Below are 57,671 nucleotides of genomic sequence, written 5' to 3'. Positions count from 1 at the left end.
TTTAGATCGTTTTCCGGTTACAGTTAATGTTATTTCACTTGAATGTGGAATGCCTAAAGTTTTGCCAGGAGTAATTTTCAGCAAGTTTTGCAAATAGACATCTATAATTCCTTGTATCAATTTTTTACGAGCCTCAAGGTATTCTGGTAATACAACACTCCCTAATCTATTCAAGTGCATTTGCCCATTTGCATCAACTACTACTGAAAAATTGTATGCAAATTCTTTATAAGATCTTAGAATTTCAATCTCATATTCTGGATAGAGATAATCGTAAGATCTTGGTCGATGGTTAAGTTCATCTACAGTGCTTATTTTCTTTGCCGTTATAAACTTACTTTTTGGTTCGAAAACTACTGGCTGCCTTGCCGCAAACGAAGTATCTGGATTTTTAGGATTTCGATAAGTCCGTTCTGATAAACGCTTAATGAAAAGAGTATCTGCTTTTGAAGGCCTTTGGAGTTCCTTAATAGTCGTATGTAATTTATTTTCGATGTAATCTTTTGTGTAATAGGTACAGTAAACATCCGAGCGTTCGTCATCATCTCCCATTATTTGTTTACCGTTCACTTGTAGTCGTTGCAAAATCAAACTGTCTTTGCTAATTACCTTTGCTCTAAAAAACTCTCTAGCGAAGTTATAAACCTTTGCGTGGTCATGCTGAAGATAAAAACCCTGCATACGAGCTATTTCTGGACTATAGGCCAACATTGTATCAGGAGCTTTGAATTCTATTGTCCAAGTCGGTTCTTGTTGAAATCCGACTTCATTAAAAGATAATCCATTTTTAAATCGTCTTTTCACTTCATAAAAACGGATGCCGTTCACATCTTTAAAACTTAAGTTGTTCTCTGGCATTTCTGAGGGATCACTATTTTTTTTCTGCTTTTTTGATTCTGATTGGCAAGCAGATAAAAACAAAATACATAGAACAACGGAAGAAACGGCAATAGTTTTAAACTTCATCTTAAATCGGGCACAAAATGATTAACAGCGGCAAATATATTATTGTTTCTTCTTTAGCAAAATAACATTTGCAACTTTTCTAGCGCCTTCGTGATCCCATTTTTTATTATCTGAAGGAAAATTTACAATCCCGTTTTCTGGAGCATTGTAAACCCATAACGTTGTAGAGCCGCCGCCATCTAAATTAATAGCGCTTGTACAGCCTAACCAGCGCATTACTTTAGTTAATTCAAAAAGACTTACTCCAGCAGAATTTTCTTGTCTGCCATCTACAGTAAGTAAAATGATTTTCCCATTGGGCTTAATTCCAATTGCACTTCTTGGATGCCTTAACCGATTAAACGCAGAAGTGTCTAAGGTTTCGTCTATATGATTAAATGTTAATAATGGGCCACTTAACATGACGTTTTTCTCAGTCAAATTTTCTTCCCAATTCGAAGTGTTATCCCATTTTTTTAAAACGAGGTTTCCATTTTCAATAACAATAGCCGCTTTTTGATGTCTTGCTCTGCTATTGTTCTTTTCTAGTCTAGTAGAATTGATTATTTGTCCATTTACTTTAACAAAGTCGACGGAGCCACCGTTTTTCACATCGAAAAAAGTGCCATTTATAGCAACAAGAGCGTTATTTTCTTTACCAAACGTTGGGGTTGTTTTGAGTTCTTTTGGTGAAGCAGCAATTTCAAAGGCCGGAGAATTTCCTTTATTTTTTACTTCAACATAACTAATGTTTTGATTAGCAAGAAAAAGATTTTTCTGATCGAAATGATGCGTAATTAATTTTGTTTTTGGCGCAATGCGTTGTTTGTGCCATCTTGCAGTAACAAGCGCAACTGAGTCTACATTTTGAGCAAAAGTGAAATTGCTAAAAGCAATAAATAGGAAAAATAGGTTTCTTTTTAACATAAGGGAATTATGGCTTGGCATCCGTATTAAATTCGTTTTTTTAATTTGAGAAGCTTAATAATGTTTTTATCTTTTCTAATTATTTCTATAACTACTGTTTTTCCGTCGGCAGATTTAAGTAGATTAGTGATTTCTTCTAGTGAATAAAAATCAATCCTTTTTAAATCTATTCCAATGAGCTCATCTTGCTCCAAAAAGCCAGCTTTTTCTGCCGGAGAATCGGGTTCAATTCGCCCAACAAAAAAACGGGGGCTATTTTCTGTATCAGCATAAACTTCCATCCCAGACATATCATGATCGAAAGGGGCTTGATAACTCTGATTAGGTTTAAAGTATACTGCTAGATTTTGATAATCAAAAGTTATATCAAATCGGCGTAATAATTCTGCGCCTAAGTTTCCATTTCGTGTATTGTATCCAATTTGTGCGGCAACAGATTCATAGGCAGGAAAACTAGACAAAACGTTTTTAAAGCTATATTTCCCTAATTTCAACAAAGGGATTCTACCAACATGCCCGCTTATTAAACCACTTAACCCCAAACCTAAGTTGGCAAAAATAGTAGGATTTGGAAGAGGGAATGCTTCTCCATTTAATGCCTCCATTGACAAAGCATGACTAGCCCCACAGTCAATAATTAGTTTTGCTTTAATATTGGTTTTTTGAGGAGTTTGCATTTCGACAGTTATATATGGGTTTTTGTTTTGCATTTCTATGGGAAATTTAGACCCTCTTTTTCGAGTTTTAGCTTGAGGAGAGAAAAAAGCTAATCTTTGTGTTGTGTAATTTACTTTTACTAGAAAACTGTTAAAAAAATAATAACCAATTAATCCATAAATCTTTTTACCCATATAGCTAGAGAGATTAAAAACATCTGTTTTTAATATTGTGGTAGGGATGTGTTGAATACTTGCTTCTTTTATTTTTACCCCAACATCATTAGAAATAAAGGCTTCTATTTCTTGGCCTTGACCTAGCCCATAAATCTTTGTCCCCCGTAAATTTTTAAGTGATAAAGTGTCTAATAAAGATGGGTCGGTAATAATTAAAGAACCAACACCAGTATCTAGAATAAAATTAAAGGGACCTTTTCCATTAATATAAATTGGGATAATGATTAAATTCTTTACTAAATCAAAATCCATTACACTCTTTTTGCGGTTTCCCTCAAACGTGAAACTTTGAGCATGGCAATTACCTACAAATAAAATTTGCGAAATTATTAATCCAATAATTAAAGATAATAATGGGAATTTTATTGCCTTTTGCCAATATTTCATGAAACTAAATTAATAAATTAGGGCTCATATTTTTATCATAAATGAATTTATAAATGGAAAACCTTTCTCAATACTATAAAAAACGGCTTATTTATTTGATTCTAACTATTGCAGGTTGTTTTTCTGCTTGTGCTCCCAATAAAATCATAGCGCATAAAGTTAAGAAAGAGTTTAAAAGCTCAGCAATCATTAAACAATATCAAGTTGGATTTGCGCTTTTCGATTTAGCAAAAAAGGAAATGATTTTTCAAAAAGATGCTGATAAATATTATACGCCAGCATCAAATACAAAATTATATACGTTTTATGCGGGGTTAAAAATGATGCCCGATTCCATCCCGTCACTAAAATATATTGAAAAAGGAGATTCGCTTATTTTTTGGGGAACCGGAGATCCGTCATTTCTACACACTCAATTAAAGGGAACTAAAGCATTTAATCTTTTAAAATCAACCACTAAAAAACTATTCTTCGCCCCAGGCAGATATACTGGAGATTTCTATGGAAATGGTTGGCAATGGGATGATTACAACGAATATTATCAGGCAGAAATTAATGAATTACCACTATTGGACAATATGGTTTTGGTAAGCTCTACCGCACTAGGATCGATGCACATTTTACCACAAACTTTTGCTTCGTGCTTTGTAAAAGATAGTCTAAACGTTAAACCATTTAGGGTTATTAGAGATTTTAATGCGAATCGATTTAACTACCCTAGTACTATTATTCCGGCGAAATATGCACAACAAATTCCATATAAAGTTAATAGCTCAACAACAGTAAACCTTTTGAGCGACACACTAAATAAATATGTGGGAATTATAAATATGAAAATGCCCGCAGATGCAAAAACAGTTTATAATGTAAAGAGCGACTCCGTTTTTAAAGAGATGCTTTTGCCCAGCGATAATTTTATTGCAGAGCAATTATTGTTGGTGTATGCTAATAAAATAGGTGAAGATTTAAACACAGCTAAGGTAATAAGCTATGTTGAAAAGCAATACTTATCGACCTTGCCTGATAAACCAAAATGGGTAGATGGCTCTGGGTTGTCAAGGGGAAATTTGTTTACGCCAAGGGATATGGTAAAGCTGTTAGAATTGATTTACGGAGAAGTAAATAATCAAGAAAAGTTATTTAGCATGTTGCCGGCTGGAGGAAAAACAGGGACACTTAAGAATGCGTATCCAAAAACAGATAATCCTTTTGTTTTCGGCAAAACAGGAAGCCTTTCTAACAATCATAATCAAAGTGGATATGTGGTAACCAAAAAAGGAAAAGTTTTCATTTTTTCTTTCATGAACAATAATTTTGTTTTGCCCACAGCAGACGTTAGAAAGGAAATGGTTAGGGTGATGACGTATATTCATGAAAATTTTTAAGATGAAAAGATTAATACTACTAATTACGATTTTAACCTTTTGTTGCTCAGTATTTGCGCAAGAACAAATTATTTATCAAAGTAAAAACCTTCCAAAAGCCGATACGACATGGATTTTTAAACCAAAACAATATAAAAAATTAGGCAAGCTTCCAGTTATATTTTTGCTGCATGGGTATAGTGGAAATTACAAACAATGGAATGGGATTATGGATGCTCAGAAATATGCTGACGAATATGGTTTTATCATTGTTTGTCCTGATGGCTTATTTAGCAGCTGGTATTTAAATAGTCCAGCAAAAACTGATTGGCAATATGAAACGTTTTTCTTTGACGAGCTTTACTCGGACATTAAACAGAAATACAAAGTTGATAATCAAAACATTTTTATTAGTGGCTTAAGTATGGGAGGGCATGGAGCACTTTATCTATTTATAAAAAGGCCAGAACTTTTTAGTGGAGCAGGAAGTACTAGCGGAGGAGTGAAATTATCAGATGGATTTGGTAAGTTTGGATTGGGAGAATTGCTTGGAAATCCATCGTCAGATAATGATTTATGGAAGAAATTTTCCGTTATTGATAACATTGACAAATTAAAAGGGAATACAAAACCAATTATTTTTGATTGTGGTTCTTCCGATTTTTTCTATGCTTCCAATAATCAATTAAAACAAAAATGCGATGAATTAAAGCTCAACGCGACGTATATTTCTCAGCCTGGAGCACACAATAAAGTGTACTGGGCAAAATCTATTAAACAACAATTTGAATTCTTTAAAACCCAATTAAAATAAAGCTATGAAATTAAAAAATCTACTAATTGCTTTATCTCTTGTTTTGAGCATTGTTTCGTGTAGTAAAAAAAGCGACCCGATACCAACTCCATCACCTCCAATACAGCCCATTCCGGTTATTCCCACCCCACCAACCAGAACTGCATGGGTGCCAGGCACATTTAAAATTGTAGCCTATATGCCAAGTTATAAAGACCCAAACACAATAGATGATAGTAAATATAAAATGATTACACATTTATTATATGCTTTTATCAACCCAAATGTAAGTGGAGATGGATCTTTAAATACAGTTTTGCAGCCAACTAGGTTTACCACCGTTATAACAAAAGCCAAAAATTACGGTGTTAAAACAGGTATATCTGTTTCGGGCGATAAAAATATATTTGCTACTATTGCTGCATCGGCTCCGGCAAGAACAAAATTTACAACCCAAGTAGTCGCCTTTGTTAAAGCTAACAATCTTGATGGTGCAGATATCGATTGGGAATATCCAACTGCAGCAGATGCATCTGCAGATAATTTTGTGCTATTAATGCAAGAATTAAGTTCTGCATTACATGCTGAAGGTAAATTTTTGAGTGCTGCGGTTACTCCAGGGGTATATACCGGCAATATCAAAAATGGCATGAAACCTGAAGTTTTTCAGTATATAGATTTCCTAAACCTGATGCAATATGATGGGCCAAATTACGATACAGCGGAGCCATTAAATCATGCTTCTATGAAATTAACTCAAAAAAGCTTAGATGTTTATTTGGTAGAAAAGGGCTTGCCGAAAGAAAAAGCCATTTTAGGGATACCTCTTTATGGCGAAAATGTAAGCGGAGGAGCAATTGCCTATCGTGATATTGAAGCTAGCGGAGCTAATGTCTATTTAAATCTTGCAAAAGTTAATGGCACGGACTATGGTTACAATGGAATTGAATTAATTTGGCAAAAGGCACAATTAGCTAAAGAAAGATGTAACGGAATTATGTTTTGGGAATTTTCTTTCGACTCAAATTCTTCAAAATCATTAGTTAAAGCCGCCAACGATCAACTCGGAAGAACTTATTAATGCAGGAGAAAAATAGCTTTAATCATCTTAATGTTCCATTAGCGTCAAAAATTAATATCGATAGACAAGCCTACCTTTATTTTGGTGGAACAGCGTATTTAGGCATTCCGCAGCATGCTGATTTTATAAAACTTTACCTAAAAGGAATTAAACAGTTTGGACTAAATAACGGCACAAGTCGGAATAATAATATTCAATTAGGAATTTATGACGATGCCGAAAAACATGCCGCAAATAAATTTGGCTCAGAATCATCATTAATTTTATCAAGCGGATATCTGGCTGCGCAACTCACCATAAAACAAGTTTCACCTTTTGGCGAAATAAGATATGCACCATATACTCATCCTGCTTTGTGGTATAAAGAAGATCCAAAAACTGCAGGTTCTTTTAATAATTGGGCAAAAAATATTATCGAAGAAATTAATTTAAGCGAAAAGAAGAATTGGGTGCTGATTAGTAATTCAATGAACAATCTTTTTCCTGAAATTTATGATTTCTCTTTTATCAAGCAAATAAATGAAGAAAAACAGATTATTTTGGTAGTTGATGATTCTCATGGAATTGGTGTAAATAATAAAGGCTTAAGCGCTTTGTCGACAATTCCAAAATGTGAAAATGTTGATGTTTTGCTAATAGCTTCTATGGCAAAAGCTCTGGGAGTAGATGCAGGATTGGTTTTAGGGTCAGAAAAAACCATCAGGAAATTAAAACAAAGCAACGAATTTTTAGGTGCTTCACCCCCATCTGCCGCAGGTCTTTTTGCTTTCATGCATGCTCAAGAAATTTACAAAAGTGAATGGTCAAAACTTCAGGAAAACATATCGCTATTAAATAACGCTTTAACAGAAAATAATGATTGGCATTTTATAACAGGTTTTCCTGTGTTTTTCTTTAAAAATGTAGACCTTAGCGCCAAGCTACTAAAACGAAATATATTAGTTTCATCTTTTCCTTACCCGGATAAAGATGGGCCAATAGTTAATAGAATAGTTTTAAGTAGTTGGCATAGCAAAGCCGATATCCAAGAATTAATCGCAAACTTATAGATAGATACCATGAGAAATTTTATCCTTATCCTTCTCATAGTTTTGCTAGGACAGCAGAACTTAAGCGCACAAAAAACCGTAAAAGTTTGGGTGGTTAGGCATGCAGAAAAACTAACAGACGACCCTAAAGATAAAGACCCAGATTTATCTCCAGAAGGAAAAGAAAGAGCTGAAGCACTAATGAAGGAACTCAAAGGCGAGAAAATTGATTCTATTTTTGCAACAAACTACAAAAGGACCAAATTAACAGGATTTCCGTTGGCTGATAAAATTGGAATTTCAGTTAAAACATACAATCCAGAAGATCAAAAAACATTAGCGAAACAACTAATAATTAATGCTAAAGGAAAGAATATTTTAATTGTAGGTCATTCTAATACAGTACTAGAAATAGTTGAAGCATTTGGCGCAAAAAAACCTGTAAAAGGATTAACGGATGACGATTACGACTATCTTTTTGAAGTAACTGTTAAAGGAGATAAGGCAGATGTTAAAGTTAGTCGATATGGCAAAGAGCACCACAGTAAGGAATAAGCACTACAGCTTTTCAAATGGAATGTCCATTAAATCATAATTTTGCCAGCCATTAAAATCAAAATGCCACCATTCGTTGTAAATAACTTTAAAACCATTTGCTTGCATGGTGCTAATTAAAAAATCTCTGTTTTTAATAATTGCTGGCGGAAGATTTTCGAAATGCGGCGCTGCCTCTGCAGCAAAACTATCGTAAGGAGTTGGCATTGGCACATCTTTACCAGTTTTAAGATCAATAATAGTTAAATCTACAGCACAACCACGATTATGTTTGGAGCCTTTTGCTGGGTTAGCCACAAAGTTTTTATCGCTAGCTTTTTGATAAAACGAAACAGTAATGGCATACGGGCGATAAGCATCAAAAATCTTCAATCCGTAACCGTTTTTATTTAAAATAGCTTGAATTTTCTTCAAATGCTCAACAACAGGCTTTCTAGCAAAAGCTCGAGCTTGTTTATACATTACCTGGTGCATAAAATTGTTTGTAGTTGCATAGCGGATATCTAAAACAACCGAAGGAATAGCCGTTTTGATTTCTACAAGCTCATTATTTGGATTTGTCTTATTGTTTGCTTTATAGATTTTTAGATCATTTATGATAGTTAACCCGTATGGATTTTGTGCATTTTTTTGTGCACAAGAATTAAGAGAAATTGCAAGTAAAAAAAGAAATAGAAAGTTTTTCATCAGAGATTTATTGGTTGGAGACAACTAGTAATTCTAAATCCTTAAAAGGAAGATTGTACATGTTAGCCAAATCTTTATTTGTTAAATGACCTTGATAACAATATAGCGCTTCACGGATGCCAGGTCTATTCCAAACCATATTCATTAAACCGCCCATATCTCCAATATCAACTAATATTGGGGCAAATATATTTGTTAAAGCATAAGAGGCAGTCCTTGGCACTCTTGATGCGATATTTGGCACACAATAATGAATTACATCATGCTTAATAAAAACAGGATCTTTATGATTTGTTACTTCCGATGTTTCGAAACAACCGCCTTGATCTATACTTACATCGACCACAACTGAGTGCGGTTTCATTTTAGCAACGGTTTCTTCCATCACTAAGCAGGGGCTGCGACCATGTTCAGAGCGAATGGCACCGATCACCACATCACAAGTAGTAATGGCTTTTGCCAACACAATAGGCTGCATTACCGAAGTGAAAACCCTACTTCCCAAATTATTTTGCAAACGACGTAATCTAAATATCGAGCTATCAAAAACTTTTACTTCTGCGCCTAAGGAAAGCGCTGTTCGAGCGGCGTATTCACCAACAGTTCCAGCTCCTAAAATAACAATTTCGGTAGGTGGCACACCGGTAAACCCACCTAGCATTAACCCTTTTCCACCAAAAGCACTGCTCAAATATTCTGCAGCAATAAAGATAGAAGCGGCACCAACTATTTCGCCCATGGCACGTACAACGCTTAATACATTGCCCTCATCACGTAAGTTCTCAAAACATAAAGCATTAATTTTCTTATGAAGGATGGCTTTTAGATTCGTGTCTTTAAGCGTTCCAATTTGCAAAGCAGAAATAAGTGTTTGGCCTTTGTGCATCAACCCAATTTCTTCTAAAGTTGGCGGAGCGATTTTTACAATAATATCTGCTGCATACACATCTTTTTTGCTGAAAGATATTTGTGCACCTTGTTCACTATAATCTTTATCGGTAAAATTTGCGCCAACTCCAGCTCCAGATTCTATAACAACTCGATGGCCATTGTTAATTAATAACGCAACAGATAATGGTGTAAGTGCAATACGACATTCTTGAAACGAAATCTCTTTTGGAATACCTATATATAAACTATTGCTTTTTTTATTGGTTTCCAACATTGACTCTTGGGTTTGCATTAAACCTCTTTGAGCAATGGCGGCCATGCCTTCACGTAATCCTGTACCCATGATATAATGTCGTAGTTTTTAGGTGTTTGAAGATACAGAAAATCTATGAATACCTCAACATAAATCTTAATTGGAGATTTTGCTGAGGTTAAAAGTCCGTTGAGTATCTCCAGTAATACTAATTTCTACTTTTATGTAATTGTCTGGCAATAGCTCTTCAATTTTTTGAGGCCATTCTATCAAACAAAAATTATCGTTGTAAAAATACTCCTCATAGCCAATGTCATATGCTTCTTGCAGGTTTTTTATTCGATAAAAATCAAAATGATAAACTAAATATTTGTCGCTTTCATATTCATTTACAATTGAAAATGTTGGGCTACTAACCACATCTTGAACACCCAAAACTTCACAAAATGCTTTAATAAATGTTGTTTTTCCAGCAGCCATTTCTCCTTCGAAAACAAAAAATTTATCGCCATTGGCAAAAACTAAAAGTTGTTCAGCGACAGTAGTTAATTCAGCTACGCTATTAATACAGATGGATTTCATTTATACAAAGATAGACTCTAATCTATATTTCTATAGTTGTTTGTAATTATTTAGAACTGTAAGTTACTACTGGGATAATCATTTCTTCTAACGAAATTCCACCATGCTGAAAAGTCTCATTATAATAATTCACAAATTGATTATAATTGTTTTGGTACACAAAATATTTATCCTCTTTGGCAAAAATATAATTAGAACTGATGTTTATTTTAGGCAATTGTGCTTCATGCGGATTTTTAATCAAGAACACTTCCTTAGCATTGTAATTTAAATTTCGGCCTTGTTTATAGCGTAAATTTGTATTTGTATTTCTGTCGCCAATTACTTTACTTGGATGCTTCACTCTAATGGTGCCGTGATCCGTTGTAATAATCAGTTTTACTCTTTTTTGTGAGATTTTCTTTAACAAATCTAATAAAGGCGAATGCTCAAACCACGATAAAGTTAACGAACGATAAGCGGCATCGTCATTTGCCAATTCGCGAATCATTTGCATGTCGGTACGAGCATGAGAAAGCATATCAACAAAGTTGTAAACAATAGCGTTAAACTCGTTTTCCATCAAATTATTTACCTTTTCTGTTAACTCTTTACCTTGGTCAAAAGTTAAAATTTTATGGTAACTAAACTTGCAATCTTTACGTAAACTTCGTTTAATCTGATCTCCTAGAAAAGTCTCTTCATGTAAGTTTTTTCCCCCTTCATCATCATCATTTTGCCATAACGATGGGAAACGTTTTTCCATCTCTAAAGGCATCAAGCCGGAAAAAATAGAGTTACGAGCATACTGAGTCGCTGTTGGTAAAATACTCGAATAAGTATCTTCCTCATCTAAACGGAAATATTCAGTAATTAAAGGGTTGATAATTTTCCACTGATCGTAACGTAAATTATCAATCAGAATAAAAAATACAGGTGTGTTTGAATTAATTAATGGGAAAGCTTTCTTTTTTAATAACTCATTTGATAATAATGGTGCTTCACCCTTTCCATTAACCCATCCTAAATAATGATCTTCAATAAACTTCGAAAATTGTGTATTTGCTTCCGATTTTTGCATGGTTAAAATTTCATGCATTTGTGGATCGTCTAATTTTTCGAGCTCAAGCTCCCAAAAAACCAATTTTTTATACACATCTACCCATTCTTCATAACTTAACTTATCATTTAAAGTCATGCCTAAACGCCTAAAATCTTGTTGATAGGCAGAAGAAGTCTTCTCGCTTACCAAGCGTTTATTGTCTATAATTTTCTTTATAGTTAACAAAACTTGTTTAGGATTAACGGGCTTAATGAGGTAGTCATCTATTTTAGAACCGATGGCATCTTCCATCAAATTTTCTTCTTCACTTTTAGTAATTAACACTACAGGCACATCAGAACGAATGTTTTTGATGGCAGAAAGAGTTTCCAGCCCACTTAGACCAGGCATATTTTCATCTAAAAAAACAAGATCAAAATGTTCTTTACCAAAAGCTTCTAACGCATCATTGCCATTGGTAAAAGTTGTAACATGATATCCTTTTTCGTTTAACAATAAAATATGTGGTTTTAATAAGTTAATCTCATCATCGGCCCATAAAATTTTGGTTTCCTGCATTATATATACTTTTTATGTAAATTAAAGTTTTTAAAAGAGCTTGTCTTTTTTACTATCGATAAAAATAGCAATTTTTGTACCGTATAATTTATTTTTGAGAGTTGAATAAAAAGAAAATAATAAACGACCCTGTTTATGGGTTCATCAGTATTCCCTCCGCCTTAGTTTATGACCTGATTTCACATCCGTATTTTCAGCGGTTAAGATATATCAAACAATTAGGAATGACCCATTTGGTCTATCCAGGAGCATTACATACTCGCTTTCATCATGCTATTGGCGCAATGCATTTAATGAGTTTGGCGCTTGAAGTATTAAGAAACAAAGGACATGAAATAAGCACAGAGGAAGAAGAAGCCGCAACTATTGCAATTTTATTACACGACATTGGACATGGGCCTTTTTCTCACGCATTGGAGCATACTCTAGTCAATGGAATTAAACATGAGCATATTTCTATGCTCATGATGGATCGGTTAAATGAAGAATTTGAAGGTAAGTTGACCCCTGCCATTAACATTTTTAGAGGAAACTATTACCGAAATTTCTTTTGTCAGTTAATTTCTGGTCAACTAGATTTAGATAGGATGGATTATCTTAATCGCGATAGTTTTTTTACTGGTGTAAGCGAGGGAGTAATTAGTTTCGACAGAATTATTAAAATGTTCAACATTGTTGATGACCAATTAGTTATTGAAGAAAAAGGAATTTACTCTATCGAGAAATTTTTAATTGCTCGCAGGTTAATGTATTGGCAGGTTTATCTCCATAAAACAGTAATCGCGGCCGAACAGTTGTTGGTTAAAATTTTAGAACGAGCAAAAGAACTCGCCTCTAGCGGAGCTAAATTATTTGCGACACCGGCATTGCAACATTTTTTACAAAACGATATCACAGAGCATAATTTTTTTGAAGATGACAACCATTTGCTACAGTTTTCAAAACTAGATGACCAAGATATTTATGCAGCAATTAAGGTTTGGGAAAGCCATGATGACCCAATTTTGTCAAAGCTTTGCCAGATGTTAAATTCACGTAAACTATACAAAGTGGAAATCACAAACACACCTCCATCTGCTGAAAGAATAGAGCGCTTGGCAAATCAAACGGCTTTAGCATTAAACTTACAAGATGACGATGTGGCTTATTTTGTTTTTACAGATACCATTAGAAATAGGGCTTATAATGCCGGAAATAGCAATATTAATATTTTAATGAAGAATAATGAACTAGTAGATATTGCAAAAGCATCAGATTTATCTAACTTAGAATCTTTAGATAAGACCGTAAAAAAGCACATTCTTTGTTACACAAGAGATATTTAGCATTTTTTAACAAAATATTTAACCTTTTGCAACGTTTCGTGTCTTATCCTTGTAATGTAAGATTAACAGGTGTTGTTTATTTGTTCATATCAATTTAACATTTAACTTTGTAACATGCAATTTACTGCCAAGCAGATAAGCGAATTTTTAGATGGCGCCATAGAGGGAGATGCAACTGTAAAAGTTGGAGAGCTTTCTAAAATAGAAGACGGCAGTGTTGGCTCGTTATGCTTTTTGTCAAATCCTAAATACGAAAGTTATTTGTACACAACAAAAGCCTCAGTGGTTATTGTATCAACAGATTTTGTGCCATCACAACCTGTAAATTGTACCTTAATAAAAGTAAAAGATCCATATAGTGCATTTTCTGTGCTATTAGAAAAATATAACGAAGCGCTTAATCAAGATAAAACTGAGGCGGGAATAACGGAGCCTTGCTTTATTCATCCAACAGCAAAAATTGGTAAAAATGTTTTTATTGGCGCTTTTTGTTCTATTGATGAGAATGTAGAAATAGGAGATAATTGCAGAATATATACCCAAATATATATAGGATCAGATACTAAAATTGGTAACGATTGTACCATTTATCCAGGGGTAAAAATATATAACCGCACTAAAATAGGAGATAGAGTAACAATTCACTCAAATGCAGTAATTGGTAGTGATGGATTTGGTTTTGCGCCACAAGCAGATGGAACCTATAATAAGATTGCACAGATTGGGAACGTTATTATTGAAGACGATGTAGAAATAGGAGCAAATACGACTATCGACAGAGCAACGATGGGTTCTACTTTTATACGTAAAGGAGCGAAATTGGATAACTTAATTCAAATTGCACATAATGTGGATGTAGGCGCTCATGCTGTGGTTGCCGCACAAAGTGGAATTTCTGGAAGCACTAAATTAGGCGAGAATTCTGTAATTGGCGGACAGGTAGGAATTGCTGGACATTTAAATTTGGGTAAAGGGACACAAATTGGTGCTCAAGCAGGAATAAATTTCAACACAGAAGAAAATAAACAATGGCATGGTAGTCCGGCACAACCATTAAAAGAGTGGATGCGATCTACAGTAATATTTAAGAAATTGCCAGAAGTTGATAAACGCATTAGAGCTTTAGAAGCTAAAATAGCAGAACTAACAGCTATTATAGAGAATATAAGTACAATACAAAAATAAGAATGAACGTTAAGCAAAAGACCATTAAAGGCGAAATTTCGGTTAAAGGTGTAGGTTTGCACACAGGTGCGAATGTTACGTTAACTTTTTGCCCAGCACCCGATAACCATGGTTTTAAATTTCAAAGAATTGACCTTCCCGGACAACCAATTGTTGACGCAGATTGCGATAATGTAACTGATACTGCTAGAGGAACTACTATCTCTCAAAATGGGGCAAGTATTAGCACGGTAGAACACGTAATGGCATCTTTAGTGGGCATGGATTTGGATAATGTTTTGTTAAAACTTGACGGTCCGGAAACCCCAATTATGGATGGTAGTTCGATTTTATTTATCGAAGCCTTAGAAGAGGTTGGTATATTATCTCAAGATACAGATAGAGAATACTTCACCATTCCGCATAATATTACCTATACAGAAGCAGATAGAAAAGTAGAAATAGTGGCGATGCCATTAGATGATTACCGCTTTACTTGCATGATCGATTACAATTCTCCAGTTTTGGGAAGTCAACACGCAGGTATTTCTAGCATTGCTGAATTTAAGAAAGAAATAGCTTCATGCAGAACTTTCTGTTTTTTACATGAACTAGAATATCAATTGCAAAACAACCTAATTAAAGGTGGCGATTTAAATAACGCAATTGTAATTGTAGATAAAGAAGTAACAAAACCTGAATTAGAACATTTAGCGAAAATTTTTAACAGGTCTGCCATAGAAGTTGCCCCACAAGGGATTTTAAATAATATGGAATTGCGTTACCAAAACGAACCAGCTCGCCATAAATTATTAGATATGATCGGTGATTTGGCGTTGGTAGGTGTTCATTTAAAGGGGCATATCATGGCGGCAAGACCTGGTCATGCAGCTAACGTTGCGTTTGCGAAAAAGATTAAAGCAGCAATTAAAAAGGAAAAAGGCAAAAAAATACAAAAGGTGTACGATGCTAATGCAAAACCATTGTATGATGTAATGCAGATCATGGATATTTTACCACACAGACAACCTTTTTTGTTTGTTGACAAAGTATTAGAGCTTAGTAAAACACATGTGGTTGGCGTTAAAAATGTAACTATGAACGAAGATTTCTTCAGGGGCCATTTTCCTGGTGCACCAGTAATGCCTGGCGTAATACAAATAGAAGCGATGGCACAAGTAGGCGGAATTTTAGTGTTAAGTACCGTTCCTGATCCTCGTAATTATCTGACTTATTTCTTAAAAATTGACAATGTGCGTTTTAGAGCGCAAGTTCTACCAGGTGACACTATTGTTTTTAGATGTGATTTAATGGAGCCAATTCGTCGAGGGATAGCTCAAATGAAAGGTATTGGTATGGTAGGCGAAAAAGTAGTGGTAGAAGCCGAAATGATGGCTCAAATTTCAAGAATAAAAGATAGCGAAACAGCATAATGATACAACCTTTAGCATATATACACCCACAAGCAAAAATTGCAGATAATGTTGTAGTTGAGCCATTTGCTGTAATTCACAAAGATGTAGAAATCGGCGAAGGAACTTGGATAGGTTCTAACGTTGTGATTATGGATGGAGCGAGAATTGGGAAAAATTGCCGCATTTTTCCAGGGTCGGTAATTTCTGGTATTCCGCAAGATTTAAAGTTTGCAGGAGAAATTACCACAGCTGAAATTGGAGATAATACAACCATCCGGGAATGCGTAACCATTAACCGTGGTACAAAAGATAAATGGAAAACCGTTATTGGTAAAAATTGTTTAATTCAAGCATATTCTCACGTTGCTCATGATTGTGAAGTGGGTGATTTCTGTATATTTTCTAATAGTACAACTTTAGCTGGCCATATTACCATAGGCGATTATGTAGTTTTAGCGGGTTTGGTAGCTATACATCAATTTGTTAAAGTTGGATCACATGCTTTTGTAACTGGTGGATCTTTGGTGCGTAAAGACGTCCCGCCATATGTTAAAGCAGCAAGAGAGCCACTTTCTTATGTAGGCATCAACTCTGTGGGATTACGCAGAAGAGGATTTTCTCCAGAAAAAATTAACGAAATACAAGAAATTTACCGTGTGCTTTTCGTTAAAAACAATAACGTTACTAAAGCATTAGATATCATAGAAGCGGAATTTCAACCTACGGAAATTCGAGATGAAATTGTGGATTTTATTCGCAATTCAAACCGTGGCGTGATGAGAGGTTTTGGTACAGGAAGCTAATTCATCCTCCAGATGGAAATCAGCTTAAATAATGTTGGCCGAAGGTTTAATAAAGAGTGGATATTTAAAAATATTAACTACAATTTTAAACAAGGTCAGAAATATGCAATACTAGGGCCAAACGGTTCGGGTAAATCAACTTTGTTAAGTGTTTTATTAGGAAGCTTAACTCCGTCTGAAGGAGAAATTAACTATACAAATCCTGCTGAAATCAGAATAGAGAATATTTATCAATACATCAGCTTTGCAGCACCTTATTTAGATTTGGTTGAAGAATTTACTTTACAAGAAACCATCGATTTTCATTTTCAATTTAAAGCGTACACAAATGATTTAAATGCTTCGACAGTTCTTAGTCTTCTTGGCTTGGAAAAATCTCAGGACAAGGCTTTAAAACATTTCTCCTCGGGGATGAAACAGCGCACTAAACTTGCCTTAGCTTGTTGTGCAAATACCCCTATTCTACTATTAGATGAACCGACTTCTAATTTAGATGCGCAAGGAATAGATTGGTACTTAGCTTTAATAGAAAAGTTTGCAGATAATAAAATGGTGATCATTGGTTCTAACCAAGAGCATGAATACAATTTTTGCGAGCATCAATTGAGCATCTCTGACTATAAATAGGCAGGAGTGGCTTGTCAATTAAGCATCAAATAAAACAAATTTTTTAGGTGCTTTGAGTTCAAAAACTAGCCTAATTCTCTTTAAATCCATGCTGTAAAAATATTTTTGATTTGCTATTGCAGAATTGAAATATTGTATATACCTTTGCGCCACGAAATAAGGCGTAATATTTAGCTAAATTTCAAACAAATTAATAAAAACGATTGCTAGCAATTATCAATCAAGACGATTTGTTAAGAGAGAGTTAGCATTTTGAGTATATAAAAAGAATAAAATAAGAATTTTCATAGTTTAGTTTTAGGTTTAGGTTGATTGTAGCTTCGGAGTGGTTCCCGAAGCTATCTTTTTTTACAGCTTTTTGAAAAATAGTTTTTACCTTGCGCCTTCAAAAAACAAACAAATTAGTAGTGATTTTTTAAAATATCATGGCAAAAGCATCAGAAATAAAAGTAGGTAACATCCTTCGTTTCAACGGAGAGTTGGTTACTGTTGAAGAATGGAATCATCGCACACCAGGTAAGGGCGGAGCATTTTATACAGGTAAATTTCGTAATATCAAAACTTCTAGATTGGTAGAAGCTCGTATGAACACAGATGAGGTAGTAGAAATTTGCCGCGTTGAAACAAATGATTATCAATATTTATATGAAGATGGCGATTACTTAGTGGTAATGGACAATACATCTTACGAACAATTTAATGTTCCTAAAACTCTTTTCGGTGCATCGATTAAATTCTTAAAAGAAGGAATGAGCATTTTGGTTGCCTTAGAAAGCGAAGAGCCAATTCAAGCAAGTATTCCGAATTTTGTAGAAATGGAAGTGGTATATTCAGAACCAGCAGTCAAAGGCGATACATCTACAAATGCATTAAAAGCCGCAACAGTTGAAAACGATGTTGAAATTAAAGTTCCAATGTTTGTAAATCAAGGCGATAGGGTTAAAATTGATACGCGTACAGGCGAATATGTAGAAAGAGTAAAGTAAGTCTTTTCCTACAAAATATAAAGCCGCAGATTTACTGATTGATTTGATCAGCTAATCTGCGGCTTCTTTTTGTAAATTTGGACACCATGCTTAAATCAATTTTAAGAAAACAAGCCTTACAAAAAAGAAAAAACTTAACTGAGGAAGAAATAGCCTCGTTGAATAAAAGGCTGTTAGCGCAGTTCAAAAAGCTCGATTTATCAACTATTAAAACCTTACATATCTTTCTTCCAATCATTCATCAAAAAGAACCCGATACTTTTCTGCTAATTGAATGGCTGCAAAAAAATCACCCCGAAATTCAAATCATAGTTCCTAAATCAGAGTTTGATTCGAGTTTAATGAGCCATCACCACTATATTGATAAGGAAGATTTAATAAATAATCATTATCATATTCCTGAGCCCCAACAAGCAAAACCGTTTAATGGCATACCAGATATGGTAATTGTTCCGTTATTAGCTTTTGATAAAAATGGTTATAGAGTAGGGTACGGAAAGGGTTTTTACGATCGTTTTTTACAAAATATATCTACACAAAAAATAGGCTTATCTTTTTTTGACGCTGTAACAGAAATTAATGATGTACATTTGAATGATATACGGTTGGATAAATGCATCACACCCAACAAAATCGTCGAATTTAATTGTTAAAACATGGAAAAGGAATTTAAAATAACTTCTGCTAAGCATTACGAAGAAACCATGATTAACCTTTTCGAGATGCAAGAACAAGAAGAGCCATTAACTGCAGCACAGCAAGCGGAAATGGAATTAATGATTAAGGCTGCTGATAAATACGAGGCAGAAGAGCTTTAATAAAATCAGCAATTAGATAAGCAATTGTTTTTCCAGTAGCCAGATCTTTTCTGCCATCAGTCAGTTCAACTGCACCTTCACAAATATGTAAATAGCAATAGTTCTTCTTATCTGATAAAAGAATTTTGCGAATATCATTTAGAGCGAAACCTGAGGGACTTATTGCGCTCGATAATACATTTTCAATACTATCTAAATCAATTTCAAGTCCGCAAGGCGAAGTTAAATCAGCTGTAAATTCAGTCCAATTTTGACTAATAGATTTATTACTTTGCAAAAGATTTTCGAAGTAAATGGCTTTTACTTCTGAATTGTTTTCTAAATAATGTGGTAAAGCTTGATTTACATAATTTTGATGTAACCCAAATATCCGATATTGATTTAAAATTCCATTTTTTAACGCAAAACTAAATCCATTTCCACTGTGCCTACCTTCTTCCGTATTTCTTAAATCAGCATGAGCATCTATGTTAACCACATTTATAGATTGTTTCAATCCTAACGATGTACCTCGAATTATCGGATAAGCATTGTTATGTCCTCCACCAATCACGATTGGGATTTTTCCAGCAGATATAATCTTCTCTATAATTGGATAGACTAAATCATCAACTTGTGTAACTTTCTTTCTTAACTCATCAACGCTTTTATTTTCAGGTTCAGCAATTTCAAAATGACCTAAAACCAAAATCTTCTCTCCAGATAAAAAAGAATTGTTTTGCGAATTAATGAGCGCTTTTAAAGCTACAGGCCAAGCGGTGTTTGCGCCACCAATTCCGTGGTTTGCTCTCACTCCAGCATCTTCAGGAATACCTAAAAGAACAAATTTTGCCGAAGAATTTTGTAATTCACTTAACGCAGAAATTGTTTGAACTTTTTCGCCCAGCTTTACCTCGCCAATGCGTTGGTTTACCAATGTCAAAACATCGCTCTGTGAATAAATTTTAAAGCTATCCATGGTAGATTTCCCCGTTTAAAATAACAGTTTCTATTTGCGATTGCCCAAAACTATAAGGCAAAAATGCCAATGAAGGTATTTCTCTCGTTATAAATAAATTGGCTTTTTTACCGATGGTGATACTTCCCATTTCTCGATTTAATTCCATAGCGGCAGCACCATTTAGTGTCGATGCATTAATTGCCTCCTCGGGCAACATTTTCAACTTAATGCAGGCTAATGAAACTACTAAATTCATATTTCCAGAAGGTGTAGAACCAGGATTATAATCTGTAGCTAAAGCTACTTTGGCATTAGCATTTAGCAAGCCACGAGCATTTGCAAAAGGAATATTTAAATAAAAAGAACACGATGGCAAAAGCGTTGCAATAGTATTGTTATTGGCTAAAATACTTAATACTTCATCATCCGTTTCTTCTAAATGATCTACGGAAATCGCATTGTTTTTAATGCCAATTTGCACGCCGCCTGAAACTGAAAGTTGGTTGGCATGAATTTTTGGTTTTAAACCATATTTCGCAGCTGCTGACAAAATCTCATCAGTTTCTGAAACAGAAAAAAAGCCCTTTTCGCAAAAAACATCAATGTAATCGGCTAATTTTTCTTTGGCAACCGCCGGAAGTATTTCTTTTATAATGAGATCGATATATCCTTGATGGTTATTTTTGTAATCGATTGGATAAGTATGTGCTGCTAAAAAAGTTGCTTTTATTTGGATTGGGAAAGCAGTTTTTAAACGCTTAATAACTCGAAGCATTTTCAGTTCGCTTTCTACCGTTAAACCATAGCCACTTTTAATTTCTACAGCTCCAGTGCCTTGCTTAATCATGTCATTAAGTCGGAGGCTAGCGCTTTCGAAAAGCTCATCTTCAGAGGCTTGTTGTAGTTTATGTGCAGAGTTTAGGATTCCTCCGCCAGCTGCGGCAATTTCTTCATACGTTTTTCCAGCAATTTTCATCACAAATTCTTCTTCACGTGAAGCGGCAAAAACGATATGTGTATGACTATCACACCAGCTAGGAAATACAAATTTTCCTTTGGCATTAATAGATGTAAGATGTAAAATAGATGGCGGAATTTCATTCATCAATCCAAAATCTTTAATTAATCCATCTTCTAACAAAAGCCAAGCATTTTCCAACACAGGTAAATTAGCCATTTCGCTGCCACGAAGCACTAAAGTCTCTTTTGGATGTATGCCTACAAGGCCCTTGATATTGGTAATTAACATTGTTGAATATGACTTATTCTATTTCTAATAATACTGGACAATGATCTGAATGCAAGGCATCAGGCAAGATTTTCACATTTTTTAATCTGCTTTCCATTTGTCGTGTAGCCAAATGATAATCGATGCGCCAACCTAAATTTTTACCTCTTGATCCAGCTCTATAACTCCACCATGTGTAGTGATGCGGATCTTTATTAAAATGACGGAAAGCATCAATAAAACCATTGTTCATAAACAATTCCATCCATTCGCGTTCTTCGGGTAAAAAACCAGATGAATTTGCATTCGATTTTGGATTATGAATATCTATCGGTTGATGGCAAATGTTGTAATCGCCAGAGATAATTAAGTTTGGACATTGCTTACGTAATTCATCAATATACACATCAAAAAAGCGCATAAACTCATATTTTTTGATCTGCCTTTCATCACCACTAGAACCAGAAGGCATGTATAAACTCATTAATGAAAAGTTGTCAAAATCGGCTCGCAAAATTCTACCTTCAGCATCAATCCAAGCTTCGCCGCAACCATAAGAAATGTTATTTGGTTTAATTTTAGTTAAAATAGCTACACCACTATATCCTTTTTTCTCTGCAGGAAACCAATAGTGATGATAGCCCAATTGCTCAATTAAGGCAATAATTTCTGGAATTTGTTCTTTTAGTGCTTTAACTTCTTGCAGGCAAACCATGTCTGCATCGGTAGCTTGGAGCCAATTAAAAAGACCTTTTGTAGCTGCGGCACGAATGCCATTTACGTTATATGAAATAATTTTCATCTGTTCGTTTTTATTTTTAATGGTGATGAAGTGATCATGATTTTATCTGCGCTGTATTGTAATGATTTGAAAAACCATGATGATTTTCATTTGTATTATGTGTTTTTTTTGACTGCATTTTTAGCCAATTCTTTTTCTAGTTTTTTTGCTTCACGTTTGGTTAAAACGGAAACCGTCATTTTGATATCGTTTTTTGGTCGATTGTTTTTATCTGTTAATTGCTCTGCAATTGCATCAACCATTTCTAATCCCTTTACCACTTCACCATACACCGTATAATTACGATCTAGATGTGGCGTACCACCAATAGTTTTATAAACCTGACGCTGCCATTCAGGTATTTTAAATTTCATGCGTTTAGTTTCAACTACATTCAATGAAGAGTCTGTCCAAACTTTTCCCTGAACAATATAAAACTGACAACTACTCGATGCTTTTAATGGATTGATGTCATCACCCTCTCTTGCTGCGGCTAAAACGCCTTTTTTATGAAATAAACTATCTCTAAATTCTGATGGAATAGTATAACCTAAATCACCATTTCCTAATAAAGAATCTGGCTTTGCATTTTTAGAATCAGGATCTCCACCTTGAATCATAAATGCTTTTATCACCCTGTGAAATAACGTGCCATTATAAGTCCCTTGTTTTGCTAATTTCAAAAAATTATCTCGATGTAAAGGGGTTTCGTTATACAATTTAATGATGACTTCGCCTTTTGAAGTACTAATTTTAACATATTGATTTTTAGGTTTTCCACCAAATGCTTGTATAAAGCAAAGGCTTAAAAAAAGGAAGAGTATTTTTTTCATCAATTTAATTTTGTTTTTAATGGTGATGAAGCTGTCATGATTTTAATCATTTTGTTTTGATTTTGAAAATCTTGATGGTTTCATAGTTGAAAATGAATTTATGCTAAGTTATTTAAAAAAGTACAACAGACTTATATCCGTCTTGAATTTTATTTACCAATTTTTAACAAACCCTAAAATCTGATTTCAAAAATTATGTATAGCTTTGCTTTGATGAAGTTAAAGCAAAAACTTGCCCTTAGCCTTTGCACTTTTTACCTTGTAAGCGTAATTGGTGTGGCGTTGAGCATGCATTTTTGCGGAGGACAACTTGCTTCTGTGTCTGTTTATACTGATCGAGCAGCTTGTAACTATTGCAAAGCAGAAGCTAAAGACAAAAAGGACGATGGTTGCTGCAAAAACACCAAAATTGATGTTAAAGTTAAAGACAGTCATCAGGCCGAAAGTTCATTTAAACTCCCTAAACTTTTTAGTTTAGAAACGTTTATCCCAAGTAGAATTAGCGAGCTATTTAAACCATTTTTCCCTGCATTTTTAAGCAGAATGGGGAATAAAGCTCCTCCAAGATCCACGAGTGTAGCCATACATGTGTTCAACTGCGTTTTCAGAAATTAGTTAAATAAATAATTAAGTAATGGCTTAAATAGCTGTTCTTAACCACATTCTTATTTCCCGAGGGGGAGATGATTAATATTTATTTAAAAATTTCGACAATGAAAACGATTAAGATCACCATATTATTTTTGCTATTTTTTGCCATAAAAGTATCCGCTCAACAAGTAACTACTGTAGAAATGCAAGTAACAGGATTAACCTGTTCAATGTGCTCCCAGGCTACAGAAAAATCTTTGCGCACTCTAGATTATGTGAGTAATGTTACGCCAGATTTAAATAAAAACCTTTTCGTAATTACATTTAAAAAAGACAAAGTAGTAAGCTTTGATCAGTTGAATAAAAAAGTTAAAGACGCTGGGTTTTCAGTTGGAAAATTAGAAGCCACCATGAACTTTAATCAGGCAAAAATTGACGAGAACGGCCAAACTATTATTAATGGTACTATTTATCGTTTTACAAATGCAAAAGATAAAGTGCTAAACGGACCCGTTAAAGTGAATGTAATTGATAAAGGATTTATATCGAATGCTACATTTAAGCAGAAATCGGCAACCGTAAAACTTGATTCTTATGCAAGTGGAACGGCGCTAGTTAATGGCAAGAAGACAAGAGTTTATCATTTAAGCATCTAACAGATGATAAAGAAAATAATTGCGTTTGCACTAATGATATTTAGTGCAAATCATTTAGTGTATGCACAAGAATTATATGTGTTTACTGAGCCAGCTAGTAACATGCCATCTAAGTCTATTGGGATACGATTAACGAATGAAGGATTTTTCAACCCCGAATTTAGAAGTAGATCTGTTGGCGAGGTAATGATTGGATTGAATAAAAATCTAATGTTTCATGCACAAGGATTTCTTTCCGATATGGATGGAAAATATCGATTGGAAGGAGGAAGTTTTTATGCTAAATATAGATTTCTATCTTCTGATGAAGCGCAAAGTCATTTTCGCGGAGCTGCTTATGGCAGAATTAGCGCAAGTAAAAGACCTACTTATACCGAAGATATAAATTTGGAAGGCGATAATTCTGGCTGGCAGGGTGGATTAATTTTCACACAGTTAATTCATAAACTTGCTTTATCAGCTACGCTTGGTTATAGTCAAAGTTTTGAAAGTAAAAGCAAGCAATTAGTGGGAATGCCTGAGCCAGATAAAATGCTGAATTATAGTTTGTCTTCTGGGTATTTAGTATTGCCTATTGTGTATAAAAATTACAATCAGCCTAATTTTAATGTCTATTTAGAAGTACTCGGTAAAACCAATCCCAATAACGGAAATTCTTACTTAGATTTGGCTCCGGCTGTTCAATTAATTTTAAACAGCAGAACAAGAATAGACTTGGGCTATCGTTTTCAGGCGACCGGAAATATACCAAACCGATATTTAAAAAATATGTATTTGGCAAGAGTTGAATTTAATTTTTTCAACGCATTAAGTAAAACAAACAACTAATTAAAATTTATAATTATGAAAAGAATAATTTTAATGGTGTTAGCACTAAGCACCACAATTTTAACATCGGTTTATGCTCAAGATGCAAAAACTAAAGTAGAGTTTAACAAGACCTTAAATGCATATTTCGACACAAAAAATGCATTGGCTAAAGATAACACCGCTTTGGCGAGTACAGGCGCTAAGAATTTGTTAAGCAGTTTATCAATATTTCCAGTAAAGTCATTGTCTGCAGCCCAACAAACTACTTGGAACGCACAGGCTGAAGAAATAAAAAAAGCAGCTACTTTAATAGTTTCTCAAAAAGACTTAAAGGAACAACGTAAAAGTTTTGGACCACTATCATCAGCTATGCTAAAGGTAGCTAGAGCGTTAAAACTGAACAATAATGAAGTTTATATTCAATATTGCCCAATGGCTAAAAAAAGCTGGTTAAACGAAGTTGAAGACATTCAAAATCCATTTTATGGAAGCCAGATGTACGATTGCGGCGAAGTAACAGAGACGATTAAAAGAAAATAATGAAATTGTATATCAAAAATATGGTATGCAACCGATGCAAAATGGTGGTTAAAACTGAGCTTGAAAAACTTGGTTTTAGTCCCGTTTCGGTACAACTAGGTGAGGTAGAACTTGTACAAGAAAATCTAAATACTACACAAAATGAGGCGATTAAAGAGGTACTTAGCAAATCTGGATTTGAACTTTTAACGGATAGAAAGAAACAATTAACAGAGCAAATTAAAACTACAATAATTGAGTTGGCACATTATCAAACAGAACCGTTAAAAAGCAATCTTTCTGAGTATTTAAGCAAGAAACTCGACACAGAATACGCTTATTTGAGTGCTATTTTTTCTGAAACGGAACAAAGTACAATTGAGAAATATTTCATCCAGCAAAAGGTTGAAAAAGCAAAAGAATTGCTTACATATGGTGAACATTCTTTGAGTGAAATCGCATTTCAATTAAACTATAGTAGTGTGGCACATCTATCTGCTCAGTTTAAAAAAATAAGTGGCCAAACACCTTCTCAATACAAACTTAATCAGGATTTAAGTCGTAAAACTTTAGATGAAATCTAATCAATTCATTTCTTATCATATATCAACACTTAAAAACTGCATTGTGTATACTTTTGTATAAGTAATCATCAAACAGTTAATCATGACAACATTAAATCAATTTAAAAATTTCACAGCAGACCTAAACGCAACAGCGTTGATGCCCGTACTTTTTATGGGACATGGTTCGCCGATGAATGGGATTGAAATAAATGAATTTAGCTCAAAATGGATTGATATAGCTCAAAATATTCCTATTCCACAAGCTGTTTTGGTAGTTTCTGCGCATTGGTTTACCAAAGGAACTCGAATTACAGCAATGGATATGCCTCCAACCATCCATGATTTTGGCGGATTTCCGCAAGCACTTTTTGATGTACAATATCCTGCGCCAGGCAATCCAAAATTAGCACAAGAAACACTGGAGTTAGTAAAATTTACTTCCATTATTTTAGATCACGATTGGGGATTAGATCATGGCGCTTGGTCGGTAATTAAACACATGTATCCAAACGCAAATATTCCTGTTTTACAGCTCAGTATCGATTATACAAAAAATGCACAATACCATTATGATTTGGCAAAGGAATTGTCCGCCCTGCGTAAAAAAGGGGTATTGATTTTAGGAAGCGGAAACATGGTGCATAATTTAAGAATGATGAGTTGGGAAATGATAAATGGCGGCGGTTATGATTGGGCAATTGAAGCCAATGAAAAATTCAAAAATGCGATTTTAAGTAAAAACCATCAATCGCTAATCAATTACCAAACAATGGGAAGCGATGTCATGTTAGGAATTCCTACACCAGAACATTATTTGCCATTAATGTATACACTTGGTTTGCAAAATGAAAAAGAAGGTGTCACTTTGTTTAATGATAAAGCAGTTGGTGGTTCTCTAACAATGACTTCTGTACAAGTTGGATAATCAGAGAATTATGTAAATCTTATCTGTTATTATGTAACAAAGGCCCAGGCTACTTGTTATAATTTTGTAGATCAAATTAAAAATGATGACACATAATTATCAAGTAACCGGAATGACCTGTTCTGGTTGTGAAAATAAAGTTAAGAGCAGTTTATTGTTGTTGCCAGAAGTTACGGCAGTTGATGTTTCTAAAGACACAAACTCTGCAAGAATAACAATGGCTAAACACATTGATTTAGCAGTTTTACAACAGGCTTTAGGAAACCATTATATAATTAGTTTGCCAGATAGTGGAGCTTCAGTAGAAGAAAAAAAATCATGTTGCGCAACACATACATATCAAAAAGCACCTATTGCAAATTCTGCTCAATCGGGTAAATTCTATTGTCCGATGCATTGCGAAGGTGATAAGGTTTATGATAAAGCAGGAAGTTGTCCTGTTTGCGGAATGGATTTGGTACAACAGCCAATTATCAATCATTCGGTTGAATATACTTGTCCAATGCATCCCGAAATTATAACGGATAAGCCAGGAGATTGCCCTATCTGTGGGATGGATTTAGTAAGGAAAGAAACCTCCATTAGCGAAGAAAATAAAACCTATAAAAATCTTCTAGGGAAGATGAAGATTTCCCTTCTTTTCACTATTCCAATATTTATTATTGCAATGGTTGGTATGCTGCATCCTAATCCTTTAAATCAGATAATGGATGACGACAAATGGAATTGGTTTCAATTTATTCTATCATTACCAGTTGTTTTTTACACCTGTTGGATGTTTTTTGTAAGAGCTTATAAATCAATCATCACTTGGAATTTAAATATGTTTACGCTCATAGGAATTGGGGCTGGAGTCGCATTCCTTTTCAGTGTTTTTGGCTTATTATTTCCTCATCTTTTTCCTCAAGAATTTGAAAGCGATCACGGCTCAGTACATCTGTATTTTGAAGCCACAACAGTTATCTTAACACTCGTACTGCTAGGGCAATTAATGGAAGCAAAAGCACATGATAAAACTAGCGGGGCAATTAAAGCATTGTTAAAATTAGCGCCTACAGAAGCAACAATAGTTGTGAATGGAATAGATCAAAAGATATCAATTCATGATATAAAAAAGGGAGATTTATTACGTGTAAAACCTGGAGATAAAATACCTGTAGATGGTAAAATAAATAGCGGATTTAGTAGTGTTGATGAATCTATGATTACAGGAGAGCCTATTCCTGTAGATAAAAAAGAAGGTGATAGTGTTAGTGCAGGAACCATAAATGGAACAAAATCTTTTGTAATGCAAGCTGATAAAATAGGGTCAGAAACCTTACTTGCTCAAATTGTACAAATGGTTGCAGACGCTAGTCGATCAAGAGCGCCAATTCAAAAACTGGCAGATACCATAGCGAAATATTTTGTGCCAATTGTAGTTGTTATTGCCATTATTACCTTTTTCCTTTGGCAACAATTTGGACCAGAACCTCGATTAATTTATGGATTGATAAATGCAGTTGCAGTTTTAATTATCGCTTGTCCGTGTGCTTTAGGCCTGGCAACACCGATGTCTGTTATGGTTGGTATTGGTAAAGGCGCTCAAGTAGGGGTATTGATAAAAAATGCCGAAGCCCTAGAGAAAATGAATAAAGTAGATGTTTTAGTTATAGATAAAACAGGAACGATAACAGAAGGGAAACCCTCTTTAGAAAAAGTTGTTTCTTTTGATAATAATGAAGATGATCTGCTTCAAAAAATCGCTTCGTTAAACCAATATAGCGAACATCCTTTGGCCAAGGCAGTTGTAGATTTTGCGAAAGCTAAAGGTATTAAGTTGGCCACGGTTAATGATTTTGAAACGATTGTTGGTAAAGGGGTAATAGGGATTTATGAAGGTTCCAAAATATCGCTCGGCAATCAAAAGTTAATGGAGCAAGTTGGCGCGGTTGTTTCGGAAACAATAGCAGATAAAGTTACAGCCGAGCAGCAGCTAGGAAAAACAGTTTCATATATTGGTATTGATAAGCAAATTGTTGGATATATCACAATTACTGATGCAATAAAAGAGACTAGCAAAGATGCGATTGCAGAATTATTAGCGCAAGGAATTGAAGTAATTATGCTCACTGGAGATAATGAAAATACAGCCAAAGCAGTTGCGGAAGAATTAAAATTAAGTTCTTTTAAGGCAGGTTGTTTACCTGAGGATAAACTTAAAGAAATTAAGAAATTACAGGCAACAGGTAAAATTGTAGCAATGGCGGGAGATGGAATTAACGATGCTCCAGCTTTAGCACAAGCAGATGTTGGTATTGCAATGGGAACAGGAACTGATGTCGCGATCGAAAGCGCAAAAATAACCTTGGTAAAAGGTAATTTGCAGAGCATTGTAAAAGCAAAAAAATTAAGTCACCATGTGATGAGAAATATCAAACAAAACTTGTTTTTCGCATTTTTCTATAATGTATTAGGAATTCCTATAGCAGCGGGCGTTTTATATCCTGTATTTGGTTTATTATTATCACCAATGATAGCCGCCTTGGCAATGAGTTTCAGTTCTGTTTCAGTAATAGGGAATGCACTTCGTTTAAGAACGGTTAAAATTTAAAACGCTATGAAAAAACTAATACTACTTTTGTTTCTGACCTTTGCTTATGTATCAGGCTATACACAAACAAAATCAATATATGCTTGCCCAATGCATCCAGAAGTGAAGGACGATAAACCAAGTAAATGCCCTAAATGCGGAATGAAGTTAGTTGAGGTTAAATCAAAGCCCACGAAAACTAATCAAGCCCCTGTCCCTATTCAAAAACCTCTTCAAGTTTCACAAAGTAAAGTTGCATCAAAAACGGTTCGATATGATTTATATGTTCGGGATACTACCGTAAATTTTACTGGGAAACCAAAAAGAGCAATTGCCGTAAATGGACAAATACCAATGCCTACTTTAACCTTTACAGAAGGCGATACAGCAGAAATATATGTACACAATGAGTTAAACGAAGAAACGTCTTTGCATTGGCATGGCCTATTTGTGCCAAATAAATATGACGGCGTGCCTAACTTAACTCAAATGCCAATACAACCACATACAACACATTTATATAAATTCCCAATTATACAAAGTGGAACACATTGGTACCATAGCCATACAGGTTTACAAGAGCAAAGTGGAATGTATGGATCTATGATTTTAAACAAAAGAGCCGAACCCATTATTCCAACTATACCCGTTATTTTGAGTGAGTGGGCTGACATGAATCCAAAGGAAATTGATAGAAGTTTACACAATGCTACAGATTGGTTCGCTATTAAAAAAGGCAGTACTCAAAGTTATGCAGAAGCGATAAGAGAAGGTCATTTTAAAACCAAAATAACCAACGAGTGGAAACGCATGAACGCAATGGATGTTAGCGACGTTTATTATGATCAATTTTTGATAAATGGTAAAAATCAATTCTTAGCTGAAAACTTTAAAGCTGGTGATAAAGTAAGGTTAAGGATATCCAATGCTGGAGCTTCATCTTATTTTTGGCTTAATTATGCAGGAGGTAAAATAACGGTTGTAGCCAATGATGGGAATGATGTAGTTCCTGTGGAAGTTGATCGATTGATGATCGCAGTTTCAGAAACATACGACGTGATTGTTACCATTCCAAAAAATATGAGTTATGAGTTTTTGGTTACACCAGAGGATCGAACAAAATCTGCCTCATTATGGCTGGGTAACGGGATGAAGATGCCTGCGCAAAAATTACCGAGGTTAAACTATTTTGAGGGCATGAAGATGATGAATGATATGATGGAGATGAATGGTGATTTAAAGGAAATGAAGGGAATGAAAATGCAAAACCAGATTATGGACATGAACATGGTCATGTACCCTGAAATGTCTGGCGATGATGATGCTAAAATGGATCATGATATGGGCGTAATGGATATGGATACACAAAAGGAGGATATTGTAACGCTTAATTATACCATGTTAAGAGCTCCAAAAAACACAGTGTTGCCTAAAGGACCCATAAAGGAATTGAAGTTTGACCTAACGGGCAATATGAACAGGTACGTTTGGACTTTAGATAATAAAACGGTTTCAGAATCGGATAAAATCTTAATAAAAAAAGGAGAAAATGTTAGGGTGATACTTTACAACAATAGCATGATGAGACACCCAATGCACTTACACGGACATGATTTTAGATTGGTGGGAAAACAAGGTGATTTTGCACCCTTAAAAAATGTGTTAGATATTATGCCAATGGAAAGGGATACCATAGAGTTTGCGGCTACAGAAAGTGGAGATTGGTTTTTCCATTGCCACATTTTGTATCACATGATGAGCGGGATGGGAAGGGTTTTTAGTTATGAAAATTCACCAGCAAATCCCGAAATACCAAATCCGAAATTAGCGCAAAGAAGATTATTTGCAGATGATAGAATGTTTCATTTTATGGCAGAGAATGATTTTGCAAGCAACGGAAATGATGGTATGGCCATGCTTGCGAATACACGTTGGAGCATTGGAACCGAGTGGCGTTTAGGTTATAGTAAAATGCATGGATTTGAAACTGAAACTCATATTGGAAGATACATTGGCAAAATGCAATGGCTAATGCCTTTTGTTGGGTTTGATTGGCGTTATAGAAAAATGGGAATGGATGACCAAGAAAATAATGTTTTCGGCCAGGCCAACACTAAGGACAATAGAGCCGTTGTGAGTATTGGAGCAGAATACACATTACCTATGCTAATCAAAGCCCAAGCAGAAGTTTACAATGATGGTGTAGTAAGATTGCAATTGATGAGAGAAGACATCCCTATTTCAAAAAGACTGCGAATGAGTTTTATGCTAAATACTGATAAAGAATATATGGGTGGTTTTAAATATATCGCAACCAAATACTTTTCGTTAACTACACATTATGATAGCGATATGGGCATTGGAGCAGGATTTTCTCTTAATTATTAATTTACTTCCTCCGCTTATAGTTAAATTCTAACTTGCCTTCCTTGCCGTTACTTACTCCCCAAATCCAAGCGAAAAGATTGTCCCTACCTTTGTTTTCATAAACAATTCTTTGAGGAAAATCGTGAGTTTTATTTTCAAACATAAGTAGCTTGTCTTCAAAAGAAATAAGCTTGAATTTAACCATTTTGGTTTTATCTTCCTGTGCGCCCGTAACGCAGAAATAAAAATCATTGTCAATTTTTTTAATAACAACAGTTTCCATTAAAATACTGTCGCCTTTTAAACTATGCTTGTAACTTTTACCTAATAATCCATCTTTTGTGCGTACCCAAGTCTCAGATAATTTACCCTTCTCGGTTTTCTTATCCCATGTACCTAACATAAAAGAAAACTGTTTAATAGATTTATTTTGCGCAACGGCGGAGATTTGAAAGGATAATCCGATAGCTAAAAAGACTAAATATTTTTTCATTTTATCGTAGATTTAATATGAGCTAAATGATGTTTACCATGCCAAGCATAATTTCCAATCAAATACCCTAATGTAAATTCTTTTTTTGCTTCTGGATGAAAATAAGTTCTCTCAAAATCACTTGATTTTAGCGTTCGAAGTAAAAACACTAATCGATCATGAATTGCTTTTAAAATAGCAATAGAAAGGTGAATATTTCCTGTTTTCCCGTCGGCTAATTCTGCCCATTTATCCTCAAAATACTGACGAATAGTAGGGTTTTCTTCAGTTAAAGTTAAATGAACACGAGTGTACGCGTTAATGTGACTGTCTGCTAAATGATGAATAACTTGTCTAGCTGTCCAGCCATCTGGGCGATAAGGAATTTCTAAATCAACTTCGCTTAATGAAGAAGTAATTTTTGCAATTTCCTGAGGGAAATTCGCCAAATCATCAATCCATAATTGAATTTGTTGTGCATCAATATTTACTGGAGGGGTATATTTCCCAATGGGATATTTTAATTTTTCTAGTTCTTGCATAATTCAAATTACATAATTCTCTTTAGTAATTTCAACACCCATTCTTTACCAACATAAGGCGGATAAATCATACTGCTAAAATCAAATCTCGATTGAAAAACAACCGCTCTTTCATGAGAAAAATTTTTGAAGCCAAAAAATCCATGACAACTGCCAATTCCACTCCCATTTACACCGCCAAAGGGCAATTTTGGGTTAGAAATATGAATTAAAACATCATTTACGCAAGTACCACCTGCACTCGTATTTTTAATAATGTGTTTAATATTCTTATTGTTTTTACTAAAGATATATAGCGCTAATGCTTTGCTCTTTGAGTTAATTTTGTCAATTACTTCATCTAAGTTTCGGTAAGTAATAATCGGTAAAACAGGCCCAAATATTTCTTCTTCCATTACTTTTACACCCACAGGTATTTTACTTAATACTACTGGGTAAATAGTTTGGTTAGATTCATCAAAAGTTCCGCCTAAATCTATTTTAGCACCTTTTTCTACCGCTTCATTTACCAAAGTTTTTAATCTTTTATAGTGTTTTGGACTAATAATTTTGCCATAAACCTTTGTGTCTAGCTTATCAGTTTTAAAATACATTTTGTTTACCGCGGATTTGTAAAGTCCAATAAATTCTTCGAGCTGTTGCTCATGTACAAAAACATAATCAGGCGTAATACACGTTTGTCCAGCATTAACTAGCTTACCCCATGCAATCTTTTCTGCCACTTTTACCAAATCAACATCTTTGTCAACTATTGTTGGAGATTTTCCGCCAAGCTCTAATGTTACGGAAGTCAAATTTTTTGCAGCGGCTTCCATTACTATTTTTCCAACTTCGGTACTTCCAGTAAAAAAGATATGATCGAAAGGTAATTTTAATAGCAATGTAGAAAGGCTTGCATTTCCTTCAAAACATGCTACTTCTTGTTCTTCAAAGGCTTCGGCAATAATTTTACTAATTACTTTGCTTGTAGCTGGACTAAGTTCCGAAGGCTTAACTATAGCACAATTTCCAGCAGCAATTGCAGAAATTAATGGACTCATAACTAACTGAAAAGGATAATTCCATGGTGCAATAATTAAGCAAACTCCTTTCGGCTCATAATATATTCTGTTTTTTGAAAAAGGGCTCGTGAATGTAGTACCCACGCGTTTTGGAAACATCCAATCCTTTAAATTTTTGATGGCAAAATCAAGCTCACCATAAATAAAAAACAACTCTGTTACAGAAGTTTCAAAAACACTTTTGCGTAAATCACTTTGTAAAGCTTTATATAGAGAGTTTTCATGTTTTTTTATGATCTCTTTCAGTGTTTTTAATTTAACTATACGTTGTGCAGCATTATTTTTTCTAAGCGTATATTTGTATGCTTGTTGAGTTTTAAAAACCACGTCAGTCTTTTGTTCCATATTATTGAGCACTAATGGCTTTGTGAATTGTTAAATATAGTTAAATGACGATAAAATTCATCAAAAACACATCCAATTAAAGGATATTGCGTATATAATCTTATAATACTATAAAATGCGGAAAAATTTATTTTTTGTTTTGACCTTAATGGTCTTCTTCGATTATGCAAATGCACAAACATTGAAACCAGGCGTATTGGTAATCGGTAATGGAAATGCAGCAGTTGCCGCAGGTCTTCAATCAGCCATTTCTGGAGTAAAGACTACTATTTTATTACAAGCTGGCGGATTTGATATTTCGCCAATTGAAAACAATTTAAATTCAGGAATACAAGCCGCATTTTTGAAAAAGTACAATGCATTTCTGAATAAAAACGGAGAAAAACAGTTAACAGGTTTCGATAAGCAAGTGGCCAACAATGTATTAACTATTTGGGCAGATAGCACTAAAAATTTAACGATTATTAGAAATGTAATGTGGGTTAAAGCAGAACGTTCTGGAAATAATTGGAATTTTAAATTAAGTGATGGGAGTACAATAAAACCTAAAGTGTTCATTAATCCAGGAGATACAAAATTGAACGAAGCTTTAAAAATTACGATTAAATCAACACAGAACTGGGCAAAATTAGATTATAGTTCAACAGTATATAGAACTAGCGTAACAGCAGGAAAATCAGGAAATGGAACAAATGCCAATTTCTTTTCACTGTATAATTTCCTTATTCCTCAACAAGAGAATTTAGTGTGGGTAAATGATCCAAATAGTATGTTACTTGGCCAAGCGGCAGGAGCAACGGCCGCTTATTCCGCTTTTTATGATATTAAAACTTCGCTTTCTAATTTGAAGAAAATACAAGGTGAATTAATTAACTACAAATTAAATTTAATGCCTTTTGCAGATATCAAAACAGCAGATACCAACTGGAAAGCAATCCAGTTTGTTGGAGTAACAGGTATTTTAAAAGCAGATATTAATGGAGCAACAGCCAATTTTTCTCCTGATAAACTGGTAACTACCGAAGAGGTTAAGCAGCCGTTTAAAGATTTTTATTACAAAGCTCAAATTTGGTTTGATGACCATAAATCACCACAAATTACAATTGGATCTGCTATTGATATGATATGTTATGTGGGCAATAAATCATTAGAAGACACCAAAAGAGGACTTGAAAAAAAGTGGAAAACGACGTATCAATTTAAAACGCAATTAGATTTAAAGAGACAGATAAATCGTAGAGAATTCGCCGTTTTATTGCAAGATTATATGCCTCCATTTAATGTAAATATAGATCAGAACGGCAAAGTGGTTAGATAACCTATGTGGTTTTAATCTTGCTCTGTAACATTTTATAATGCTTTAGATTATGTGATTGCTTTTTTATATAAATTGCAAGCATAACCTAAACTAACATGAAGAAACTTTACCTTTTTAACCTGTTTTTTCTGCTATTGATATGCAATGTCTTCGCACAAAACCAACAGGATTATAGTAACAATGCTCGCTTAGCCCAGAGAGTTAAAGCGCTTGCAGAAAAATACCCGCAATGGGTTAAAACCAAATCTTTAACGCAAACAGCAGGTGGTAAAGACATCTGGATGATGACCATCGGCTCTGGTAAAACAGAACAAAAACCAGCAATTGCTGTAGTTGGCGGAGTAGAAGGAAAACATCTTTTAGGTGTAGAAATGGCCATCGGTTTTGCGGAAAAATTAATGGCATCTTCTACTGTAGATAGCATTAAAAACATGTTGAATAAACAGACTTTTTATGTGTTTCCGAACATGAGCCCAGATGCTACTGAGCAATATTTTGCAAAAGTAAAATCAGAACGTAGTGGAAATGCAACTAAAACCGATGACGATAGAGACGGAAAAGTAAATGAAGATGATGTAGACGACTTGGATGGAAATGGAAAAATTACGTGGATGCGCATTCTTGATCCGACAGGAAAATATAAAATAAACTCGGATGACCCTCGCTCTTTATTGTTGGCTGATGCCACCAAAGGAGAAACAGGAAAATATATTTTATTGCCAGAAGGAATAGATAACGATAAAGATGGTGATTTTAACGAAGATGGTGATGGAGGAATCAATTTCAACAAAAACTCTAGTTATAATTTTAAAGGATTTATTCCAGGTGCAGGAGATTATGCAGTTTCTGAAAAGGAAAATAGAGCACTTTTTGATTTCCTATTCGATGCCTTTAACGTGTATGCAGTAGTTACTTTTGGTCCTACAAATAATTTATCTACACCAGTTACTTTTAATCCTGCAGCAATTTCTAAACGAGTAATTACAGGTTGGTTTGATAGTGATGCAAAGTCAAACGCACTAGTTTCCGAACGCTATAATAAAATTACCAAAACGAAAGATGCGCCAAAAACTCAAGCAGAAAGTGGCGACTTTTCACAATGGGCATATTTCCATTATGGTCGGTTAAGCTTTAGCACTCCAGGTTGGTGGGTTCCTAAAACTACACCAGATTCAGCCAGAAAAGAAAAGAAATTTACGAACGAAGACCCTACGGCATCTTATTTACGCTGGGCTGCAAGTCAAGGAATTACCGATACATTTACACCTTGGAAAGCAGTTTCTCATCCAGATTTTCCAGGTCAAACAGTAGAAGTTGGGGGTGTTGATCCTTTTGTATTGATTAATCCGCCGTATAAAATGGTGGATGGAATTGTAGCTAAACATACAGATTTTATTGTAGGACTAGCCGGAATGGCACCACAAATCGATATTGTAAATGTGAAGACTGAAAAAGTTTCAGATGGCTTAACGCGTGTTACTTTAAGTGTAATAAATACTGGCGATTTACCAACCTATACTAAAATTGGTGACCGCAGTTATTTCTTAAAAAAGATTGCTGTAAAAGTTAATCTCAATGCAAACCAAACAGTGGTAAGCGGACGAAAAACCCAATCATTGGAAGGCATGCAAGGTAAAGAGTATAAAGAATTAACATGGTTGATAAAAGGCAACGGTAAAATAACTATTGATGCAGGAAGCCCAACCACAGGCAGTAAATCAATCGAGGTAACATTATAATCAGACAAGACAATGAGAATCAAACATACTATTCTTCTGGCTGTACTAATTTTGTGTGCCGGAATTTTAAAAGCTCAAAAACCAGAAAATTTGTTGGCGGCAGTTGGAACGCCACCAAATCCTAAAGTACAAATTAGTTGGAACCGCTACAACGATCATACTGCGATTACTGAAATTTGCAAGAAATTGGCTGCGGCTCATCCAAACTTGGTTAAACTTGAATCGATGGGAAAATCTTTTCAAGGGAAAGAACTTTGGGTAATGACTATAACCGATACAAAAGTTGGCAGTGCAGATAAAAAACCAGCGATGTACATTGATGGTAATATCCATTCTAACGAAATTCAAGGAAGCGAATTTGCCTTATATACAGCATGGTATTTAGCAGAAATGTACGATGCAGGCAACAAAGCAATCCAATCTTTATTAGCAGATAAAACTTTTTATATCGCACCAACAATTAACCCAGATGCGAGAGATAACTTTATTCACCAAGCAAACACGGCACACTCTCCTCGTACTGGGTTAATCCCAATTGATAACGATAGAGATGGGGCAACTAATGAAGATGGTTTTGATGATTTAGATGGTGATGGAAACATTGTAATGATGCGCCGTAAAAGTGCAACTGGACGTTACAAAGTAGACCCAATAGATTCGAGACGAATGATTATGGTAGGTAACGATGAAAAGGGCGAGTATGAATTATTAGGATCGGAAGGGATTGACAATGATGGCGATGGATTTGTAAACGAAGATGGCGAAGGCGCTTATGATCCTAACCGCGATTGGGGATGGAACTGGCAACCAAATTATATTCAAGGAGGCGCTTATAAATACCCATTCTCTATACCTGAAAACAGAGCGATTTTAGACTTTGTAATGAAACATCCGAATATCGCGGCAGCACAATCTTACCACAATAACGGCGGAATGATTTTAAGAGGTCCTGGCGCTTTAGAAGATTTAGATACCTACAATGCACAAGATGTTAGAGTTTACGATGCTTTGGGTAAAAAAGGTGAAGAAATGCTTCCAGGATATAAATATCTAGTAGTTTATAAAGATTTGTATTCTGTTTTCGGTGGAGAATTAGATTGGTTTTATGGTGGAAGAGGAATTTATACATTCTCTAACGAGTTATGGACAGGTTATTCTATGTATAACAAAGCCGATGGAGAAGACAGTCAAACACAGGTGTATACTTTTGATAAAGACCTCTTAATGAAAGACGCATTTGTAGATTGGCATCCGTACAAACATCCAACTTATGGCGATATTGAAATTGGAGGATTTAAGAAAACTTATACGCGTTTACATCCTGGCTTTTTATTAGAAAGTGATGCGCACAGAAACATGGCCTTCAGTATTTTTCATGCTTACAATACTCCAAAATTAAATGTTGGAGAGATAGAAGTGAAAGAAATCGGCGGTGGATTAACACAAGTAACGGCAGTAGTAACCAACGATAGAATGATTCCTACACACTCTAGTCAGGATGTGAAAAATAACATTGAAACGCCAGATCTAATTTCTTTAACTGGCGGAAATGTAATTGCAGGAATGGTGGTAAACAACCGTGACATGAATTTTACAACTGAACAAAAAATGGATCCAGCAAATATCAAAGTAAATAATATTGCAGGTAATTCTTATGTAACTGTGCGTTGGCTGGTAAAAGGCGGCAGTAAATTTACTGTGAATGTGAGCAGTAAAAAAGGTGGTTTAGCAAGTAAATCAAATTAAAATTTTGTAATAATAAAATGAAAAAATATCTAGTTTTCTTTTTGTTTTTAACGGGTGTAGCACAAGCACAACAGCTTGCTCCTTTAACCGTTCAAAAAATAATGCGTGACCCAAAATGGATGGGTGTTTCTCCAACAAATTACCGTTGGTCTGAAGACAGTAAAACCGTTTTCTTTACTTGGAATCCTGAAAATAAGGAAAAGGACCAAGCATACAAAGTAAGTGTTTTAAGCAATAAACCAGAAATTGCAGCAGATAATGAAGCTACTAAGGCTGCAGGAAATAATTATATGTACAATAAAGACAAATCTTTAGCCTTATATGAAAAAGGTGGAGATCTCTATTTCTACAATTTTAAGAGCAAAAAAGAATCCAGATTAACCAATACAGTTGATCGCGAGAATGGTGCTTATTTTTTGTACAATAATGATGTTGTTTTTCAACGTGGGGATAATTTATTTCAACTGAATTTGAAGACCAACGAGTTAAAACAACTAACAAATTTCGTAAAAGGCAAAAGACCAGCTATTCCAGAAAGAGCTACATCGTCTTTACAAGATGCATGGTTAAAAACAGAACAGACCGAACTTTTCGATATCATTAAAAAACGTAATAAAACCGGTGGAAGAGCTCAAGGTTTTGCAGGACGAGGGCGTTTTGGCGCTGCTGATCCTAATCAAAAAACAATTAAACCTATATACCTTGAAGACAAGTTTTTATCAGGTTTAGTAGTTAGCCCTGATGGGAACTTTGTAAGTTATCGTTTAACCACACCAGTAACTACAAATCACAATACCATTGTTCCTAACTATGTTACATCGTCGGGTTATACAGAAGATATTGCTGGTCGTACGAAAGTTGGAGAGAACTTAACTGTATCCGAAAATTTTTTATACGATGGAGAAAAAGATAGTGTTTACACAGTTAAAACAGCTCAAATCACAGGTATAAAAGACTTGCCTGATTATGTAAAGGACTATCCTAAACAATTAGAAGAGCGAACTCAAAAAAATGAAGATCGTAAGGTAAATTTAGGAAGTCCTGAATGGAATGAGAATGGAACTACGGCAATTATTACTGCTGATTCGCAAGACAATAAAGATTTATGGATCTTAAAACTAGATGCTGCAACAGGAAACGTCACTGTATTAGATCGTCAACGCGATGAAGCATGGATAGGTGGCCCCGGAGTTGGTAGAGGCATAGAATGGATAGATAATAATCGTTTTTATTTCCAAAGTGAAGCAACAGGTTATTCGCATCTTTATGTTTTCAATGTTGCAACAAACGAGAAAAAGCAAATAACCTCTGGTAAATGGGAAGTACAAAGAGTACAATTATCAAAAGATAAAACTACTTTTTATATCACTGCAAATAAAGAACATCCTGGCATTACACATTTCTATAAAGTTAGTGTAAATGGTGGTGAATTAGTTCAAATCACTTCCATGAAAGGCGGTAATGAAATCACTCTATCGCCAGATGAAAAATGGTTAGCTATCAATTATTCTTATATGGATAAACCTTGGGAATTATACATCCAAGCAAATAAGCCAGGCGCAAAAGCGGTTCAAATTACAAAATCTACAAGCACAGAGTTTGATAGTTACAAATGGCGTCAACCAGATTTAGTTTCATTTAAAAACCGATATGGAGACGATGTTTACGCAAGAGTTTATCCAACGGCAAATCCCCATCCAAATAAACCAGCAGTAGTATTTGTACATGGTGCGGGTTATTTACAAAATGTTCACTACTGGTGGAGCCAATATTTTAGAGAATTCATGTTTAATAATTTATTGGCAGATAATGGATATACCGTAATTGATATTGATTATACTGCAAGTTCTGGGTATGGTAGAAATCACCGCACAGGAATTTATAGAGATATGGGCGGAAAAGATTTAACAGATCAAGTAGATGGTGTTAAAATGTTAGTAGAGAAATATGGCGTTAATCCTAAGCATGTCGGCTTATATGGCGGCTCTTACGGTGGTTTTATCACCTTAATGGGAATGTTTAAAGAGCCAGATGTTTTTGCTGCTGGTGGAGCTTTACGATCTGTAACAGACTGGGCACATTACAACCATGGATATACGGCAAATATTTTAAATGAACCATTTAATGATCCAATTGCTTATAAACGCAGCTCGCCAATTTATTATGCCGATAAACTAAAAGGAAATTTGTTAATGTTGCATGGCATGGTTGATGAAAACGTACACTTCCAAGATATCGTGAGATTAACACAACGCTTTATCGAGCTAGGCAAAGATAATTGGGAACTTGCCGTTTATCCAGTAGAAGATCACGGTTTTGTAGAGCCAAGCAGTTGGACAGATGAGTACAAACGTATTTTTAAACTGTTTGAAACTACGCTGAAGAAATAATTCGTTTTAAAGAAACAAAAGCCACAAGAATTATTTTCTTGTGGCTTTTTTCATATATGCCCACCGCGTCATTGCGAGGTACGAAGCAATCTTAAAGCGATTTTCAATCAAGCTTTACTTTTGTAGTAGGATTGCTTCGTACCTCGCAATGACGAATACTTAAACCTGCGCATCTGTGGCTATTTTTTTTCCAAAATCGCAACCCATAATCTGATATAGATAAAAACTAATAACCCATATTAATTTATAGTTTTTGTCTATATGACTATCAACATTTAGTATATGAGATAAGCTAAACTCAGTTGTTTTAGAAGGCACATTGCCTTATCTTTGCAAAAAATTTAATTTATATATGGCTATAGTAGGTAAAAAATTCCCGAGCGTTAGTATTGATGCAATGTCTGAAATGGGCGATGATTTGAAGATCAATATATTTGAAGAAGCAGTAAATAAAAATTCTAAAGTATTGTTGTTCTGGTATCCAAAAGATTTCACTTTTGTTTGCCCAACAGAATTACATGCATTTCAAGCAGCATTACCTGATTTTGAAAAAAGAAATACAATCGTAATTGGTGCATCTTGCGATACAAATGAAGTTCACTTTGCATGGTTAAATACCGCAAAAGATAACGGTGGTATTGAAGGCGTTACCTATCCTATATTAGCGGATACACATAGACATTTAGCTAATATCTTAGGTATTTTAGATCAAGATGTTGAATATAACGAAGCAGGAGAAGAAGTGTTTTCCGGTTCTAACGTAACGTATAGAGCAACTTATTTAATTGATGAAACTGGTAAAGTATTCCACGAAAGTGTAAACGATATGCCATTAGGCAGAAACGTAAAAGAATATTTGCGTTTAATCGATGCATATAGCCACGTACAAAAACATGGCGAAGTTTGTCCAGCAAACTGGGAAGAAGGAAAAGAAGCAATGAACGCAAACAGAACTGGAGTTGCAGAATACCTAAGCGCTAACTAATTTAATCCAAATCTCATGTTTTTAGAATTAACAGAAGATAACCTTCAGCAACATTTGGCTGATAACAGCAAAGTGATGGTTCAATATGCAGCATCATGGTGTGGCAATTGCAGAATCATGAAGCCGAAGTTTAAAAAAATGGCATCAGAAAATGAAGAAGTTGCATTTTTAATTGTTGATGCTGAAAAATATCCTAACTCAAGAAAGTTTGCTAATGTTGATAATTTACCAACTTTCGCAGCTTTTGAAAACGGTGCATTGGTGGATCAAGTTCAAACGAATAAAGCCGAAGGATTAGCAGAATTATTTACAAAAATAAAGTAATGAAAATTCCAGTTATAAGACAGCTATTTCAAAATAGCACTCCAGAAAAATTGGAGGCGACATTAGAAGTTTTAGAGGCGTTTTGCGAGTTTAGAGGCGTAAGTGAAACTGAAGTTGATGTTGCAGGCGAAATGATTACCAATATTTGTGGAGCACTAGAAGTTCATCAAATGGTAAAAGATGGTGCAGTTGAAAAAGATGCATTGAATGCTTTCGGACAAAGAGTGATGGGATCAATTGATCGCTAACGATTAATAATCTAATCAAAATATAAAAAGACCCATAGATAAACTGTGGGTCTTTTTTAATTATCTGTAGTTTTGTGCTTTACTTCGCTCAATAGTAAATCTCTAACAGTTGTCCACTTTATTTGTGGGTAAAGATCGTTATCATACTCGGCTACTTTTGCTCTTCCACTCATCATATCCCTCATGTATTGCATACCTTGCCACGCCGGATAAAGTTCATGCTTTGCAGGATTAAAAAATTTGATGGGTTTAATCAGTGCCTGTAGAAATTTTAATCCTCCTGGCCTAAAGAGTTTAAATTGATGACCAGTTACTCCCCCTACAACTTTAGCCATTTCTCTCGGAGTAATTTGATCGCCAGCTATGTGGTAATAACGTAGAGATGATTCTGCTAATGCAACACAAGCGGTAAACTCAGCTGTGTTATCCATGGTGGTAAAATCAAGAGATTGATCTGCATTTCCCCAGTAAAGAAGTTTCTTTTGCTTAAATAAAATCATCGGTATTTTATCAGTAAGCATATCCATAAAAGTTCCATTAAAAATGCTTGTTGCTGCAATAGTAGTCTGACCTAAATACTGATGGAATTCACGTCTCAAATCTAAATTTCTATTTTCACCGTCTTCAAGGTTAGTAAAATCAATAGAGAAATCTGAAGGAATGAATCGCTTAACTCCAGCTGCGATTGCTGCATTTAATAATCTTTTCTGTCCATCGATAATTACGTCTCTAAGTCCTGACAATGCAGAGATTACACAATGTGCGTTTTTACAGGAATCTGTTAGTTGCTGACTGGATGAAAAATCTACTGTAATAATTTTTGCTCCTAAACTTGCTAATTCTTTTATTTTGACTGCGTCACTATTACTCCTGACTAGCGCATGTACAATGGCATCTTTTTCTCGTAAGGCTTTAATAATCCGTGTACCTAAGTTGCCTGTAGCCCCAGCAACAACAATGATTTTTTCCATGAAGTAATGATTTCATCAGCTATAACATTAGAATTTAATTATAGTTTGACCTTCAAAATTCTACTTATTTTTCTAAAATCATTTCTACATGCAGAATACCATCTTCTAAAAATTCTTCGCCCTGTGCTACAAAACCAAAACTTTCGTAAAACTTTTTAAGATAAAGTTGCGCACCTATCCTAATTTTATTGGTAGTGAAGGTTGCTAAAGTTTGTGGAATACTTTTTTCTAGTAAAGTAATGCCAATTCCTAAGCCTCTATACACAGGAGAAGTAATTACTCGTCCAATACTTGCTTCTTTAAATGAAATTCCGGGAGGAACTAGTCTAGCATAAGCAACCAAGATGTTATCATGCCAAGCCATTAAATGGAAAGATTTTAAATCCTTTCCATCCACATCTGGATAAACACAATTTTGTTCTACGACGAAAACCTCACTACGCGATTGTAAAATAGCATAAAGTTCTGTTGTTGTTAATTCATCAAAAGATTTGTAAACCCACGCTAATTCCATCAGTAAGAAATAACTTAATTAAGCCAAGTTCCGCCCTGCGTTAACAATACCATAAACTGTACGAATGGCTAATTTTTCATAAGCCTGTTGCTGCTCCTCGTTTAGTTTATGTTGCAATTTTTCTAAAGCATAATGCTGGATGAGTACTAAAGGCAAAATTATTTTCTCACGTACAGCGATAGAGCGTTTCTCTACGGGATAATTTTCCATTAAACTATGATGGCCAGCTAATTTCAATAACATGGTTTTAGAAAGCTCGAATTCCTCGTGTAAGGTTTTCCAGAATTCGCCGTATGTTTTGTCTTGGGCTAAATAAGCAGTTATGGTAAAATCAGATTTACTCATAGACATCATACAATTATCTATAATGGTTTTGAAGTACCCTGAATCCTGATAAGTTTTAGTTACTTGATCCCAATTACCAGCTTTTTCTTGATTTTTTAAAGCCGTTCCTATTCCATAAAAACCAGGTATATTTTGTTTCAACTGGCTCCAAGAAGTTACAAAGCTGATTGCTCTCAAATCTTCTAGTTTCAAGGCTTCGCCTGAATTTCTCTTCACTGGGCGACTACTGATTGTAATTTTAGAAAGTAAGCTTAACGGAGATAAAGTTTCCAAATAAGGTAAAAACAATGGGTGCTGACGTAAAGCTAAAAATGATTCATAGCTATCATTCGCCATCACTTCTAACGTATCGTAATTTTCTTTATCTAACAACACATTATGTTTTTCCTTTACACCTGCAGAAATACCCGCATTAATCAATTGTTCAATGTTAAAGGCAGCGCTATCTATAGAACCATATTGCGAACTAATCGTTTGTCCTTGTATGGTAAGCTGAATATTTTTGTTGGCGATTTCTTTACCCATTGATGCATAAAAACGATGTGTTTTACCACCGCCACGAGAAGGCGGGCCACCACGACCATCAAAGAATGCTAATTTGATATTGTGTTTTTCCGCAACTGTAGTTAAATCAACTTTCGCTTTAAAAATAGACCAGTTGGCCATTAAATATCCGCCATCTTTTGTGCTATCAGAAAAACCAAGCATAATATCTTGTTTTCCACCTCTAAGAGCTAAATGTTTTTGATAAAAAGGATGAGTATATAACGTTTCCATGATTTCGGCTGCGCCGGATAAATCATTTACTGTTTCAAAAAGAGGCACAAAATCAATCGTCAATTCGTCAGCTTCCCAACCATTCCATAAAAACAATTCAATCAATTGTAAAATATCACTGGCTTGTTGGCAATTACTAATAATAAAACGGTGACAAGCCATTTCGCCGTTGCTCTGTTGCATTTCTTTAATTTGAGCAATGGTTTGTAGCGTATCTTCAATTAAACTGCTTTGTTCGCCGCTGTAAATAATTTTAGCGTTTCTAAATGAAAGTGCTTTTATTTTTTCCTCTTCTGATAACTCATCATAATTCTCACTAAACAGGGCATTAATTGGTTTTTGTTGACGGCAATATGCATGCACATCACGCAAAATACGGCTATCTTGTCTAATATCTAAGGATGCAAAATGACAACGATACAATTCTACTTTGCGTAATAGATCATCTACTAAATCAGCAAAAAGCCCATCATGGTCGTTGGTTAAAATGTCCTCAATTTTATGAAGGTTTTCTAATAAGAAATCCGAAATATCTTCTGGCTCTAAATTGCTATCGAAGGCATTTTTATACAATACATCTTGTAAAACGGCAATGGCATCTTCAACACCTCTAAAGGTAATACGTCGTTTTATGTTTCTAAAATCACGGTAATAACATCTAAATAAAATTTGACGGAGCATTTTTGAAACCTGCAATGTTGTTTCTGGATGCACATTTGGATTCCCATCTCTATCGCCACCCGGCCAAAAACCTAATTCAATAATTTTTTTAGGATCGATATGGTATTCACTCAATAGCTGATTCAATCCAGATTGGATATTTGCTGCGGCGAAATAAAATACGTTTTCTAAATACCATGCTAAACTTAAGGCTTCATCAACAGGAGTTGGAGATTTTTTATTGAAGAAAGGCGTTTTGCCCAATTGTTGCAACAACTGATTAATGGTACTGATATCGTTTTTCTTAATGGCTAGGGTTAAATCATTGATAATGGCTAATACGCTGCCAGGGTAAAACTGTGTTGGGTGAGCGGTTAAAACCAAGCGTAAAGAAAAGTCTTCGATAAGTTGGTCGACTTTGTGATGTAGGTTTTTATTGTCGTTTGCCTTTAAAAATAGCGCTCTTAATGAGCTCTGTTCGTCTGTAATATTTAACTTATTAAATGAAGCGTCTTCTACTGCATCAAACAATACAACTTGTCTTTCTATATACTGAATAAACCTGAAAAGTAAATCAATAATGTCTTTTGAATTGGTATTTGGGGTATATTTCTTAAAAAAATCTTCAATCAGCTTTGCTGGAGTTTCATGATGCTTTACACCTTCTTCGCAACTTTTAATAAACAACGGCAATAAGGTTCCAGTATCTTTTACCTTATAAAATGGAAGGGTTAAGAAAAGGCTATTGTATAACTCGAAACGAGAGATAACCTCGTTGTTAAAAATTGATTCTCGCTGACTAGTAGGTTGGTGTGCTTGCATGTTGGTAAGGTAAGGATATTGCGCTTTACCAACAAAAATAATACAAAAAGGAAGAAAAAGTTAATATTTATAAATTTTGAACTTTTATAAATAAGTCTTATCTTGTGTTTTATTAAAGGTTAAACAAATCTTTTAAAAGTATCCGCAAGATTTTTGTAAGAAAACTCTTGTACAAATTGTTAATTTTTTGGGAAAAAAAGTCCCGGCATTTATGTCGGGACTTTTTTATTTACCATTAATCTACCTCCTTTGCGTCATTCCCGTGAAAGCGGGAAGGGCTCAGCATAGCTAATCTTAAAGCCATATTGCTTTTCAATAGCATTACGATACCCAATCGAGTTGGGTATGACGATAGAGCTAAGGCTAGTGAGCATCTACTGGTATGTTGGTGTTCTTTTTAAACTTTTGCAGGTACAGCAAAGGAATAGAAAATAACATAATCAGCCCGGCTACCCAATACGCATCGTTGTAAGTAAGCAACATGGTTTGCTTAATCACAGATCCTTCAATTGCTTTCATTGCCATTAGTTTCGCGTCTAAATAAGAAGCGCCCCTTGCCATGAAATTGCTAATCAAGCCATTTAGCTTTTGCGTAAATGAAGGATTATATTCGTTGATATTCGTTAATAAATTACTTCTGTGAAAGCCAGCACGAACGTGGATAAGTGTAGTTAATGCGGCAATTCCGAAAGAACCACCTAATTGTCTACTCATATTGTTTAATCCAGACCCTTGTCCAATTTCAGGGCCCTTTAAATCTTGCATGGCCAACGTTGTTAAAGGAACAAACAATAATGCCATTCCGAAACCCCTAATCACCAATGGCCAGAAAAAGTCACCAGTTCCAGAAGCTAAGGTTGATTTACTCAACATCCAACAGAAAACAAAGAACAAGAACATACCACCTGTAGCCATAAATTGTGCTGGAACTCCTTTCTTAAGCATGATACCAATAAATGGCATCATGGAAATGGTACAAATACCACCTGCAATAAATAGTTTTCCTGTTTGTAGCGGCGTAAACCCTAATAGATTTTGTGCAAAAACCGGGAAAACAAACACAGAGCCATATAGCCCAAATCCTAAAATGAAGGAAGTAAACATCCCAATGGAGAAACTCCTTTTCTTCATGATCTTAAGATTTACAATTGGATGGTCGGTACTTAGCTCTCGCCAAATAAATAACAGCAAACCAAAAACTGAAGTTGCAGCTAACACAACAATGTATGGAGTCGAAAACCAATCTTCGCTTTCACCTTTTTCTAATAAGGTTTGCAAACTACCAACGGCAACAGCTAATAATCCTATACCGTACCAATCTACTGGTTTTCCCTTTCCGTCTTTTGGCGTCTCTCGAATAAACGTGATCGTACAATAGGCGGCGAGTATCCCGACGGGAATGTTCACATAAAAAATCCAAGGCCAATCGGCAATCTCTAAAATGTAACCACCAATTGTTGGTCCAACTGTTGGGCCTACAACCGCACCTAAACCAAATAGAGCAGTTGCAATACCCACATCTTCACGTGGCCAAGTTTCTATTAGGATTGCCTGAGCTGTAGAAATCAATCCACCACCTGCTAATCCTTGCAAAATCCTAAACAGAATCAATTCATTTAAGGATGTTGCATTACCACACAAAAAAGAAACGACTGTAAAAACGATAATGGAGGTTAAGAAATAATTTTTACGACCAAAGCGACTGCCCAACCAACCCGACATAGGCAAGATGATTACATTCGCAACGGCGTAACCTGTAGATAACCAAGCGATGTCCTCGAGGGTTGCGCCTAAGTTACCTTGTATTTGAGGAATTGCTACGTTTACAATCGTAGTATCAATCAGCTCCAACAGCGAAGCCGTGATTACGGTAAACGTAATAATCCATTTTTTAAAACCTACTTCGGCCATTGTTAGTTATTTATAGATACAGAAACTTTCACGCTCATTCCTGGACGTAATTTTTCTAATAATTCTTTGTCCTTACCTAAAAATTTGATTTTTACAGGCACACGTTGTACCACTTTCACAAAGTTACCAGTTGCATTATCTGGAGGTAACAAAGAACCTTTTGCGCCGGTAATTGGTGAAAAATTGTAAACCTCTCCTTCAATTGGCTGATCTTCGTAAGCATCCACAGTAACTTTAACTTTAGAACCCACTTTAATTTTTTCTAATTGTGTTTCTTTAAAATTCGCAGTTACGTATAAGCTGTTTTCATTCACAATAGCGAATAAAGATTGGCCAGGTTGAACTAATTGCCCTTTTTGAACATTCTTTTTAGAAACAATTCCTGTTGCAGGAGCTTTAATTTGAGTATATGATAATTGCAGTTTAGCAAAATCTACATCAGATTGACGTTGACTTACGCCAGAACTGCTCACGCCCAATTGAGATTGAGTTGTACCAACCTGTTTAACAGCTGCATTATATTGATCTACCGCTGCTTGATAAGCTGCTTGAGCCGATGCTTTTGCAGCTTCTGCTGATTCTTTATTAGCCTTTGCTTGATCGAAAGCTTGTTGTGTGATGGCGCCATCTTTTATCAAGTTTGCATAACGATTAAAATCTTTCTGCGCTAAATTTAACTTCACATTTGCAGCTTGAACATTTGATTGTGCCGCTTGGATGTTGGCTTTTGCAGTACTTGTGTTTGCCGATGTTGCTGCAATTTGTGCTTGCGTAACGCCAACACCTGCATTTGCACCAACCTGACCAGCTTGTGCTTGCTCTAATTTAATTTTGTAATCACTATCATCTAAGGTTACTAAAACCTGATCTTGAGTTACTTTTGTGTTTTCTTCAAAATTAATATCCTTTACATATCCGCCTACGCGTGCTACTACCGGACTAATATCTCCGTCAATTTGTGCATCGTCTGTATCAACGTGTTTGCTAGCATACATATATTCACTAATACCTAATGCTGCACCAGCAACTACCAAAATTGCTAATACGATTGGTAAAACTTTATTTTTCTTTTTTTCTGGCTTTGTTGTCATTGTCTTTTATGTTGTTATGGTTATATTATTGAGAAATTTTTCCTGTTGATTTTAATAAAGTATAGTAAGCTAGCTTCGCATCGGCTTTTGCCAATTCTAAATTGATTTTAGCTTGATATAAAAGTGTTTCAGCATCAATTCTGTCCGTAGCAGAAGCGATGTTGTTTTTATATTTCGATTCTAATAATCTGTCGTTTTCAGTTGCTTGCGCAATAGAAGTTTCTAAAATGTTAATTCGTTGTACTGCTAGATTGTAATTCTGATAGTTTTTATTCAACTCTGTTTTTACATTATCCGATAACACCTCTTTTTGTAAACCGATTTCCTTCTGTTGGATTTTTGCTTCCGCTACTTTGTTCTTGTTGTTCCATAAAGAAGCTACATTCCAAGAAATGGTTGCCCCAACGGTAACTGGCATAATAAACTGCTCTGAAGGAGGGATAAAACTGCCACTCGGATTAATGTAATATAAGTTTGCACCCACACCAATGGTAGGTCTAGTGTTTGCCTTAACGGTTTTGATATTAAAGTCTGCAACTTTATTTTGCAAATCTAATTGTTGCAATTCCTGACGGTTTGCAAAAGCAGTGCTGATGTAGGTACTTAAAGGCTGTACTGTTTGTAAAGGCAAGTCGCTTTCGGCAATTGCAACTTCAGTATCTTCAGGTAAACCTAAAAGGATATCTAAATTGTAATTGATGATTTTGCGATTGTTTTCAATTTCTAAGTCCGTCAATGAAACATTGGCTTGTTGCAATTGAAATCTTAATACATCATTTTTAGTGACAATGCCTTGCTCAAAAAAGCGTTGTGCTTGTTTCAACTGACTTGCAATTGCTCCTAAATTTTGAGCAACTACCTTTTTGCTTTGCATTACTTTAAAAAGAGAAAAGTACGTGTTGATTACCGCATAGCTAACTTCTTCCTTGTTTTTATCGGCATCTAAGCGAGCAACATCAGTTAATAATTTGGTGCTTTCTTGTGCGTATTTATATTTGCCACCACCATAAATAACTTCCTGAATGGCTGCGGTACCTACAAAGGCATCAGCTCTGCTTGGTAAATGAATTGGATTGCCACCACCAATACTTAGCGTGTTTGTAGGAATTTCGGCATGATTGTATAAAAAACTTGCAGAAGCACTCGGCAACACATTGTCTTTTACAACAGCAAGCCTTGCTACAGCTTCATCAATTTTATTTTGAGAAAGTTTTAAGTTTTTGCTATTGGCAACACCTAAATCAATGGCTTCTTGTAGGGTAAGTTTTTTAACTGTTTGCGCATTAACTACAAGCGGCAGTAGTAATGCAGTTAAGAGGGTTTTAAATTTATTAGTTATCATTTATTTGGGATTATTATATAAGATTGTACGAGGTGTTGTAAAAATGCCGACAAGCGTTGGCGAAGTTCTTCGCGTTGTTTATCGTTATCTATATCAAATTTCGGGTCATCTATCACCTTATCTGGTTGTGAAGAGACAGAAGTAATTGCGCCGAAAATGGTAGCGATAAGCATACGACCATCTACTTCTTTAAAACTGCCATCTTTTACGCCGTCTGCAATAATTTCTTCTATTACGAGGCGGTTTTCTCTTATCGCATCTTTTATTTTGCTGTATATTTCTGGTCGTTGACCTAATGAAAGTTCTCTTTGCATCATTCTATGAAAGCAAACATTAGAGAAAATCTTTCTAGTGTATTGGTCAATCACTTTCATTAGCTTCTCTACCGGAGATACCTGAAGCTCGCTTATTTCCTTCAATGTTGATTTGTGCCCAGAAATACGTGCTTCCATAATTTCTAGAAAGACGCCCTCTTTACTTCCAAAGTAGTAATTAATCATCGCCATGTTGGCGCCCGATTCCTTAGCAATTTGACGAGTAGAAGTACCCTCGAAACCAAATTCAGAAAACAACATTTCTGCCGCTCTAAGGATGTCAGTTTTTTTATCAGTTTTTTCCATTAGTCTTTTTGATGGGTCAAAGTTAATCAATCGATTGATTAACTTCCAAATGTTTTTGATGTGGTTTTACAATTGGATGATAATTATGTAGCGTAATTAGGATGAACTGTCGTCTTTGCGAGCGTAGCGTGGCAATCTCCCGCTAGTAATTAACCTATAGATATAAAGCTCTTTCTTCTTGTTAAAGTTTAATTTTCTATTAACAAGTTTTCGTAATTGTAAAACATAATTAACTGATAGTTAATTAATTAACTAATAAATTATTTGTATTGTTTCTTCTTTATCTATACTTTAGGAAAAGAAGAAATGGATGGTTTTTGCAAAACAATCAACCTTGCTTTTACCAGTTCCAGTGGTCAGATACATCTTGCTCTGGGACAGAAATAACCGGTATAAATGAAAAATTTAAATGATGATTAATCTTTTAATAGAAACAAACTTGTTCTCTTTATTTGGTGTAGTACCAGAAAAAAGAGCACGGCTCCCACCAAATGAAATAACCTTAAAAAGTGATCATACGGCTGAAGAATAATCGTTATAAGTTAGCTTGAAACAATTGTCAATTGCTTTTAATTGATTGACAACCGTCAAAAGAAATTAAACAACTGTATTTTTTGAATTGACAACTGTCAAAAGAAATTAAACAATTGTATTTTTTGAATTGACAACCGTCAAAAGAAAATAAACAACTGTATTTTTTGAATTGACAACTGTCAAAAGAAAATAAACAACTGTATTTTTTGAATTGACAACCGTCAAAAAGAAATAAACGACTGTATTTTTTGGATTGACAACCGTCAAAAGAAAATAAACAACTGTATTTTTTGAATTGACAACCGTCAAAAAGAAATAAACGACTGTATTTTTTAAATTGACAACCGTCAAAAGAAAATAAACAACTGTATTTAATTCATTGTTGAGCGTTGCTAGGCTATAAACATACCTAAAACAAGATTATACATTCATCATAAAACAATTTATCTATCAATTTCATATCCTTCTGTTTATTCTTTATGCTGTTTAATTGGCGTAAAGGTAAATAAAGCTTAAAAAACAAACTATGAGTAAACCAAAAATTACAACGGGCTTTAGCCGTTACCATAAAACAGAACTAGATGTTAAAGCAAAATTTATTGTCGACAGTATGACAGACAATCCAAATTTTGTAACTCCTGTTCCTTCATTAGCTGAGGTTACAGCGGCAACTACCGCTTACATCGAAGCCTTGAGTAATGCCGAAGGCGGAGGAAAATCTCAACTAGCAATAAGAAATCAAACTCGCGATAACCTAGAGACGATGTTAGAAAAACTAGCGCTCTATGTTGAAGCGTATGGTAAAAATGACGAAGTAATTTTGCTAAGTTCTGGATTTACCCTTGCGAAAGGATTTAGTCCGATTGGTATTTTAACAAAGCCAGAAAGGTTTACGGTACAGCCTAAAGAAAAGGGCACTATAAATTTAAAATTGGCCGCTATACATGGTGCAAGTAGTTACCAGTTTGAATATCGTGTTCTAGGTGATGAGACATGGATTATCTCTGTGCAAAGCAAAAGCTCGTTGTCCTTAACTAATTTACAAAGCGGCTCGCAATATGAGTTTAGAGTAGCTGGCATAGGCAGCGCCAAAGGACGAATTTATAGCGATGAACTTAGAAGCTTTGTGTTATAAGAAAGGAGTAATAGTATTAATGTAAAAAGCCACTTGAAAGAGTGGCTTTTGTGTTTTGAGCCATGCTAATTTCCTAATATATATCTTTTACAAGCTGCTTGCCATAAAAGGTTGCTTCTGCAGGGAGCCATTCTCCATTACTTTTGTTATACAAATCAGATACATCAGTATATAAGGAAATGGGCTTTTCAAATGTAATATATATTGCTTTAGCCTTAATTCGCTTTTCCCATTTGGTTCTAATTAATGCTTTTTCTTCAAAATAGATAAATATGCCATTAATTTGACCAACTTTTTTACCCCCAACAAAGTCGTACGATTTTATGTTTACTTTCAATTTAGCTAGGAGATGTTTAAGCTCTCTATGCTGAAATTTAGCTTTATTATCAACAAATGTATCTTTCAGATATTTAACTGTATCCTGAACAGTTTGGTAGTTCTCTTTAAGGTTAGATGAACCGTTTAGGTTTAACATAATGTAGCTGCTAAGTATAGCAACAATAAATAATTTTATCATAATTTTAGTTACAAGGTTGAAGTTTAAGATTACGGAGCTAACTTGAAAAAAGCCACCGAAAAGAGTGACTTTTTTACTATTTGAATTGGATAGCTTTTAATTTCCTGAAACTATATCCTTTACTAGCTGGTTGCCATAAAAGGCTGCTTCTGCAGGGAGCCATTCTCCATTACTTTTATTATACAAATCAGATACATCTGTATATAAGGAAACAGGCTTTTCAAATGAAATATACATTTTTTTAACTCTAATTTGGTTTCCTCTTTTTACCTTAATTAATGCTTGTCCTTCAAAATAGATAAATATACCTTGAATTTCACCTACCTTTTTCCCTCTTACAAAGTCGTAAGATTTTATGTTTAATTTTAACTTAGCTAGGAGGCATTTTAGTTCTCTGTGTTGAAATTTTGTCTTATTATTAACAAAATTATCCTTCAGGTATTTAGTTGTATCCTGAGCAGTTTGCTGAGTAGTTTGGTAATTACCTTTAAGGTTAAATGAACCTGTTAAGTTTAAGGTTGTGTAGATGCCAAGTACAGCAACAATAAATAATTTTGTCATAATTTTAGTTACAAGGTTGAGGTTTAAGATTACGGAGCTAATTTGAAAAAAGTCACTCTTCTGAGTGGCTTTTTTCCTTTTTGAATTAGCTCAGAATTTATTTGAATTAGATAGCTGCTAATTTCCAGAAACTATATCTTTTACAAGCCGCTTTCCGTAAAAGGCTACTTCTGCAGGAAGCCATTTCCCATTACTTTCTATATGCAAATTAGTTGCGTCTTCACATATAGAAATTGGTTTTTCAAATTCAATATATATTGAATTTACTTTAATTTTTTTCTCCCATTTACTCTTGATTAATGGCCTTTCCTCAAAATAGATTAATATTCCTTTTTTTTCACCTACTATTTTTAGGTTCCTTACAAGAACGTACGATTTTACGTTTAACTTCAATTTAGCTAGAAGGTATTTTAGTTTCCTATGCTGAAATTTTACCTTTTTATTAATAAAATTATCTTCCAAGTATTTGGCTGTATCCTGAGCAACTTGATATGTAGTTTGATAATTGTCTTTAAGATTAGTTGAACCGTTTAGGTTTAATATAGTGTAAATGCTAAGTATAGCAACAATAAATAGTTTTGTCATAATTTTAGTTTTGATATTATTATCGAGTTTGTAGGCTTGTATTAATTTGAAAAAAGCCACTCAGAAGAGTGACTTTTTTGCTTTTTGAATTAGTTGAGAATTTATTTGAAGTTGATAGCTGCTAACTTTTCTAAAATATATCTTTTACAAGTTGCTTGCCATAGAAGGCTGCTTCCGCCGAAAGCCATTTCCCATTACTTTTTTTATACAAATCAGTTACATCTGTATATAAGGAAACAGGTTTTTCAAATTCAATATAAACTGCCTTAACCCTGTTATTCTTTTCCATTTTTATCTTAATCAGTGCTATTTCTTCAAAATAGATAAAAATACCTTGAATTTCACCTGGTTTTTTTCCCCTTACAAAGCCATACGATTTTACGTTTAATTTCAATTTAGATAAAAGGTATTTTAATTCTTTGTGCTGAAATTTTGTCTTGTTAATAACAAAATTATCTTTGAGGTATTTAGTTGTATCCTGAGCAGTTTGCTGGTTAGTTTGATAATTACCATTAATAGTAGATGAACCGCTTAGGTTTAAGATAGTGTAGATGCTAAGTATAGCAACAATAAATAGTTTTGTCATAATTTTAGTTACAAGGTGTTACAGTATAATAAGTTACTCCGTCAAGTATATATTTTGAATAATGTAGGGCTTTCCAATTGCCATTAGAATCCTTTTTTAATAGCGTAGCTCCTCCCATGGCCAAGCTCATTAATCTGGTAGTTGCACAACTGGTTTATAAGGTTCGTATTGATTGAATAAACCCCACTCAATTGAGTAAGGTTTATTTATTTGAGAATCTATTTAAGGCTTAGTTCTTTGCTGTCATTTTTAAAACGATTTATAAGCTTTATATAGTTTCTATTATCCTGCGATTTTATCTTTTCTATTTGCATTGAAACCTCCAGTTTTTGCCATAGAGACCTATCTTTCTTATTTTGCGGTGTGAAAACAAATAATATCTTCCATAATTTACTATTATTTTGTTTATCTAATGTTGGTGAAAACGAGAAATTTATGCCCTTTAAATTATAATCATAATATTTATATACTGTATCTGGATCTGTTAAAATTTTCTTTTTCACATCGTATTTTTCAAGTGTTATGTTATTTGTTTTTTTATTTCGAACAATTAATGCTCGCTTCCCGAATACATAACTATAAATACCCTTCATCGAATCGTGTATTGCTAATGCTTTCAACAATGAATCAACAGGGTATTTTTTAGTATTGCCGAAACAATCATAACTAATTCCATAATTGAGGTTCTTCTTGGCAACATAATAAGTAATAATAGTATCTACTGGAATAAATTTTGTAACCGTGTCCTTCGTTTTTGAATGATCTACTTCCAATCTAACAGATGACACGTTATACAATGTGTATTCTTTATAGTATGCTATTTCAAAACTTCCACTTTTCGTATTTATAATCTGATTTTTATTAAATAGTTTTTCTGCGTTGGTATATTTAATTACAGTTATATTTTGGGCTAATTGACCCTGGGTTTCTTTAGTTAAAAGAAAAATAAAAATTATATAAAGTAGAATTCTCATAATAATTAATAATTCGATCCAATTTCTGCTGCTCTCCAAACGCTGGAAGAATTGAAGGTTCCTGTATACCAAACAGTCACCCAGCCTCCGCTTGTTTGTGACGTACGCCCCTCTTTATATGTCAAATTAACAGTTTTTTGTGCGTCAGTACCTAAAATAGATGTGTTAATGAGGTTCATTTCTGGAAAACCAGAAATAATATTTCCTACTCCACTAGTGTTTAGATGATCCAAACTCTCAAACTTCCAGTTTGCACTTACAGATGCCTTTACAACAATTGCTTTTTCGTTACTCAGAAAGTTAAAAGCACCACCTAAAGTTTTATGAAAGAACCAAGTTAAGTTTGCTGCTTTTTTTACAGAATCAGAACTTAATATTGTTACTACATGTTCCTCATCTGTTGGTGTTCCCCAATCCATTTGTTCATTGTTTGGAGGATCTCCTGGCCCACCGCCACCACCTTCTGGAGGCGTACCATCGCCACCACACTCTATAAGATAAGCATTCATAGGGTCTTCGCATGGGTCACCATCCCAGCACATCTCATAAGAGCCTACTTCTTCTTTATATGGTGGGTCGCAGAAAAAAGGAACCTGGCTATCGCCTTCGTAATAACAAATTTGAAACCACTCATATAAAATAAC

General features: G+C 34.7%; 57 protein-coding genes (1 of these 57 running past the window's edge). 30 read left to right on the top strand and 27 right to left on the bottom strand.

Annotation, left to right across the window (positions count from 1 at the left end):
* The 3 genes in view from WC622_RS07395 to WC622_RS07385 are tightly spaced (at most 39 nt apart) and all read right to left on the bottom strand, a layout consistent with a single transcriptional unit that may run on beyond the window.
* Nucleotides 1-966 carry the 5' portion of a hypothetical protein gene (locus tag WC622_RS07395; protein ID WP_372818742.1) on the bottom strand. Its footprint begins 3 nt before the window's first position, so the window shows 966 of its 969 coding nt (coding positions 1-966); its start codon is at nt 964-966; the stop codon falls past the left edge of the window.
* Between the two features lie 39 nt (nt 967-1,005).
* On the bottom strand, nt 1,006-1,872 hold the full coding sequence (locus WC622_RS07390; protein WP_372818740.1) for a phosphodiester glycosidase family protein: 867 nt from the start codon (nt 1,870-1,872) through the stop codon (nt 1,006-1,008).
* Nucleotides 1,873-1,898: 26 nt separating this feature from the next.
* Nucleotides 1,899-3,152, bottom strand: a complete 1,254-nt coding sequence (locus tag WC622_RS07385) for an aspartyl protease family protein (protein WP_372818738.1) — start codon at nt 3,150-3,152, stop codon at nt 1,899-1,901.
* Nucleotides 3,153-3,205: 53 nt separating this feature from the next.
* Here WC622_RS07385 and WC622_RS07380 point away from each other — a divergent pair, with 53 nt between their 5' ends.
* The 5 genes from WC622_RS07380 to WC622_RS07360 are packed head-to-tail and all read left to right on the top strand — an operon-like array spanning nt 3,206 to nt 7,973.
* Nucleotides 3,206-4,537 carry a D-alanyl-D-alanine carboxypeptidase gene (locus tag WC622_RS07380; RefSeq protein ID WP_372818736.1) on the top strand — a complete coding sequence of 444 codons (1,332 nt, stop codon included), beginning with the start codon at nt 3,206-3,208 and terminating at the stop codon, nt 4,535-4,537.
* Between the two features lies 1 nt (nt 4,538).
* Entirely contained in the window at nt 4,539-5,330 is a 792-nt protein-coding gene (locus tag WC622_RS07375; protein ID WP_372818734.1) for an alpha/beta hydrolase, read from the top strand.
* Nucleotides 5,331-5,334: 4 nt separating this feature from the next.
* A complete protein-coding gene (locus tag WC622_RS07370; protein WP_372818732.1) occupies nt 5,335-6,390 on the top strand; it encodes a glycoside hydrolase family 18 protein in 1,056 nt (351 codons plus the stop codon).
* The gene (locus WC622_RS07365; protein ID WP_372818730.1) at nt 6,390-7,439 is read left to right on the top strand and encodes an aminotransferase class I/II-fold pyridoxal phosphate-dependent enzyme; all 1,050 of its coding nucleotides are present in this window, start codon (nt 6,390-6,392) and stop codon (nt 7,437-7,439) included. Before WC622_RS07370 ends, WC622_RS07365 begins: the two co-directional genes overlap by 1 nt.
* Nucleotides 7,440-7,448: 9 nt before the next feature.
* Nucleotides 7,449-7,973, top strand: a complete 525-nt coding sequence (locus WC622_RS07360; RefSeq protein ID WP_372818728.1) for a phosphoglycerate mutase family protein — start codon at nt 7,449-7,451, stop codon at nt 7,971-7,973.
* A gap of 3 nt (nt 7,974-7,976) precedes the next feature.
* Here the strand turns inward: WC622_RS07360 and WC622_RS07355 are convergent, their stop codons facing one another.
* The 4 genes from WC622_RS07355 to WC622_RS07340 form a co-directional block, all read right to left on the bottom strand.
* Complete coding sequence (locus tag WC622_RS07355; protein ID WP_372818726.1) at nt 7,977-8,660, bottom strand: M15 family metallopeptidase; 684 nt, start codon at nt 8,658-8,660, stop codon at nt 7,977-7,979.
* Between the two features lie 7 nt (nt 8,661-8,667).
* Nucleotides 8,668-9,894, bottom strand: coding sequence for an alanine dehydrogenase (locus WC622_RS07350; RefSeq protein WP_372818724.1), 1,227 nt, complete (start codon nt 9,892-9,894; stop codon nt 8,668-8,670).
* Nucleotides 9,895-9,960: 66 nt separating this feature from the next.
* Nucleotides 9,961-10,386 carry a tRNA (adenosine(37)-N6)-threonylcarbamoyltransferase complex ATPase subunit type 1 TsaE gene (tsaE, locus tag WC622_RS07345; protein WP_372818722.1) on the bottom strand — a complete coding sequence of 142 codons (426 nt, stop codon included), beginning with the start codon at nt 10,384-10,386 and terminating at the stop codon, nt 9,961-9,963.
* A gap of 46 nt (nt 10,387-10,432) precedes the next feature.
* The gene (locus WC622_RS07340; RefSeq protein WP_372818720.1) at nt 10,433-11,986 is read right to left on the bottom strand and encodes a PglZ domain-containing protein; all 1,554 of its coding nucleotides are present in this window, start codon (nt 11,984-11,986) and stop codon (nt 10,433-10,435) included.
* Between the two features lie 101 nt (nt 11,987-12,087).
* Here WC622_RS07340 and WC622_RS07335 point away from each other — a divergent pair, with 101 nt between their 5' ends.
* The 8 genes from WC622_RS07335 to WC622_RS07300 all read left to right on the top strand — a co-directional run bounded on the left by WC622_RS07335 (nt 12,088) and on the right by WC622_RS07300 (nt 19,124).
* Nucleotides 12,088-13,311 carry an HD domain-containing protein gene (locus WC622_RS07335; protein WP_372818718.1) on the top strand — a complete coding sequence of 408 codons (1,224 nt, stop codon included), beginning with the start codon at nt 12,088-12,090 and terminating at the stop codon, nt 13,309-13,311.
* Between the two features lie 114 nt (nt 13,312-13,425).
* Entirely contained in the window at nt 13,426-14,496 is a 1,071-nt protein-coding gene (lpxD, locus tag WC622_RS07330) for a UDP-3-O-(3-hydroxymyristoyl)glucosamine N-acyltransferase (RefSeq protein ID WP_372818716.1), read from the top strand.
* A gap of 2 nt (nt 14,497-14,498) precedes the next feature.
* Nucleotides 14,499-15,908, top strand: coding sequence for a bifunctional UDP-3-O-[3-hydroxymyristoyl] N-acetylglucosamine deacetylase/3-hydroxyacyl-ACP dehydratase (locus WC622_RS07325; RefSeq protein WP_372818714.1), 1,410 nt, complete (start codon nt 14,499-14,501; stop codon nt 15,906-15,908).
* Nucleotides 15,908-16,693, top strand: a complete 786-nt coding sequence (gene lpxA, locus WC622_RS07320; protein WP_372818712.1) for an acyl-ACP--UDP-N-acetylglucosamine O-acyltransferase — start codon at nt 15,908-15,910, stop codon at nt 16,691-16,693. The genes WC622_RS07325 and lpxA overlap by 1 nt, the downstream gene beginning before the upstream one ends.
* Before the next feature lie 12 nt (nt 16,694-16,705).
* Nucleotides 16,706-17,320, top strand: coding sequence for an ATP-binding cassette domain-containing protein (locus tag WC622_RS07315; protein WP_372818711.1), 615 nt, complete (start codon nt 16,706-16,708; stop codon nt 17,318-17,320).
* Between the two features lie 425 nt (nt 17,321-17,745).
* The gene (gene efp / locus WC622_RS07310; protein WP_372818709.1) at nt 17,746-18,306 is read left to right on the top strand and encodes an elongation factor P; all 561 of its coding nucleotides are present in this window, start codon (nt 17,746-17,748) and stop codon (nt 18,304-18,306) included.
* A gap of 86 nt (nt 18,307-18,392) precedes the next feature.
* Nucleotides 18,393-18,959: a 5-formyltetrahydrofolate cyclo-ligase gene (locus tag WC622_RS07305; protein ID WP_372818707.1), complete on the top strand. Its 567-nt coding sequence runs from the start codon at nt 18,393-18,395 to the stop codon at nt 18,957-18,959.
* A gap of 3 nt (nt 18,960-18,962) precedes the next feature.
* On the top strand, nt 18,963-19,124 hold the full coding sequence (locus WC622_RS07300) for a hypothetical protein (protein ID WP_372818705.1): 162 nt from the start codon (nt 18,963-18,965) through the stop codon (nt 19,122-19,124).
* Here WC622_RS07300 and WC622_RS07295 read toward each other — a convergent pair.
* The 4 genes from WC622_RS07295 to WC622_RS07280 form a co-directional block, all read right to left on the bottom strand.
* Nucleotides 19,087-20,082: a formimidoylglutamase gene (locus WC622_RS07295; protein ID WP_372818703.1), complete on the bottom strand. Its 996-nt coding sequence runs from the start codon at nt 20,080-20,082 to the stop codon at nt 19,087-19,089. The genes WC622_RS07300 and WC622_RS07295 overlap by 38 nt on opposite strands.
* Nucleotides 20,075-21,313 (bottom strand): imidazolonepropionase, encoded by a 1,239-nt coding sequence (gene hutI / locus WC622_RS07290; protein ID WP_372818701.1) that lies wholly within the window; start codon nt 21,311-21,313, stop codon nt 20,075-20,077. The genes WC622_RS07295 and hutI overlap by 8 nt, the downstream gene beginning before the upstream one ends.
* Nucleotides 21,314-21,326: 13 nt before the next feature.
* Nucleotides 21,327-22,094 (bottom strand): exodeoxyribonuclease III, encoded by a 768-nt coding sequence (locus WC622_RS07285; protein ID WP_372818699.1) that lies wholly within the window; start codon nt 22,092-22,094, stop codon nt 21,327-21,329.
* A 95-nt stretch (nt 22,095-22,189) separates the two neighbouring features.
* Complete coding sequence (locus tag WC622_RS07280; RefSeq protein WP_372818697.1) at nt 22,190-22,906, bottom strand: peptidylprolyl isomerase; 717 nt, start codon at nt 22,904-22,906, stop codon at nt 22,190-22,192.
* 213 nt (nt 22,907-23,119) lie between these two features.
* On the opposite strand from WC622_RS07280, the gene WC622_RS07275 reads away from it, so the two are divergent.
* The 8 genes from WC622_RS07275 to WC622_RS07240 all read left to right on the top strand — a co-directional run bounded on the left by WC622_RS07275 (nt 23,120) and on the right by WC622_RS07240 (nt 31,933).
* On the top strand, nt 23,120-23,521 hold the full coding sequence (locus WC622_RS07275; RefSeq protein WP_372818696.1) for an HYC_CC_PP family protein: 402 nt from the start codon (nt 23,120-23,122) through the stop codon (nt 23,519-23,521).
* Nucleotides 23,522-23,619: 98 nt separating this feature from the next.
* The gene (locus WC622_RS07270; protein WP_372818695.1) at nt 23,620-24,153 is read left to right on the top strand and encodes a heavy-metal-associated domain-containing protein; all 534 of its coding nucleotides are present in this window, start codon (nt 23,620-23,622) and stop codon (nt 24,151-24,153) included.
* A gap of 3 nt (nt 24,154-24,156) precedes the next feature.
* Nucleotides 24,157-24,981, top strand: a complete 825-nt coding sequence (locus WC622_RS07265) for a hypothetical protein (RefSeq protein ID WP_372818693.1) — start codon at nt 24,157-24,159, stop codon at nt 24,979-24,981.
* A gap of 15 nt (nt 24,982-24,996) precedes the next feature.
* The gene (locus WC622_RS07260; RefSeq protein WP_372818691.1) at nt 24,997-25,503 is read left to right on the top strand and encodes a DUF3347 domain-containing protein; all 507 of its coding nucleotides are present in this window, start codon (nt 24,997-24,999) and stop codon (nt 25,501-25,503) included.
* The gene (locus WC622_RS07255; RefSeq protein WP_372818689.1) at nt 25,503-26,066 is read left to right on the top strand and encodes an AraC family transcriptional regulator; all 564 of its coding nucleotides are present in this window, start codon (nt 25,503-25,505) and stop codon (nt 26,064-26,066) included. Before WC622_RS07260 ends, WC622_RS07255 begins: the two co-directional genes overlap by 1 nt.
* Nucleotides 26,067-26,148: 82 nt before the next feature.
* Nucleotides 26,149-26,973, top strand: coding sequence for a 4,5-DOPA dioxygenase extradiol (gene ygiD, locus WC622_RS07250; RefSeq protein ID WP_372818687.1), 825 nt, complete (start codon nt 26,149-26,151; stop codon nt 26,971-26,973).
* An 82-nt stretch (nt 26,974-27,055) separates the two neighbouring features.
* Entirely contained in the window at nt 27,056-29,566 is a 2,511-nt protein-coding gene (locus tag WC622_RS07245) for a heavy metal translocating P-type ATPase (RefSeq protein WP_372818685.1), read from the top strand.
* Nucleotides 29,567-29,572: 6 nt separating this feature from the next.
* On the top strand, nt 29,573-31,933 hold the full coding sequence (locus WC622_RS07240) for a multicopper oxidase domain-containing protein (RefSeq protein ID WP_372818683.1): 2,361 nt from the start codon (nt 29,573-29,575) through the stop codon (nt 31,931-31,933).
* A 1-nt stretch (nt 31,934) separates the two neighbouring features.
* Here WC622_RS07240 and WC622_RS07235 read toward each other — a convergent pair whose 3' ends face one another.
* From WC622_RS07235 to WC622_RS07225, 3 genes are read right to left on the bottom strand one after another with little or no spacing between them, the layout of a single operon-like run.
* Nucleotides 31,935-32,405, bottom strand: coding sequence for a DUF6265 family protein (locus tag WC622_RS07235; RefSeq protein ID WP_372818681.1), 471 nt, complete (start codon nt 32,403-32,405; stop codon nt 31,935-31,937).
* Nucleotides 32,402-32,926, bottom strand: a complete 525-nt coding sequence (locus WC622_RS07230) for a YfiT family bacillithiol transferase (protein WP_372818679.1) — start codon at nt 32,924-32,926, stop codon at nt 32,402-32,404. The genes WC622_RS07235 and WC622_RS07230 overlap by 4 nt, the downstream gene beginning before the upstream one ends.
* 8 nt (nt 32,927-32,934) lie before the next feature.
* A complete protein-coding gene (locus WC622_RS07225; RefSeq protein ID WP_372818677.1) occupies nt 32,935-34,332 on the bottom strand; it encodes an aldehyde dehydrogenase family protein in 1,398 nt (465 codons plus the stop codon).
* Nucleotides 34,333-34,447: 115 nt separating this feature from the next.
* On the opposite strand from WC622_RS07225, the gene WC622_RS07220 reads away from it, so the two are divergent.
* The 7 genes from WC622_RS07220 to WC622_RS07190 all read left to right on the top strand — a co-directional run bounded on the left by WC622_RS07220 (nt 34,448) and on the right by WC622_RS07190 (nt 43,082).
* On the top strand, nt 34,448-35,650 hold the full coding sequence (locus tag WC622_RS07220) for a hypothetical protein (protein ID WP_372818676.1): 1,203 nt from the start codon (nt 34,448-34,450) through the stop codon (nt 35,648-35,650).
* A gap of 95 nt (nt 35,651-35,745) precedes the next feature.
* Nucleotides 35,746-37,389, top strand: a complete 1,644-nt coding sequence (locus WC622_RS07215; protein ID WP_372818674.1) for a M14 family metallopeptidase — start codon at nt 35,746-35,748, stop codon at nt 37,387-37,389.
* A gap of 12 nt (nt 37,390-37,401) precedes the next feature.
* Nucleotides 37,402-39,135 (top strand): M14 family metallopeptidase, encoded by a 1,734-nt coding sequence (locus WC622_RS07210; RefSeq protein WP_372818672.1) that lies wholly within the window; start codon nt 37,402-37,404, stop codon nt 39,133-39,135.
* Nucleotides 39,136-39,152: 17 nt separating this feature from the next.
* On the top strand, nt 39,153-41,525 hold the full coding sequence (locus WC622_RS07205) for a prolyl oligopeptidase family serine peptidase (protein ID WP_372818670.1): 2,373 nt from the start codon (nt 39,153-39,155) through the stop codon (nt 41,523-41,525).
* Between the two features lie 352 nt (nt 41,526-41,877).
* Nucleotides 41,878-42,510 (top strand): peroxiredoxin, encoded by a 633-nt coding sequence (locus WC622_RS07200; protein WP_372818668.1) that lies wholly within the window; start codon nt 41,878-41,880, stop codon nt 42,508-42,510.
* 15 nt (nt 42,511-42,525) lie between these two features.
* Nucleotides 42,526-42,834: a thioredoxin family protein gene (locus tag WC622_RS07195; protein WP_372818666.1), complete on the top strand. Its 309-nt coding sequence runs from the start codon at nt 42,526-42,528 to the stop codon at nt 42,832-42,834.
* A complete protein-coding gene (locus tag WC622_RS07190; RefSeq protein ID WP_182922871.1) occupies nt 42,834-43,082 on the top strand; it encodes a DUF6952 family protein in 249 nt (82 codons plus the stop codon). The genes WC622_RS07195 and WC622_RS07190 overlap by 1 nt, the downstream gene beginning before the upstream one ends.
* A 56-nt stretch (nt 43,083-43,138) precedes the next feature.
* Here the strand turns inward: WC622_RS07190 and WC622_RS07185 are convergent, their stop codons facing one another.
* The 7 genes from WC622_RS07185 to WC622_RS07155 all read right to left on the bottom strand — a co-directional run bounded on the left by WC622_RS07185 (nt 43,139) and on the right by WC622_RS07155 (nt 52,165).
* Nucleotides 43,139-44,053, bottom strand: coding sequence for an aromatic alcohol reductase (locus WC622_RS07185; protein ID WP_372818664.1), 915 nt, complete (start codon nt 44,051-44,053; stop codon nt 43,139-43,141).
* A 64-nt stretch (nt 44,054-44,117) separates the two neighbouring features.
* Nucleotides 44,118-44,567 (bottom strand): GNAT family N-acetyltransferase, encoded by a 450-nt coding sequence (locus WC622_RS07180; protein ID WP_372818662.1) that lies wholly within the window; start codon nt 44,565-44,567, stop codon nt 44,118-44,120.
* An 18-nt stretch (nt 44,568-44,585) separates the two neighbouring features.
* Nucleotides 44,586-47,171 carry a phosphoenolpyruvate carboxylase gene (locus WC622_RS07175; protein ID WP_372818660.1) on the bottom strand — a complete coding sequence of 862 codons (2,586 nt, stop codon included), beginning with the start codon at nt 47,169-47,171 and terminating at the stop codon, nt 44,586-44,588.
* Between the two features lie 363 nt (nt 47,172-47,534).
* A complete protein-coding gene (locus WC622_RS07170) occupies nt 47,535-49,082 on the bottom strand; it encodes a DHA2 family efflux MFS transporter permease subunit (RefSeq protein ID WP_372818658.1) in 1,548 nt (515 codons plus the stop codon).
* Nucleotides 49,083-49,084: 2 nt separating this feature from the next.
* Nucleotides 49,085-50,173, bottom strand: a complete 1,089-nt coding sequence (locus tag WC622_RS07165; protein ID WP_372818656.1) for an HlyD family secretion protein — start codon at nt 50,171-50,173, stop codon at nt 49,085-49,087.
* Between the two features lie 25 nt (nt 50,174-50,198).
* Nucleotides 50,199-51,515, bottom strand: coding sequence for a TolC family protein (locus WC622_RS07160; protein ID WP_372818654.1), 1,317 nt, complete (start codon nt 51,513-51,515; stop codon nt 50,199-50,201).
* The gene (locus tag WC622_RS07155; protein ID WP_372818652.1) at nt 51,512-52,165 is read right to left on the bottom strand and encodes a TetR/AcrR family transcriptional regulator; all 654 of its coding nucleotides are present in this window, start codon (nt 52,163-52,165) and stop codon (nt 51,512-51,514) included. The genes WC622_RS07160 and WC622_RS07155 overlap by 4 nt, the downstream gene beginning before the upstream one ends.
* A gap of 379 nt (nt 52,166-52,544) precedes the next feature.
* Here WC622_RS07155 and WC622_RS07150 point away from each other — a divergent pair, with 379 nt between their 5' ends.
* Entirely contained in the window at nt 52,545-52,667 is a 123-nt protein-coding gene (locus WC622_RS07150; RefSeq protein ID WP_372818650.1) for a hypothetical protein, read from the top strand.
* Between the two features lie 528 nt (nt 52,668-53,195).
* Entirely contained in the window at nt 53,196-53,804 is a 609-nt protein-coding gene (locus WC622_RS07145) for a fibronectin type III domain-containing protein (RefSeq protein WP_372818648.1), read from the top strand.
* 73 nt (nt 53,805-53,877) lie between these two features.
* On the opposite strand, the gene WC622_RS07140 is transcribed toward WC622_RS07145, so the two are convergent.
* The 6 genes from WC622_RS07140 to WC622_RS07115 form a co-directional block, all read right to left on the bottom strand.
* Complete coding sequence (locus tag WC622_RS07140; RefSeq protein ID WP_372818646.1) at nt 53,878-54,321, bottom strand: hypothetical protein; 444 nt, start codon at nt 54,319-54,321, stop codon at nt 53,878-53,880.
* A 96-nt stretch (nt 54,322-54,417) separates the two neighbouring features.
* Nucleotides 54,418-54,882: a hypothetical protein gene (locus tag WC622_RS07135; protein WP_372818644.1), complete on the bottom strand. Its 465-nt coding sequence runs from the start codon at nt 54,880-54,882 to the stop codon at nt 54,418-54,420.
* A gap of 117 nt (nt 54,883-54,999) precedes the next feature.
* Nucleotides 55,000-55,467 carry a hypothetical protein gene (locus WC622_RS07130; RefSeq protein ID WP_372818642.1) on the bottom strand — a complete coding sequence of 156 codons (468 nt, stop codon included), beginning with the start codon at nt 55,465-55,467 and terminating at the stop codon, nt 55,000-55,002.
* A 130-nt stretch (nt 55,468-55,597) separates the two neighbouring features.
* Complete coding sequence (locus WC622_RS07125; protein WP_372818641.1) at nt 55,598-56,053, bottom strand: hypothetical protein; 456 nt, start codon at nt 56,051-56,053, stop codon at nt 55,598-55,600.
* A gap of 218 nt (nt 56,054-56,271) precedes the next feature.
* Complete coding sequence (locus tag WC622_RS07120) at nt 56,272-57,027, bottom strand: hypothetical protein (protein ID WP_372818640.1); 756 nt, start codon at nt 57,025-57,027, stop codon at nt 56,272-56,274.
* Nucleotides 57,028-57,032: 5 nt separating this feature from the next.
* Nucleotides 57,033-57,671, bottom strand: a 639-nt coding sequence (locus tag WC622_RS07115) for a hypothetical protein (RefSeq protein WP_372818639.1), incomplete at its 5' end; no start/stop codon positions are given.

It is taken from the genome of Pedobacter sp., assembly GCF_041662865.1.
In the GTDB taxonomy this organism is placed as follows: domain Bacteria; phylum Bacteroidota; class Bacteroidia; order Sphingobacteriales; family Sphingobacteriaceae; genus Pedobacter.
This window is presented reverse-complemented; position numbering and strand designations above follow the sequence as displayed.

Coding starts and splice junctions, on each gene's coding strand:
- WC622_RS07390 (WP_372818740.1), bottom strand. CDS start 1,872: ATGTTAAAAAGAAACCTATTTTTCCTATTTATTGCTTTTAGCAATTTC.
- WC622_RS07385 (WP_372818738.1), bottom strand. CDS start 3,152: ATGAAATATTGGCAAAAGGCAATAAAATTCCCATTATTATCTTTAATT.
- WC622_RS07380 (WP_372818736.1), top strand. CDS start 3,206: ATGGAAAACCTTTCTCAATACTATAAAAAACGGCTTATTTATTTGATT.
- WC622_RS07375 (WP_372818734.1), top strand. CDS start 4,539: ATGAAAAGATTAATACTACTAATTACGATTTTAACCTTTTGTTGCTCA.
- WC622_RS07370 (WP_372818732.1), top strand. CDS start 5,335: ATGAAATTAAAAAATCTACTAATTGCTTTATCTCTTGTTTTGAGCATT.
- WC622_RS07365 (WP_372818730.1), top strand. CDS start 6,390: ATGCAGGAGAAAAATAGCTTTAATCATCTTAATGTTCCATTAGCGTCA.
- WC622_RS07360 (WP_372818728.1), top strand. CDS start 7,449: ATGAGAAATTTTATCCTTATCCTTCTCATAGTTTTGCTAGGACAGCAG.
- WC622_RS07355 (WP_372818726.1), bottom strand. CDS start 8,660: ATGAAAAACTTTCTATTTCTTTTTTTACTTGCAATTTCTCTTAATTCT.
- WC622_RS07350 (WP_372818724.1), bottom strand. CDS start 9,894: ATGGGTACAGGATTACGTGAAGGCATGGCCGCCATTGCTCAAAGAGGT.
- tsaE (WP_372818722.1), bottom strand. CDS start 10,386: ATGAAATCCATCTGTATTAATAGCGTAGCTGAATTAACTACTGTCGCT.
- WC622_RS07340 (WP_372818720.1), bottom strand. CDS start 11,986: ATGCAGGAAACCAAAATTTTATGGGCCGATGATGAGATTAACTTATTA.
- lpxD (WP_372818716.1), top strand. CDS start 13,426: ATGCAATTTACTGCCAAGCAGATAAGCGAATTTTTAGATGGCGCCATA.
- WC622_RS07325 (WP_372818714.1), top strand. CDS start 14,499: ATGAACGTTAAGCAAAAGACCATTAAAGGCGAAATTTCGGTTAAAGGT.
- lpxA (WP_372818712.1), top strand. CDS start 15,908: ATGATACAACCTTTAGCATATATACACCCACAAGCAAAAATTGCAGAT.
- WC622_RS07315 (WP_372818711.1), top strand. CDS start 16,706: ATGGAAATCAGCTTAAATAATGTTGGCCGAAGGTTTAATAAAGAGTGG.
- efp (WP_372818709.1), top strand. CDS start 17,746: ATGGCAAAAGCATCAGAAATAAAAGTAGGTAACATCCTTCGTTTCAAC.
- WC622_RS07305 (WP_372818707.1), top strand. CDS start 18,393: ATGCTTAAATCAATTTTAAGAAAACAAGCCTTACAAAAAAGAAAAAAC.
- WC622_RS07300 (WP_372818705.1), top strand. CDS start 18,963: ATGGAAAAGGAATTTAAAATAACTTCTGCTAAGCATTACGAAGAAACC.
- WC622_RS07295 (WP_372818703.1), bottom strand. CDS start 20,082: ATGGATAGCTTTAAAATTTATTCACAGAGCGATGTTTTGACATTGGTA.
- hutI (WP_372818701.1), bottom strand. CDS start 21,313: ATGTTAATTACCAATATCAAGGGCCTTGTAGGCATACATCCAAAAGAG.
- WC622_RS07285 (WP_372818699.1), bottom strand. CDS start 22,094: ATGAAAATTATTTCATATAACGTAAATGGCATTCGTGCCGCAGCTACA.
- WC622_RS07280 (WP_372818697.1), bottom strand. CDS start 22,906: ATGAAAAAAATACTCTTCCTTTTTTTAAGCCTTTGCTTTATACAAGCA.
- WC622_RS07275 (WP_372818696.1), top strand. CDS start 23,120: ATGAAGTTAAAGCAAAAACTTGCCCTTAGCCTTTGCACTTTTTACCTT.
- WC622_RS07270 (WP_372818695.1), top strand. CDS start 23,620: ATGAAAACGATTAAGATCACCATATTATTTTTGCTATTTTTTGCCATA.
- WC622_RS07265 (WP_372818693.1), top strand. CDS start 24,157: ATGATAAAGAAAATAATTGCGTTTGCACTAATGATATTTAGTGCAAAT.
- WC622_RS07260 (WP_372818691.1), top strand. CDS start 24,997: ATGAAAAGAATAATTTTAATGGTGTTAGCACTAAGCACCACAATTTTA.
- WC622_RS07255 (WP_372818689.1), top strand. CDS start 25,503: ATGAAATTGTATATCAAAAATATGGTATGCAACCGATGCAAAATGGTG.
- ygiD (WP_372818687.1), top strand. CDS start 26,149: ATGACAACATTAAATCAATTTAAAAATTTCACAGCAGACCTAAACGCA.
- WC622_RS07245 (WP_372818685.1), top strand. CDS start 27,056: ATGATGACACATAATTATCAAGTAACCGGAATGACCTGTTCTGGTTGT.
- WC622_RS07240 (WP_372818683.1), top strand. CDS start 29,573: ATGAAAAAACTAATACTACTTTTGTTTCTGACCTTTGCTTATGTATCA.
- WC622_RS07235 (WP_372818681.1), bottom strand. CDS start 32,405: ATGAAAAAATATTTAGTCTTTTTAGCTATCGGATTATCCTTTCAAATC.
- WC622_RS07230 (WP_372818679.1), bottom strand. CDS start 32,926: ATGCAAGAACTAGAAAAATTAAAATATCCCATTGGGAAATATACCCCT.
- WC622_RS07225 (WP_372818677.1), bottom strand. CDS start 34,332: ATGGAACAAAAGACTGACGTGGTTTTTAAAACTCAACAAGCATACAAA.
- WC622_RS07220 (WP_372818676.1), top strand. CDS start 34,448: ATGCGGAAAAATTTATTTTTTGTTTTGACCTTAATGGTCTTCTTCGAT.
- WC622_RS07215 (WP_372818674.1), top strand. CDS start 35,746: ATGAAGAAACTTTACCTTTTTAACCTGTTTTTTCTGCTATTGATATGC.
- WC622_RS07210 (WP_372818672.1), top strand. CDS start 37,402: ATGAGAATCAAACATACTATTCTTCTGGCTGTACTAATTTTGTGTGCC.
- WC622_RS07205 (WP_372818670.1), top strand. CDS start 39,153: ATGAAAAAATATCTAGTTTTCTTTTTGTTTTTAACGGGTGTAGCACAA.
- WC622_RS07200 (WP_372818668.1), top strand. CDS start 41,878: ATGGCTATAGTAGGTAAAAAATTCCCGAGCGTTAGTATTGATGCAATG.
- WC622_RS07195 (WP_372818666.1), top strand. CDS start 42,526: ATGTTTTTAGAATTAACAGAAGATAACCTTCAGCAACATTTGGCTGAT.
- WC622_RS07190 (WP_182922871.1), top strand. CDS start 42,834: ATGAAAATTCCAGTTATAAGACAGCTATTTCAAAATAGCACTCCAGAA.
- WC622_RS07185 (WP_372818664.1), bottom strand. CDS start 44,053: ATGGAAAAAATCATTGTTGTTGCTGGGGCTACAGGCAACTTAGGTACA.
- WC622_RS07180 (WP_372818662.1), bottom strand. CDS start 44,567: ATGGAATTAGCGTGGGTTTACAAATCTTTTGATGAATTAACAACAACA.
- WC622_RS07175 (WP_372818660.1), bottom strand. CDS start 47,171: ATGCAAGCACACCAACCTACTAGTCAGCGAGAATCAATTTTTAACAAC.
- WC622_RS07170 (WP_372818658.1), bottom strand. CDS start 49,082: ATGGCCGAAGTAGGTTTTAAAAAATGGATTATTACGTTTACCGTAATC.
- WC622_RS07165 (WP_372818656.1), bottom strand. CDS start 50,173: ATGACAACAAAGCCAGAAAAAAAGAAAAATAAAGTTTTACCAATCGTA.
- WC622_RS07160 (WP_372818654.1), bottom strand. CDS start 51,515: ATGATAACTAATAAATTTAAAACCCTCTTAACTGCATTACTACTGCCG.
- WC622_RS07150 (WP_372818650.1), top strand. CDS start 52,545: ATGATGATTAATCTTTTAATAGAAACAAACTTGTTCTCTTTATTTGGT.
- WC622_RS07145 (WP_372818648.1), top strand. CDS start 53,196: ATGAGTAAACCAAAAATTACAACGGGCTTTAGCCGTTACCATAAAACA.
- WC622_RS07140 (WP_372818646.1), bottom strand. CDS start 54,321: ATGATAAAATTATTTATTGTTGCTATACTTAGCAGCTACATTATGTTA.
- WC622_RS07135 (WP_372818644.1), bottom strand. CDS start 54,882: ATGACAAAATTATTTATTGTTGCTGTACTTGGCATCTACACAACCTTA.
- WC622_RS07130 (WP_372818642.1), bottom strand. CDS start 55,467: ATGACAAAACTATTTATTGTTGCTATACTTAGCATTTACACTATATTA.
- WC622_RS07125 (WP_372818641.1), bottom strand. CDS start 56,053: ATGACAAAACTATTTATTGTTGCTATACTTAGCATCTACACTATCTTA.
- WC622_RS07120 (WP_372818640.1), bottom strand. CDS start 57,027: ATGAGAATTCTACTTTATATAATTTTTATTTTTCTTTTAACTAAAGAA.